This window comes from Thermoprotei archaeon (genome assembly GCA_038881895.1).
Lineage (GTDB): Archaea > Thermoproteota > Thermoprotei > Gearchaeales > WAQG01 > JAVZOV01.
Genome location: JAVZOV010000001.1, coordinates 461,372 through 519,042 on the forward strand (window position 1 = coordinate 461,372; position 57,671 = coordinate 519,042).

General features: G+C 35.0%; 55 protein-coding genes, 2 tRNA genes and 2 pseudogenes (1 of these 59 cut by a window edge). 42 read left to right on the top strand and 17 right to left on the bottom strand.

All coding sequences use genetic code 11. The features are described 5' to 3' along the window. The first annotated feature begins 269 nt into the window (after positions 1 to 269). Together QW128_02365 and QW128_02370 are read left to right on the top strand one after the other, a co-directional pair. Positions 270 to 455, top strand: a complete 186-nt coding sequence (locus QW128_02365; GenBank protein ID MEM3832430.1) for a helix-turn-helix domain-containing protein — start codon at positions 270 to 272, stop codon at positions 453 to 455. After that, a complete protein-coding gene (locus QW128_02370; protein MEM3832431.1) occupies positions 422 to 1,576 on the top strand; it encodes a transposase in 1,155 nt (384 codons plus the stop codon). Before QW128_02365 ends, QW128_02370 begins: the two co-directional genes overlap by 34 nt. Before the next feature lie 219 nt (positions 1,577 to 1,795). Here QW128_02370 and QW128_02375 read toward each other — a convergent pair whose 3' ends face one another. Then, positions 1,796 to 3,244, bottom strand: coding sequence for a radical SAM protein (locus tag QW128_02375; protein ID MEM3832432.1), 1,449 nt, complete (start codon positions 3,242 to 3,244; stop codon positions 1,796 to 1,798). Further along, positions 3,241 to 4,740, bottom strand: a complete 1,500-nt coding sequence (locus QW128_02380; GenBank protein ID MEM3832433.1) for a radical SAM protein — start codon at positions 4,738 to 4,740, stop codon at positions 3,241 to 3,243. Before QW128_02380 ends, QW128_02375 begins: the two co-directional genes overlap by 4 nt. Before the next feature lie 100 nt (positions 4,741 to 4,840). On the opposite strand from QW128_02380, the gene QW128_02385 reads away from it, so the two are divergent. Both QW128_02385 and dacB read left to right on the top strand, forming a co-directional pair. Continuing rightward, a complete protein-coding gene (locus QW128_02385; protein MEM3832434.1) occupies positions 4,841 to 5,407 on the top strand; it encodes a TetR/AcrR family transcriptional regulator in 567 nt (188 codons plus the stop codon). A 289-nt stretch (positions 5,408 to 5,696) separates the two neighbouring features. Continuing rightward, positions 5,697 to 7,058, top strand: coding sequence for a D-alanyl-D-alanine carboxypeptidase/D-alanyl-D-alanine-endopeptidase (gene dacB, locus QW128_02390; protein ID MEM3832435.1), 1,362 nt, complete (start codon positions 5,697 to 5,699; stop codon positions 7,056 to 7,058). A 72-nt stretch (positions 7,059 to 7,130) separates the two neighbouring features. Here the strand turns inward: dacB and QW128_02395 are convergent, their stop codons facing one another. From QW128_02395 to QW128_02415, 5 genes are all read right to left on the bottom strand, one after another. Then, entirely contained in the window at positions 7,131 to 7,595 is a 465-nt protein-coding gene (locus QW128_02395; protein MEM3832436.1) for a universal stress protein, read from the bottom strand. A gap of 370 nt (positions 7,596 to 7,965) precedes the next feature. Continuing rightward, positions 7,966 to 9,333, bottom strand: a complete 1,368-nt coding sequence (locus QW128_02400; GenBank protein MEM3832437.1) for an MFS transporter — start codon at positions 9,331 to 9,333, stop codon at positions 7,966 to 7,968. 97 nt (positions 9,334 to 9,430) lie between these two features. Then, positions 9,431 to 10,180 (bottom strand): transposase, encoded by a 750-nt coding sequence (locus QW128_02405; protein ID MEM3832438.1) that lies wholly within the window; start codon positions 10,178 to 10,180, stop codon positions 9,431 to 9,433. A gap of 130 nt (positions 10,181 to 10,310) precedes the next feature. Further along, positions 10,311 to 10,628, bottom strand: coding sequence for a hypothetical protein (locus tag QW128_02410; GenBank protein MEM3832439.1), 318 nt, complete (start codon positions 10,626 to 10,628; stop codon positions 10,311 to 10,313). Beyond that, positions 10,619 to 10,780, bottom strand: a complete 162-nt coding sequence (locus tag QW128_02415) for a helix-turn-helix domain-containing protein (GenBank protein MEM3832440.1) — start codon at positions 10,778 to 10,780, stop codon at positions 10,619 to 10,621. The genes QW128_02410 and QW128_02415 overlap by 10 nt, the downstream gene beginning before the upstream one ends. 460 nt (positions 10,781 to 11,240) lie before the next feature. On the opposite strand from QW128_02415, the gene lysA reads away from it, so the two are divergent. The 7 genes from lysA (at position 11,241) to QW128_02450 (ending at position 18,418) form a co-directional block, all read left to right on the top strand. Beyond that, positions 11,241 to 12,554, top strand: coding sequence for a diaminopimelate decarboxylase (gene lysA / locus QW128_02420; GenBank protein MEM3832441.1), 1,314 nt, complete (start codon positions 11,241 to 11,243; stop codon positions 12,552 to 12,554). Between the two features lie 294 nt (positions 12,555 to 12,848). After that, entirely contained in the window at positions 12,849 to 14,033 is a 1,185-nt protein-coding gene (locus QW128_02425) for a transposase (protein ID MEM3832442.1), read from the top strand. Between the two features lie 544 nt (positions 14,034 to 14,577). Continuing rightward, complete coding sequence (locus QW128_02430) at positions 14,578 to 14,871, top strand: hypothetical protein (protein MEM3832443.1); 294 nt, start codon at positions 14,578 to 14,580, stop codon at positions 14,869 to 14,871. 13 nt (positions 14,872 to 14,884) lie between these two features. Next, positions 14,885 to 15,874: an ArsA family ATPase gene (locus QW128_02435; GenBank protein MEM3832444.1), complete on the top strand. Its 990-nt coding sequence runs from the start codon at positions 14,885 to 14,887 to the stop codon at positions 15,872 to 15,874. Positions 15,875 to 15,891: 17 nt separating this feature from the next. After that, a complete protein-coding gene (locus QW128_02440; GenBank protein MEM3832445.1) occupies positions 15,892 to 16,890 on the top strand; it encodes a TRC40/GET3/ArsA family transport-energizing ATPase in 999 nt (332 codons plus the stop codon). Between the two features lie 5 nt (positions 16,891 to 16,895). Continuing rightward, on the top strand, positions 16,896 to 17,186 hold the full coding sequence (locus QW128_02445) for a hypothetical protein (protein ID MEM3832446.1): 291 nt from the start codon (positions 16,896 to 16,898) through the stop codon (positions 17,184 to 17,186). 74 nt (positions 17,187 to 17,260) lie between these two features. Beyond that, positions 17,261 to 18,418 carry an MFS transporter gene (locus QW128_02450; GenBank protein MEM3832447.1) on the top strand — a complete coding sequence of 386 codons (1,158 nt, stop codon included), beginning with the start codon at positions 17,261 to 17,263 and terminating at the stop codon, positions 18,416 to 18,418. A 248-nt stretch (positions 18,419 to 18,666) separates the two neighbouring features. Here QW128_02450 and QW128_02455 read toward each other — a convergent pair. Continuing rightward, a tRNA-Ile gene (locus tag QW128_02455) sits at positions 18,667 to 18,741 on the bottom strand. 211 nt (positions 18,742 to 18,952) lie between these two features. Between QW128_02455 and QW128_02460 the strand changes: the two genes are divergently transcribed. The 3 genes from QW128_02460 to QW128_02470 all read left to right on the top strand — a co-directional run bounded on the left by QW128_02460 (position 18,953) and on the right by QW128_02470 (position 21,105). Continuing rightward, a complete protein-coding gene (locus tag QW128_02460; GenBank protein MEM3832448.1) occupies positions 18,953 to 19,147 on the top strand; it encodes a helix-turn-helix domain-containing protein in 195 nt (64 codons plus the stop codon). Further along, positions 19,114 to 20,262 (top strand): transposase, encoded by a 1,149-nt coding sequence (locus QW128_02465; GenBank protein ID MEM3832449.1) that lies wholly within the window; start codon positions 19,114 to 19,116, stop codon positions 20,260 to 20,262. The genes QW128_02460 and QW128_02465 overlap by 34 nt, the downstream gene beginning before the upstream one ends. 228 nt (positions 20,263 to 20,490) lie before the next feature. Continuing rightward, positions 20,491 to 21,105 (top strand): lactate utilization protein, encoded by a 615-nt coding sequence (locus QW128_02470; GenBank protein ID MEM3832450.1) that lies wholly within the window; start codon positions 20,491 to 20,493, stop codon positions 21,103 to 21,105. A 10-nt stretch (positions 21,106 to 21,115) separates the two neighbouring features. Here the strand turns inward: QW128_02470 and QW128_02475 are convergent, their stop codons facing one another. Together QW128_02475 and cdd are read right to left on the bottom strand one after the other, a co-directional pair. Next, entirely contained in the window at positions 21,116 to 22,045 is a 930-nt protein-coding gene (locus QW128_02475; protein ID MEM3832451.1) for a malate dehydrogenase, read from the bottom strand. Between the two features lie 119 nt (positions 22,046 to 22,164). Then, positions 22,165 to 22,545, bottom strand: coding sequence for a cytidine deaminase (gene cdd, locus QW128_02480; protein MEM3832452.1), 381 nt, complete (start codon positions 22,543 to 22,545; stop codon positions 22,165 to 22,167). Between the two features lie 213 nt (positions 22,546 to 22,758). Here cdd and QW128_02485 point away from each other — a divergent pair, with 213 nt between their 5' ends. The 3 genes and pseudogenes from QW128_02485 (at position 22,759) to QW128_02495 (ending at position 24,586) form a co-directional block, all read left to right on the top strand. Then, entirely contained in the window at positions 22,759 to 24,048 is a 1,290-nt protein-coding gene (locus QW128_02485; GenBank protein ID MEM3832453.1) for an MFS transporter, read from the top strand. 260 nt (positions 24,049 to 24,308) lie between these two features. After that, a complete protein-coding gene (locus QW128_02490; protein ID MEM3832454.1) occupies positions 24,309 to 24,431 on the top strand; it encodes a hypothetical protein in 123 nt (40 codons plus the stop codon). Continuing rightward, positions 24,386 to 24,586 (top strand): annotated as a pseudogene (locus QW128_02495) (zinc ribbon domain-containing protein). Before QW128_02490 ends, QW128_02495 begins: the two are co-directional and overlap by 46 nt. Before the next feature lie 186 nt (positions 24,587 to 24,772). Here the strand turns inward: QW128_02495 and QW128_02500 are convergent. Then, complete coding sequence (locus QW128_02500; protein MEM3832455.1) at positions 24,773 to 25,432, bottom strand: endonuclease V; 660 nt, start codon at positions 25,430 to 25,432, stop codon at positions 24,773 to 24,775. 447 nt (positions 25,433 to 25,879) lie between these two features. Here QW128_02500 and QW128_02505 point away from each other — a divergent pair, with 447 nt between their 5' ends. The 3 genes from QW128_02505 to QW128_02515 are packed head-to-tail and all read left to right on the top strand — an operon-like array spanning position 25,880 to position 26,530. Next, on the top strand, positions 25,880 to 26,065 hold the full coding sequence (locus QW128_02505; protein ID MEM3832456.1) for a helix-turn-helix domain-containing protein: 186 nt from the start codon (positions 25,880 to 25,882) through the stop codon (positions 26,063 to 26,065). Next, complete coding sequence (locus QW128_02510) at positions 26,032 to 26,256, top strand: hypothetical protein (GenBank protein ID MEM3832457.1); 225 nt, start codon at positions 26,032 to 26,034, stop codon at positions 26,254 to 26,256. The genes QW128_02505 and QW128_02510 overlap by 34 nt, the downstream gene beginning before the upstream one ends. Next, complete coding sequence (locus QW128_02515) at positions 26,249 to 26,530, top strand: transposase (GenBank protein ID MEM3832458.1); 282 nt, start codon at positions 26,249 to 26,251, stop codon at positions 26,528 to 26,530. The genes QW128_02510 and QW128_02515 overlap by 8 nt, the downstream gene beginning before the upstream one ends. A 27-nt stretch (positions 26,531 to 26,557) precedes the next feature. On the opposite strand, the pseudogene metG reads toward QW128_02515, so the two are convergent. Continuing rightward, positions 26,558 to 28,216 (bottom strand): annotated as a pseudogene (gene metG / locus QW128_02520) (methionine--tRNA ligase). A gap of 170 nt (positions 28,217 to 28,386) precedes the next feature. Between metG and QW128_02525 the strand changes: the two are divergent. The 12 genes from QW128_02525 (at position 28,387) to QW128_02580 (ending at position 41,244) form a co-directional block, all read left to right on the top strand. Further along, positions 28,387 to 28,842: a QueT transporter family protein gene (locus tag QW128_02525; GenBank protein MEM3832459.1), complete on the top strand. Its 456-nt coding sequence runs from the start codon at positions 28,387 to 28,389 to the stop codon at positions 28,840 to 28,842. Further along, positions 28,839 to 29,570: a 7-cyano-7-deazaguanine synthase gene (locus QW128_02530; protein ID MEM3832460.1), complete on the top strand. Its 732-nt coding sequence runs from the start codon at positions 28,839 to 28,841 to the stop codon at positions 29,568 to 29,570. The genes QW128_02525 and QW128_02530 overlap by 4 nt, the downstream gene beginning before the upstream one ends. A gap of 85 nt (positions 29,571 to 29,655) precedes the next feature. Continuing rightward, on the top strand, positions 29,656 to 31,059 hold the full coding sequence (locus QW128_02535) for an aspartate ammonia-lyase (GenBank protein ID MEM3832461.1): 1,404 nt from the start codon (positions 29,656 to 29,658) through the stop codon (positions 31,057 to 31,059). 40 nt (positions 31,060 to 31,099) lie between these two features. Beyond that, positions 31,100 to 32,209 (top strand): DUF763 domain-containing protein, encoded by a 1,110-nt coding sequence (locus tag QW128_02540; GenBank protein ID MEM3832462.1) that lies wholly within the window; start codon positions 31,100 to 31,102, stop codon positions 32,207 to 32,209. A gap of 233 nt (positions 32,210 to 32,442) precedes the next feature. After that, the gene (locus QW128_02545) at positions 32,443 to 32,814 is read left to right on the top strand and encodes a HEPN domain-containing protein (GenBank protein MEM3832463.1); all 372 of its coding nucleotides are present in this window, start codon (positions 32,443 to 32,445) and stop codon (positions 32,812 to 32,814) included. A gap of 660 nt (positions 32,815 to 33,474) precedes the next feature. After that, the gene (locus QW128_02550) at positions 33,475 to 34,704 is read left to right on the top strand and encodes an NADP-dependent isocitrate dehydrogenase (GenBank protein ID MEM3832464.1); all 1,230 of its coding nucleotides are present in this window, start codon (positions 33,475 to 33,477) and stop codon (positions 34,702 to 34,704) included. A 572-nt stretch (positions 34,705 to 35,276) separates the two neighbouring features. Further along, positions 35,277 to 36,143: a DMT family transporter gene (locus tag QW128_02555; protein ID MEM3832465.1), complete on the top strand. Its 867-nt coding sequence runs from the start codon at positions 35,277 to 35,279 to the stop codon at positions 36,141 to 36,143. 424 nt (positions 36,144 to 36,567) lie between these two features. Continuing rightward, complete coding sequence (locus tag QW128_02560; GenBank protein MEM3832466.1) at positions 36,568 to 37,170, top strand: alpha/beta hydrolase; 603 nt, start codon at positions 36,568 to 36,570, stop codon at positions 37,168 to 37,170. A gap of 303 nt (positions 37,171 to 37,473) precedes the next feature. Further along, positions 37,474 to 38,091, top strand: coding sequence for a recombinase family protein (locus QW128_02565; protein ID MEM3832467.1), 618 nt, complete (start codon positions 37,474 to 37,476; stop codon positions 38,089 to 38,091). A 1-nt stretch (position 38,092) separates the two neighbouring features. After that, complete coding sequence (locus tag QW128_02570; protein ID MEM3832468.1) at positions 38,093 to 38,311, top strand: hypothetical protein; 219 nt, start codon at positions 38,093 to 38,095, stop codon at positions 38,309 to 38,311. Positions 38,312 to 38,333: 22 nt separating this feature from the next. After that, entirely contained in the window at positions 38,334 to 39,893 is a 1,560-nt protein-coding gene (locus QW128_02575; protein MEM3832469.1) for a radical SAM protein, read from the top strand. Positions 39,894 to 40,050: 157 nt separating this feature from the next. Next, positions 40,051 to 41,244, top strand: a complete 1,194-nt coding sequence (locus tag QW128_02580) for a M20/M25/M40 family metallo-hydrolase (protein ID MEM3832470.1) — start codon at positions 40,051 to 40,053, stop codon at positions 41,242 to 41,244. 61 nt (positions 41,245 to 41,305) lie between these two features. On the opposite strand, the gene QW128_02585 is transcribed toward QW128_02580, so the two are convergent. Next, positions 41,306 to 41,707 (bottom strand): hypothetical protein, encoded by a 402-nt coding sequence (locus QW128_02585; GenBank protein ID MEM3832471.1) that lies wholly within the window; start codon positions 41,705 to 41,707, stop codon positions 41,306 to 41,308. Between the two features lie 298 nt (positions 41,708 to 42,005). Between QW128_02585 and QW128_02590 the strand changes: the two genes are divergently transcribed. Beyond that, positions 42,006 to 42,749 carry a DUF6062 family protein gene (locus QW128_02590; protein MEM3832472.1) on the top strand — a complete coding sequence of 248 codons (744 nt, stop codon included), beginning with the start codon at positions 42,006 to 42,008 and terminating at the stop codon, positions 42,747 to 42,749. Between the two features lie 84 nt (positions 42,750 to 42,833). On the opposite strand, the gene QW128_02595 is transcribed toward QW128_02590, so the two are convergent. Then, complete coding sequence (locus tag QW128_02595) at positions 42,834 to 43,799, bottom strand: LD-carboxypeptidase (GenBank protein MEM3832473.1); 966 nt, start codon at positions 43,797 to 43,799, stop codon at positions 42,834 to 42,836. Positions 43,800 to 43,933: 134 nt separating this feature from the next. On the opposite strand from QW128_02595, the gene QW128_02600 reads away from it, so the two are divergent. From QW128_02600 to QW128_02615, 4 genes are all read left to right on the top strand, one after another. After that, a tRNA-Leu gene (locus QW128_02600) sits at positions 43,934 to 44,018 on the top strand. 73 nt (positions 44,019 to 44,091) lie between these two features. Continuing rightward, positions 44,092 to 45,861 (top strand): peptide ABC transporter substrate-binding protein, encoded by a 1,770-nt coding sequence (locus tag QW128_02605; GenBank protein MEM3832474.1) that lies wholly within the window; start codon positions 44,092 to 44,094, stop codon positions 45,859 to 45,861. Positions 45,862 to 45,898: 37 nt separating this feature from the next. Next, the gene (locus tag QW128_02610; GenBank protein MEM3832475.1) at positions 45,899 to 46,870 is read left to right on the top strand and encodes an ABC transporter permease; all 972 of its coding nucleotides are present in this window, start codon (positions 45,899 to 45,901) and stop codon (positions 46,868 to 46,870) included. A 5-nt stretch (positions 46,871 to 46,875) separates the two neighbouring features. Next, positions 46,876 to 47,739 carry an ABC transporter permease gene (locus tag QW128_02615; protein ID MEM3832476.1) on the top strand — a complete coding sequence of 288 codons (864 nt, stop codon included), beginning with the start codon at positions 46,876 to 46,878 and terminating at the stop codon, positions 47,737 to 47,739. A 467-nt stretch (positions 47,740 to 48,206) separates the two neighbouring features. On the opposite strand, the gene QW128_02620 is transcribed toward QW128_02615, so the two are convergent. Continuing rightward, entirely contained in the window at positions 48,207 to 49,259 is a 1,053-nt protein-coding gene (locus QW128_02620; GenBank protein ID MEM3832477.1) for an aminotransferase, read from the bottom strand. A gap of 127 nt (positions 49,260 to 49,386) precedes the next feature. On the opposite strand from QW128_02620, the gene QW128_02625 reads away from it, so the two are divergent. The 3 genes from QW128_02625 to QW128_02635 are packed head-to-tail and all read left to right on the top strand — an operon-like array spanning position 49,387 to position 53,795. Next, positions 49,387 to 50,871 carry an ABC transporter substrate-binding protein gene (locus tag QW128_02625; protein ID MEM3832478.1) on the top strand — a complete coding sequence of 495 codons (1,485 nt, stop codon included), beginning with the start codon at positions 49,387 to 49,389 and terminating at the stop codon, positions 50,869 to 50,871. A gap of 5 nt (positions 50,872 to 50,876) precedes the next feature. Beyond that, positions 50,877 to 52,712 carry an iron ABC transporter permease gene (locus tag QW128_02630; protein MEM3832479.1) on the top strand — a complete coding sequence of 612 codons (1,836 nt, stop codon included), beginning with the start codon at positions 50,877 to 50,879 and terminating at the stop codon, positions 52,710 to 52,712. Between the two features lie 18 nt (positions 52,713 to 52,730). Then, a complete protein-coding gene (locus tag QW128_02635) occupies positions 52,731 to 53,795 on the top strand; it encodes an ABC transporter ATP-binding protein (GenBank protein MEM3832480.1) in 1,065 nt (354 codons plus the stop codon). Positions 53,796 to 54,148: 353 nt separating this feature from the next. On the opposite strand, the gene QW128_02640 is transcribed toward QW128_02635, so the two are convergent. Further along, a complete protein-coding gene (locus tag QW128_02640; GenBank protein MEM3832481.1) occupies positions 54,149 to 55,933 on the bottom strand; it encodes a carbon starvation CstA family protein in 1,785 nt (594 codons plus the stop codon). 231 nt (positions 55,934 to 56,164) lie between these two features. Then, positions 56,165 to 56,782: a hypothetical protein gene (locus tag QW128_02645; GenBank protein ID MEM3832482.1), complete on the bottom strand. Its 618-nt coding sequence runs from the start codon at positions 56,780 to 56,782 to the stop codon at positions 56,165 to 56,167. A gap of 52 nt (positions 56,783 to 56,834) precedes the next feature. Here QW128_02645 and QW128_02650 point away from each other — a divergent pair, with 52 nt between their 5' ends. After that, the gene (locus tag QW128_02650) at positions 56,835 to 57,314 is read left to right on the top strand and encodes a hypothetical protein (GenBank protein MEM3832483.1); all 480 of its coding nucleotides are present in this window, start codon (positions 56,835 to 56,837) and stop codon (positions 57,312 to 57,314) included. A 105-nt stretch (positions 57,315 to 57,419) separates the two neighbouring features. After that, positions 57,420 to 57,671, top strand: the beginning of a protein-coding gene (locus tag QW128_02655; GenBank protein ID MEM3832484.1) for a fumarate hydratase. Its footprint extends 648 nt past the window's final position; the window shows 252 of its 900 coding nt (coding positions 1-252); its start codon is at positions 57,420 to 57,422; its stop codon lies off the right edge, out of view.

Sequence of the window (57,671 nt, forward strand, 5' to 3'; positions counted from 1 at the left end):
GCATGTCTTAATGAGGATGGGATAGATGAGTAGTGAGCTCTCCGAACCAAAAGATGTAACAAGGCTTTAAAGCTCCAGGCGAACACCAGAAGCTCCCAACTTAGTGAGGAATATATCGCCGTTGTCAGCGTTTTCAAAATAGACATGTTTTATGTTGATCTCATATATTTGTATGATGTTTGAAACCTGTCCCATCTGCTCTGAAAGCCGTGGTCAACAGTTTTGGAATAGATAGGTTTAAATATTTGTTCAACTCTATTAACTCTTTGATGGAAGAAGAACTACTTAGACCAAAGGATGTTGCAAAGATATTCAACATCTCAGTTAAGACTCTCTGGGAGTGGCAAAGGAAAGGCATTATTAGAGCAGTTAAACTTCCAACTGGCAAGCTCCGCTACCCGAGGAGCGAGGTTGAGAGATTATGGAGGCAATTAAAAGCTATAGAATTCCAGTAGATGTTCCAAAAGATTTAATCGAAGAATACTTCAAAGTTAAGCGGAAGGCTTTAGACGCAATATTCTCACACGTTAAAATTTCTAAGAAGGCTCACCTCGAATTCGATAAGAAGGATAGGAGAGAGCTTAGGGATGAACTGCTACGGGAGTGGAAATACTCAAAGCATTACGTTGATTCAGCAATGAACTCCGTTATCGGATTGGTTAAGGGCTGGATAACCCTTTATAATAGGGGGAGGGCGAATGAGCCTCCTAAGATAACTAAGAGGACAGTCTACATTAAGAGCACGCTCTTCAGCTTCAGAAACGGCATACTGAAGATAAGCGTAGAACCGAACAAACGTTATCTTGAGGTTGACTTGAGTGAGTGTTCGTGGATTCCAAAAGACTTTGATAAAGTCGGTGGACTACTTATGACTGAAAGTGAGCTGATAATCGTGATTAAAAAGGAAGTGGAGCTGAAAGCGGAAGGTTGGGCTTCCTTCGATGTTAACTTAACGAACGTGACGGCGTTCATAGACGGGAAAATAGAGCGATATGACTTTAGGGGGCTTTACCACATTCACAGAACCTATGAGGTAAAGCGGCAGAGGATACAAAAGTTATCTAAGATTAAGCCCAATGCATCAAAGAGACTATTGGAGAAGTACTCTAAGCGTGAGAAGAATAGAGCTAAAGACTTCATGCACAAACTAACCACGCAGGTTGCGGGGAAGCTCAAGGAGAAGAACTGCGGAGCAATACTTGAAAACCTGAAAGGTGTAAAGGGGCGAATCCTCAACGGCTCAAGGAAAAATAATAGAAAGCTCTCAAAGTGGAGCGCAAGAGCATTCCAACTCATGCTCGAATACAAGCTTAAATGGCTTAACTTACCAACAAAATACGTTAACCCAGCCAACTCATCTAAAACCTGCCCAGCCTGCTCAGGAAGCATGGCTTCCTATCTGGGCAGGATAATGAAGTGCGAAGAATGCGGATTAGCAATGGATAGGGATGTTGTAGCGGTATTGAACCTTCAGATGCGGGGAATTGGGTTCTCCCCGAGAGCCCCCGATGAGCTAATCGAGGGGGAAGGGTTAAGTAGGAATGAAAATAACAATTCACTATGCATTCCTACTTAACTCAGAACCCTAACTTCATATAGGAGCAGGTTGATGAGGTGTGGAAAACTTCGAATGTGTAGATTCATGGGTTCACACTGAAAACCCTCCATGAAACGTTAACGCAGAGAAGGAAGAACTAAGTATGGATATGTATGGAATCTCCATACTTAGTATTAGAAACTTCCATATAAGTTGTTTTACGAAAATTTTGGATGAGATATTGCTGATTATCTAGCTTTAGTTGTGGAGAGAGTTTAGATCCCTATACCAACCTAATGGATTTTTGTGTTGGAGAATAGGCAGAACATAAGTATTAATCATCGTGTATATTAAAACCTTTAGCATTGTTATTCGTTTTAGTAAGTATTTTGGTCTTAGATAAAATCTTAGGTATGCCTCTCTAAGCATTTTTGAGACTATGCTTTTGCTTAATCCTAATTTTTCATATTCTATAACTGGGTCTAATACTGTGTATTTATCCCAATCTTCTGTAGCAATCAATCCTTTTTGTTTAAGTTCATAGTATATTGGTGTTCCAGGATATGGTGTAAGTATAGAAAATTGTACATAATCTGGATCAAGCTTTATAGAGAATTTTATAGTAGCCCACATTTCGTCAATAGTTTCACCTGGATAACCTAATATGAATGATGCTAGCGTACTAACACCAATGCTTTTAGTTTCATTTATAGCTTTCTCTGCTTGTGATAAAGTGATTCTTTTATTCATTAGCTCTAAAACGCGCTCTGAGCCTGATTCTACACCGTAGTACATTGTTGAAAGTCCAGCCTTTTTTAATTCTATTAACAATTCACGATCTATAGTATCAACTCTAGATGATGCAACAAATTTTATGTCAAGTTTTCTAGAACGTATTTCTTCAGCAATTTTTAGTGCACGCTTCTTGTTTAAAGTGAAAATATCATCGATAAATTCGATTGTATCAACATTATATTTATATGCTAATTCTTCGATTTCATCGACTACATTTTTTGGACTGCGTGCCCGAAACATTCTTCCCATTAAATGTGAGGACGAACAATAATTACATGCAAAAACACAGCCCCTACTTGTGATCATACTACCTATCGGTGTATCCTTATTAAACAGTTTATATTCGTTGAATGGTGTCAAATGACGGGCTGGAAATGGTATTAGGTCTAGATTTTTAATAAAAGGTCGTGGGGGCGTGATTTTTATCTTACTCGAATCATGATCCTTTATCCTATATGCTACTCCTCTTACATTAGAAAGCCACTCTGGACTATTTTTCTCATAAGATTCCGCTATTTCAACAATAGTTTCTTCACCTTCGCCTATAACTACCGCATCTAAATCTTTTGACGCACTCAGTGTTTCTATTGGAAGAAAGGTACTGTGTGGACCACCTATTACAGTAAATACGTTTGATATAGCCTTTTTAATTTCTGATACATAGCGTAAAGCAGTTTTTATAGTAGCAGTTACAGCTGTTAAACCAATAATATCAGGTTTAAGCCCTCTTATTATTCTTACTATTTGATTTGGCGATATATTGTAAAGATTAGCGTCTATAATTTTTACATAGAATCCAGCTTTTTCAAGCGCAGCAGCAAGATACATTAAATTTAATGGCGGTGCTTTTACTCCAAGCCTATTAACAATCTGAGTTCTATCTATAGGATTTATAAGAATAATACGCGTCATAGTTCATCATTTATTTTTATGAGAATATTACCCGCTGAAGTTTCCATCGCATGATATTTAACGACCAATTCAGATCTTAATTTGTTCCATTCTTTAGAATTAAAAATGCAACCCGGATCAGGTGCTAATACGTTACCAAAATAGTTATATGCACGAGCTCGACATCCACCGCATGTATATCTAAATGGACACTTGCCACAGAATCCTTCTAAAACATCTTTATTCCGTAATTTCCATAATAATTCATGTTCTCTCCAAAGTTTTTCAAAATCATCTTTTAATAAGTTACCAATTTTTACCTCATCTGTATGTGGGAAGAATACGCATGGGTATATATCACCATTTGGTTCAATCGATAAATAAAACCTTCCAGCACCACAACCACCAATAAATTCTGCCAATTGACGTATTGTTAAATCATTATATTCAGGATTATAAAAATGAGTCGGTATAATGTTCTTACCATTTTTGTTAAACATCTGTGCAACAGCAGCATATTGAGGAGCTGTAGAAAGTACCTGCAAACTATTATTTGTCTCTGAATAAGCTAATTTTAAGAGATCAAAACGTTCTCTCGGCGAAAGATCACTTTCTATGATTTCTCTTCCACGTCCTGTAGGAACAAAGTTATATAGCATAAACCAATTAGCTTTAAGATTACTAACAAATTTAATCATTTCAGGTATTTCGTTAATATTGTATTTCGTAACTGTGGTAGCCACTTCAACGAACAAACCTTCTTCCACACTATTTTTTATTGCTTGGACAGCATGCTCCCAAGCGCCACTCACTCTTCTAAATGAATCGTGAGTAGTTGGGTTTAGACCATCTAGACTGATCTGTACATATCCTAAACCTGCATTTTTTAATTTTCTTACAATATGTTTGTTCGCTAGAACATAGCCATTAGTAGCAATAGCTACGTACATTCCTCTCTCATAAGCATGACTAATAAATTCTACTATGTTAGGATGTATAGTTGGTTCACCTCCAGAGAATGCCAAGATAGTTACACCAGCATCAGCAAGAATGTCTATTCCCTGATGAATTTGCTCGGAAGTAAGCTCATCATTGCCCTTTACACCAGCGTTCTCATAACAATGCAAACAATTCATATTACATGCTCTAGTTATATTCCACACAATTTGAAACGGAGCACCTGGTACAAACGGTTTACGAACACCAAAAAATGCTATTCCTTTAAGCACGCTAATAAGGCCTCTTCTCCAATATGAATCTTTCATAGTATTTCTTAACTGATCCTCACTAACACCAAAACTTTTTGCCCCCTTTCTAACAATATAACTAACAATCTTGGAAGCAGATCGACAAGAAAAACACGCATTTTTTCTAATTCCTAAGTAAAGTTCAAGAGCAACTTCTAACCGATTCTCATGATCTTTACTACAATAACCGGTTAAATATCTTAATAAGTGCTTACCTAACGGATTATCTACAATACCCTCAAATGATTTTATAGTATTAATAGAGGACATAATCTCTTCCTTAATATATTTCTTTAAAGATATTTATATTTTTGACTGACTAGTTAGCCATAAAGTATATAACCATGCAGAATTAAGTATGTATAGGGTTATGAGGAATAGTAATAATGAGAAAAAGAAATTAATTATTATGTCCGCGCGTCAAATATTCGCTGATAAAGGGTTTGACCTAGCTACAGTAGATGAAATAATGGAAAAAGCTAAACTTTCTAAAGGCACATTTTATACATATTTTTCAAGCAAAGAGCAACTAATTAAAGAGATTGCTATTAGCGTCTCACCAGTTGAAGTACTAAATAGTGTAATAGAAAAAGAGTATAACAATGTTAAAGAAATGCTTAATGATTTGGCATTAAAATATATTTTAAAATATAGCAATCTTACTGAAAGAAAACTTTTTCTCTATTCCATAGGAATAGCAAATAGATATAATGAAATTAAAGAAATTTTCAAAAAAATTTACCACATGAACTATATCAAATTAAAAGAAAAAATACAGAACTTAACCGGAAAAATGGTTGATGAAATTTATTTAAAAATATTTCTCGGAAGTTTATTTTATTATGTTATTTCCATGAATTTTGCTGAGCGTATAGAGCAGCCTTATGAATATGTACAGAAGATTGTAGATCTCTTATTAAGCTCGATGATTGTATAAAGTGAGTGTAAAAATTTACATTAGAAAGAAACTTAATACAAAAGAAAAAGGAGTTGACTGAAAGAAAAATGCTATTCCTGTCACTAAAATACATTTTTGATAATTCAGGATCATTGAGCCGCTCCCTTGATTCACCTTCATAAACTTTTTGCCACCAACTAGTACGCAAGCGGGGTTCTGTGCACAGCCAGGGATACTTCTGCCGGAAATAAATCCTATAGCTCGATTAATATGTAAAGAGAATAATTTGATTTTTAAACTTATTAGTATCGTGTATTATTATGCTATTGTGTACAATGAGATTTTGGATATTTTAAATAGTAAGATATTGTACGATAGTGATGTAGGGTTTATTGTAGAACGTACAAATGGTGATGTGATATTTCAGTATAATGCTGATGAGTTATTAATACCTGCATCTAATATGAAAATCTTAACAGGATTAGCTGGATTGCTTTATTTAGGTCCTGATTTTAAATTCAGGACAAAGTTTCTTATAGAGAGGTCTGATGACGATAGGGTTCTGAACATGTATATAATAGGTTCTGGGGATCCTACTCTTGTTGATTATGAAACATTTGCAATATGGAATAAATTAGCGATTACTTATGGATCTGAAAGTATTATTGATGGTTCATTATTTAATGATATTAAAAAAGTGTTAGGTGATATAATTATTGATGACCATTTGTTTGATAATGAGAGTTATAATAGAACATGGGATTTCAATGATATAACCCAACCCTACGCTGCCCAAGTTTCTGCATTCACTATTAATAGAAACACAACATTATTGAAAATTAAGTCTGATGATATTACAGTAAACATTGAAGAAATACCTAACATAGGATATTTACGTATTTTTAATCTATTAAAAATTTCCAATACAGAGGAAATAAAAGTAGAGCGAAATATTAACACTAATGATGTTTATCTAAGAGGTACTATATTACCTAACACGCTAAAATACTATAACATCGCAGTTCATGATCCAACACTTTATGGGGGTCATATTCTAAAGTACATAGCTCACAAAAGTGGAGTAGTCGTACGTGGAAAAGTGCGAAAAGGTCGTAGTCCCAAACAAAATTCTGGCATGATAGTTAAAAGTATAGAATCGCAGACACTATCTATCATAGTAAGAGACATGATGAAATTTAGCATAAATTTATATGCTGATAATATAGCTAAGCTTATTGGTGCAAAACTTTTTAACGATGGTTCATGGAGATCTTGGAAAATTGTTGTACATAATATGCTAAAAGAGTTGAAAATTTCTTCTGATAACATAATTGTCATGGATGGCTCTGGCATATCACACAAAAATCGTCTTTCGCCAAGGATTATTGCAGAAATTCTTAGGAAAATCCATACAGAGCTCCCAGAAAATATTAGAGAATCATTTATTAATTCACTTCCAATATTAGGTGTAGATGGTACACTTAAGGAACGTATGAAAGGCACCCCAGCAGAAGGAAGAGTAAAAGCAAAAACTGGTACACTTCATAATGTAAGTTCGTTATCAGGTTATGTAAAAACATTAAATAACGAAACATTAATTTTTTCATTCATAGCAAACAACATAACTTCCCCAGAAAAAGTAAAGGCATTAGAAGATCAGATTCTTAACATTCTAGTTAAAATAAAGTAGATACTTTTAATTACATGATTTGTGCATAATCCTGTAGTCAGAAAATTTCATTCTAGTAGGTTTACAGCTTAGCTATTTAATAATCATTATACTGCATGGTGTATTTTTTATTATTTTATTTATAAGATCTGCCCCAATACCTTTTACACCTTTTGGTTTATTAGAACTTATTACTATTAAATCATAGTCTCCTTGCAATGCTTCTCTAACTATTTCATCTGCGGGTGAACCAATAGTAACTTTTGTTTCCAAATTAATGTTCATCCCACTCATCGTGACTATTTCTTTACCCCACTTAAGAACTTCATAACCTCGCTTCATATCAATGATTTTTGAATCTCTAGACATGGTGATTATTGGCGCGATCGTTGGTAATGTATCATAACGTTGAGTCGCTGAGTTCAGTATTACAGGCTCAATTACATGAAGAAGAGTTAATAAAGCATTTTCATTAACTTTTATTATATTCAATGCTGTCTTTATGGCTTTTTCTGAAGATGAGGAACCATCTATTGGAACTAATATTTTTTTAAACATATGTACCAAATTGTTTAATATTAACTTAACTTAATAAGTATTTCTTAAATATGTTTTGTTACATGATTTATACATGATCTTGTGAAAGATACAGAAAAATTTTCTTAAATGAGCATAAATTTAAAGTTGTCGTAATGGAAAACTTAATGAACGAGAAAAATGATCTTTCTATTCAAAAGCTAATAAAAACTTAATAACCGAGAATAAAGAACAGTCATATATCATAAATTATACAACAAAACGTGAACATGATCTTTTTGTCTGAGTTATAGATCAAAAATCTTTATTTGGGATTGCTTCAGAGTACTAGAAATACTTTAATAATTCTCTTTCATATAATCGGTCCATATGGTATTTTATTTCTTCATTATCATCTGCTCTTATAATGCATCTTATTGGTTATCTTAGTAAATTCGCTAAATATTGTCTCAGGGAATTTCATTACATCCTTTATTTTAAGAAACATTAATGCTGTGCCAGCCCGTCCTATGGCTGAAATTAAATATGTGTACATAAGACCATTACGTAAACCAAATTTTTCAATCATAACATTTCCTATATATCCACCTAATAATGATCCAAAAAATGCACCAGTTCCATTTGCTGCATTATATAATGCAATATAAGATGCCCGCTCCATTGGATCTGATATATCTATAACATAAGCTATGAAAGCAACATTACCCATCGCAATCAGAATACCAGTAGACAAACCTGATACATAAAGTATGGACATATCTGGAGCAAAAGCATAAAATAAAGGAACCGACACGAGACCGAAACGATTTATCAATATTATTGGGCGCCTTCCTACTTTATCCGTAAGTTTTCCTACATATCTTTGAAATGCAAATGTTGAAAACCCACTTATTACAGATAAAATAGCTATTTCTAACATTGTAGCATTAAGTAGCTCAATAGTAGTAATGTTAAATAGAGGCCATGAAATTGCCATCATAAAGTTTGATAAAAACGACGCACCAATAAACACCTTGAATGTTTCATTTCTAAGAGGTGAAAAAAGATTATATCTGAAAAGATCTTTTGTTTTTATGCTTTTGCTTGTTCTATCAACACTCCTCATTTTTAACATTAATAACGATCCTGCGATACCAGCTACTGATGCCATAATAAATGGTATTACGAAGACATCTGAGGTTAAGGATATTTGCATTATGAAACCTGAGATTAATGTAGCAGTTAATGAACTGACAGCACCCATTGTATTAATTATTCCTATTACTACTCCACGTTGCATTGTTGGTGAGAGTTCTGCTATCAATGCCGAAAGTGCTGGTGCGCTCATTGATGCCAAAAATGATTGTAGAGCTATGATTAGTATAAATAATTCCGGTGATCTAACACCTATAATAAAAGCCCAAAGAATTGATGACAAAATACTTCCTATAACTATAAACATGATCCTCTTTCCAGTAACATCACTTAGCCTACCCCAGAATATTTGGGCAGTATTAGTAAAAAAGTTTGTTATGGCCTGAAACCAGCCAAGATCAGATGCAGAACCTCCAATTTTAATAAGATAAACGCTAAGAAAAGGTGAAACCATACCATTCCCAAACGATGTAATAAGTTGTTGACCATACAAAATCCTAAGTAATTTCTGTCTCTCTTCAGCTTTAGATTCTGCTTTGCTCACTATTTTTACTGCTTCAGATTGAACATCAATCGATGCATTATTTTGCGACTTTACTAAATCGTCCTCGTTCTTATCATTCATATCAGCGCTTTAAAATCCAATCCCAAATATATGTCTAACCTTAAACAGAAAAGTTATGAAATAATGTGCTCATAATAATCGAATAATTTAAGATGATTCAAAACTTAGAAACATCAATTCTTCTGCAGAGGGTTCTGAGTTGAGTAGGAATGCATAGTGAATTGCTATTTTCATTCCTACTTAACCCTTCCCCCTCGATTAATTCGTTGAGGGCTCTCGGGGAGAACCCAATTCCCCGCATCTGAAGGTTCAACACCGCTATGATATCCCTATCCATTGTTAACCCGCATTCTTCACACTTCATTATCCTGCCCAGATAGGAAGCCATACTTCCGGAGCAGGCTGGGCAGGTTTTAGATGAGTTGGCTGGATTAACGTATTTTGTTGGTAAGTTAAGCCATTTAAGCTTGTATTCAAGCATGAACTGGAACGTCCTCGCATTCCACTTTGAGAGCTTTCTGTTCATGTCTTTAGACTTGTTGAGGATTCGCCCCTTTACACCTTTCAGGTTTTCAAGTATTGCTCCGCAGTTCCTCTCCTTGAGCTCCCCCGCAACCTGCGTGGTTAACTTGTGCATGAAGTCCTTGGCTCTATTCTTCTCACGCTTAGAGTACTTCTTGAGGAGCATCTTTGATACATTGGGCTTAATCTTAGATAACTTTTGTATCCTCTGCCGCTTAGTTTCATAGGTTCTGTGAATATGGTAGAGCTCTCTTAAGTCATAGCACTTAATCTCGCCACCTATGAACGCCGTTATGTTCGTTAAGTTAACATCGAAGGAAGCCCACTTCTCAGCCTTTGGCTCAACCCTCTTCTTAACCGTAATTATCAGCTCCTTCTCAGTCATAAGTAGCCCACCGACTTTATCAAAGTCTTTTGGAATCCACGAACACTTACTTAAGTCGACCTCAAGATACTGCTTATTAGGCTCAATGCTTACCCTCAGTATACCATTTCTGAAGCTGAAGAGCGTGCTCTTAATGTAAACGGTTTTTTTTAGTTATCTCAGGCTTACCTTCAGCTTTCCCCTTGTTATAAAGGGTTATCCAGCCCTTAACCAATCCGATGACGGAGTTCATTGCTGAATCAACGTAATGCTTTGAGTATTTCCACTCTCGTAGCAGTTCATCCCTAAGCTCTCTCCTATCCTCAGCTTTCAAGTTAAGGTGGGCCTTCTCGGAAATTTTAACGTGTGAGAAGATTGCGTCTAAAGCCTTCTGCTTAACTTTGAAGTATTCTTCGATTAAATCCTTCGGAGCCTCTACTGGGACCCTGTAGCTCTTAACTACCTCCATAGCCTCTCAACCTCGCTTTTGGGATAGCGGAGCTTGCCAGTTGGGAGTTTAACTGCTCTAATAATGCCTTTCTTCTGCCACTTCCAGAGCGTTTTAACTGAGATACCGAACTTCTTTGCGACATCTTTTGGTCTAAGTAGTTCTTTTTCCATCAAAGAGTTAATAGAGTTAAACAAATATTTAAACCTATCTATTCCAAAACTGTTGACCACGGCGTATAGGGGGAGTATCAGTCTATAACACTGAAACTTTACACAGAATTCGGCAAGAGAGCTTAGAACTTCAGTTCTGGGATGAATTGCTGAAAGGTTTAAATATGATGAGCTCTCCTTTGTTTGAGCGCATCGCTCGAATGTGGCTCGGATGTCCAAAATAAGGCTCCGAGCTGAAGTTTAGAAAGAAGTTCCAGCAAGCGGGGCATGGGCTATACGTCCATAGCAGGAGCTGAATTGGCACAGCCCTTAACTCGGTAGGATGGATGGGCATCCACGACAAACCGAGAATCTCCCAGCTCTAGCCGCGGAGAACGTCAATTTCAAGATAAATAACTACATAAAAAGTAAAGGGAAGCATTTTTAAATAAATCTCTTTTTATCCTAATTAGGGATAAGCGTGACTAGTTTAGATGAAATATTAAAGAGGCATTCCAATCTTCATGTATTTGATGATGAATTGTTAATGAGAAATTTTTCACTTTCTAAAATTGCTGAGGAGTATGGGACACCTTTGTATGTCGTCGATAGTAATTTAATTGTAGAACGGTATAGAGAAATGAAGAATGCGTTTTTATCTGAGAATTGCAATGCATTAATTGCATATGCTTATAAAGCAAATTCGCTTTTAGCAATAACAAAATTACTTGCGAAGGAAGGAGCGGGAGCAACAGTAGTATCAGCATATGGGATTAAGCTAGCATTACTATCAGGCGTTAAAAGCGAAAAAATAGTACTCGTTGGTCCAAGTAAATCGTATTATGATTTAATAGAGGCAGTGAAGAACAATATAGGACTTATTAACATAGAATCTGAACAAGAACTTACAGAAATAAACAAAATCGCTGAAAAAACAGGAAATAAAGTAAATATCGGCATACGTGTTAATTTAGGCTTAAGTGCTGGTGCGCACCCAAAAATTAGAACAGGTGGAAGAAAACATAAATTTGGAGTTGATGAAAAGACAGCAATAAAACTTTATAAATACGCCTCAAAAATGAAAGGAATAAAACCTATAGCTCTTCATGCTCATATTGGATCACAAATCACAGACCTCAAGGTATTTCAACTAGAAGCACAAAGATTGGCATTACTAGCATCAATAATATATAAGCAGTATAAATTAGATGTTCCTGTCCTAGATTTAGGAGGAGGTTTAGGAATCCCATATACCAGCAGCGGAGAACGAATACCTTACAAAGAATTTGTAAAGATCATAAGCAAAGCTATAAACGAGGTTTATGAAAACGCAAGATTACAAAAACCTATGATGATTGTGGAACCTGGCAGATATTTAGTGGCTGACTCAACACTCTTACTAATGAAAGTAAATTACATAAAACGTCTCGGAAGAAAAATTTGGATACTAGTAGATACTGGTATGAACGACTTCATAAGAACTGCTATGTACAACGCATATCACGAAATCATCCCAGTTAAAATTAGAAATAAAAAAGAGACATATAACATAGGAGGACCCATATGTGAAAGTTCAGATGTCTTCGCTATCAATAGAGAATTGCCAGAAGTTAAAAAGAACGATTTACTTGCACTGCTTGACGCAGGTGCATATGGTATATCGATGTCAAGTACTTATAATATACGACCACGCCCTGCGGCAGTAATGCTATTTGACAACAAATTATATCTAATAAGAGAACGTGAGACATTCGAGGACATTATTAAGCACGATAAAACATTACCAGACTGTTGACACTCTTCAAATGTTACACGTTCACAACTTTTGCTTCATTCCAAATTCTTATTAGGTATTCTAATTCTAAATTTTAACCTCAAGGCGATAATTCATTATTGCTAAAAACAAAAAGAAAACACAAGATACTAAAAATAATTATTAAGGTGCAAATGATGATTTCAAGAACTTTCTTAATTATCTTTTTTGTTATTTTATTATCATCCTCCCTATTCCTTTTTATTAAAATTAAAGGGTAAGGCAACTGTTTCTAAATAGATAGATTTTTATAGACGTTTAGTGTATACTCTATTTGTGGAAATAGTCCTCAGCGTTCCATTCGTTTATGAAGTGAACGACGAAGTTAGAAAGCTCCTAGAGGACTTCAGAGATATGGTGAACTTCTGCATAGGCTTTGCAGTTGAGAGGAGGATAACCTCTTACGCTAAACTTAGGAAGAGCGTTTATGAAGAGTGGAAGGGGAGGTGGGATTACTCTACACATTTTTGCCATTCAGCATGTAAAATAGCCTTAGCCATGCTCAAGAGCTTTAGGAGGCTTAAACGTAAGGGATTAGCTAAAGGTGATAGACCTGAGGCTAGAAAGCTCTTCATGCAACTCGACCCGCAACTGTACAAGTTCTACGGCGATAGGATCAGAATATCCGTTAAGCCCAGAAGATTTCTCTTCATAGATTTGAAGTACGGTGAATATCAAAGAAGATTTATAGATGCTTGGAGAGAGGGGAAGCTGAGGACCGGCGAAATCACCATAAACGAGACGAAGATAATCGTACCGTTCAAGAAGGACGTAGACCTGTCCAATCCAAGCGACTGGATAGCAATAGATGTTAACGAGTCTAATGTCACTGGAGTAAGCACGAACCCACACGTCATGAGGGTTGAAAGCAACTTGAGGACGATCCACACGACCTACTTCAATATCATCAGAAGAATCCAAAGGTTGAAGAAGTTTAAGCCCAAGACTGCTGAGGAACTGCTTAAGAAGTATTCTGGTAGAAGGAAGCGCAAGGCTAAAGATGAATGTCACAAAATATCTAGAAAGATCGTAGACTTTGCCAAGCGACATAAAGTTGGTGTAATAATGGAGGACCTCAAAGGAATTAGAAAAAGAATCAATTTCTCCAAGAACCTCAACCGCAGATTGCACTCATGGAACTTCAGGAGGCTGCAATCCTACATTGAATATAAGGCTAAACTTGAAGGTTTGCCAGTCGTATACGTCAATCCTAAAAACACTTCAAGCCTATGCCCGATGTGTGGCGGCAGGCTAGCGCCGAATGGGTATAGGCTCGTGAAATGTGAATGCGGTTACGAAAGCGATAGAGACGTGACCGCGTGCTTAAACATGCTCAGGATGAGGGGAGCCCCGTTGCCCCAGAAAGCCCTCTATGAGCCTCAAATAATCGAGGTGAGAGGGAAGGGACGAAAGTCTATGAATCCCACAACGGTAATTCAACTATGCATAAAACCAATATGATAGATCTGAGAGTATGAAACTGATTAATATCAAATATTATTGAAGCTTTTTCTATTGTGTCCAATTTGTTTATGTTAATATTCTGTAAAGTCAAACAAATAGTATCCATCTATATTGAGATTAAACTAGCATACACCTAAGTATTAATAAAATTAACTACATAAAAACTGCTGAACTACCCAAAATTTCCTAAGCAACTATGAAATTTCTTCAAATCAATTAGACTGGATACTCCCGTTTATCTTAATGTAGTTAACTTCATGGCGGTTTCTAGAAATGTTTTAGAATTTATATAAATAGTACAGAAAAGGAGAAGAAATAGGTAGTGCTGAAGAAACACTGCTACCAGCTGAAAAGAAATTGATTCTTTGGAGTTTATTTTATATTATGTAGTATACTAAATTATTTTAATATGGATGTCATACGCATTCTTCTTGCTATCATAATATTAAATTATTTTTGTTTCGTATTTTATTATAATTTTTAAACAGAGTACTGCATAAAGTATTTAAGTATGTACGTTAATTAAGGAAAAGAGTTAAAAATGACCCTGGGTTTAAATAAGGAATCAAAAAAGGAGAGTAAAGTAGGTGTTTCGCGTGCTCTTAAAGATATGGTGTATGGAATGGCGCTTCACGGTCAAGTTTCAGCTTTACTAAGAACGAGAATGTATATAGAGCACTTATTTATGCTGATGACATTAGGTGATATGCTAGGTTTTCCGTTATTACCACCTTATTATTCGTTAAGATTATTACCGTATGCTGTGCCTAATATTAAGTCGTGGAAGGCTAGGATGTTTAGGGAGCACGATTTTACTGATATAATTACTCAATAAAAAGGTGAGTTTATTGGTTGGTTTAAGAGAATTTTTTGAAAAGAATCTTGACGTACGTGTTGTTATTTTTGCTGGTAAGGGTGGCTTAGGTAAGACCACTTCTAGTGCTGCGTTATCATATTATATGGCTAAGCAGGGTAAGAAGGTGTTATGTTTTAGTACTGATCCTCAGGCATCGTTGAGTGATATATTTGAGCGTAATATTTATGGAAAAGGTGTTATAGAGTTAGCTCCCAACTTACACGTGATTGAGATTGATGCAGATAAAAAGATTGCTGATTATCAGGAGGAGATTAGAAAGAAAATTAAGGATATGTACAAAATTGACGAGATACCTAAAGAAATTGATGAATACATTTCATCTGCTGCTGCTGAACCTGCTATGTATGAATCTGCGACTTATGATGCTATGGCTGATTTAGTAGCTAAGGGTGAATATGATCTGTATGTTTTCGATATGCCACCATTTGGTCATGGTGTAAGAATGGTTGCCATGGCTGAAATATTGGGCAAATGGGTAGAGAAGATTATGGAGGCGCGAAAAATGGCGAAAGAATATGAGGAGATTGCTGCAAATTTACGTGGCGGTACCATAAGTGAGGATTTAATACTTAAAGAGCTTCAGGATATTAATAATCGAATAGGCTTGTTTACAAAGATTCTAACTGACAGAGCACGCACTGCTTTCTTTATGGTCATTATTCCAGAGAAAATGGCAATTTTAGATACTGAACGTGCAATAAAAATGTTTAAAGAATTGAATATGGAGTTATCAGGAATAGTTGTGAACCAGGTATATCCTCCCGAGCTGCTAAAGCAGCCTGGGGTTTCCGAGTTTATAGTAAATAAGATAAAAATGCAGTCGCAATATCTTGATGAAATAAAAAGAAAGTTTGGTAAATATCTTGTAGGTCTATTGCCTATGTATTCGCGAGAGCCTAAAGGTCTTGAGATGCTGAGTAGGGTGGCTGAGGATCTTATGTTGTCACCGTTAAATATATAGAGGCAAAGGTGAGATTTGTGCAAAATTTAAAAGAGATTCTAGATAAGGGCGCAAAGTTCGCATATGTAGGCGGTAAGGGTGGTGTAGGAAAAACAGTTGTAGCAGCAGCAATAGCATATTATTATGCGGATCAAGGGCAAAAAACATTATTAGCCAGCTTAAATCCAGTACATTCGTTATCAAGTCTTTTTGATCAGGATTTATCTGGAGGACAGATTAAAAAAGTTAATGGTATAGAAAATCTTTATGCTCTTGAAGTAGAAATTGAAGATGCTATTCAACGTTACAGAGAAATGGTGACTAGAAGATTGAGGGAATTCCTAAAATGGGCTGAAATACCTATAAACCCTGAACCATTCATAGAAATAGCAACAACAAACCCAGCTTTTGAGGAATCTGCCATGTTTGATAAAATGATGGATGTAATGCTAGAACAAGGTAAGCAATTTGATAAGATAATCTTTGATACAGCTGCTGTAGCAAATGCAGTTCGATTAATAGGATTAAGTAAAATATATGGATTATGGCTTAATAGAATGATCGAAAGCAGAAAAAGTGCATTATCATTAAGAGAAAAATTGAGTTTTAGGAAAGACAAAGTAAAGGAAGAGATCAAAAAGGATCCGATGCTTCTAGACCTTATACAACTGAGTGAAAAATTTAATACTGCCAGAAAATTTATAGTAGATCCATCACATACTCGATTCTTCTTCGTTACATTACCTTTATCATTACCAATCTCAGTTGTCATACGTTTCATTAACATGGTAAACGCATTCGATATACCAGTTGGTGGAGTGTTCGTGAATGGTATCATATCAAAATCTGATGCAGAAAAAGATGCATCAGGTTACCTTAAAAGTAAATACAATGAACAGTTACATTACTTAAATATAGTACACAAAGAATTAGGTCCACTAGTAATAGGTTACATACCCCAGTATTCAAATGAGATCGTTGGTATAAACATGTTAAAGAAAACTGTCGAAGACATGCTCACATACACCCCGGAGTAAATGTTATGGTAACATCATCACCACGTAGAAATTTAACACTTAAACAAAAACTCCGAGACTTCTTTTTTGGAATGTTTCTCTTCGATATGCATAGAGAGTTACTGGAAACTTCTAAAAGTTATAAAGAAATTGGAGAAATCCTTTTATTAGGAGAGTTTCTAGGTGTGCCATTACTTTCTAATTACTATACCCTCCGACTTATATCTTATTTTGTTAAAGATTTAGAGGAATGGAAGAAAAAACAAATGACGGAGAAGGATCTATTAGAAGAATTGGGTCATGCGCACATAGATTAAGAGAACACTATACCTTAGAAATCATTGCACAACATAAAATTTATATAAACTATTCTTATTTAATTTCTGGCAACATGGTCAAGAATGATGAGACAAAGAAATACATCATATTATTAGCTCTTTTTAGAGTTTTAAGAAGTACATCAGCAGGGCTCATAGCATTAGCATTTCCATACTTGGTGTTGCAAAAACTTTCGTATGGTTCATTTACGCTTGGGTTAATATATACAGCCGCAACAATAGCAACCGCAGTACTTGGTATACTTTTTGGTTTTATTGCTGACATATATGATCGAAAACAAACACTGATAATAGTAGCATTATTACTTCCTCTCAGCTCACTTCTAATCTATATATCGAATAACCTTTTCGTCTTATTTTTAGCTGCAATGTTAGGTGGATATTCTGCGACAGGTTCGTTATCAGGTGGAGGTATTGGAGGTGCAGCACAACCAATACAGAATGCACTAATCGTGGATTTAACCAAATCTGAAAACCGAACTTTTTATTTCTCAATACTTACATTCATAGGTGGCATTACGGCTGCAATTGGCTCATTAGCAGCCAGAGTATTTACAATAGATCATGCATTCTTGGTGGCAACCTTAATCTCAGCACTTTCGGTTATTGTTGTTCTTCCCATTAAAACACATAATACAAGAGGAAAAATAAACAAACTTAAAAGTAAAGTAGTAATAGGTAAGTTTTCACTCACCGGAATGATTAACGGTTTTACACAAGGCTTAGTTACACCATTCTTAATACCGTTCTTCTACATAGTTTATAACATACCCAAATCAGAAATGTCAATTTATGCATTCATAAGTGGATTCATAGGATCTTTAGCACTTCTTCTTGCACCATATCTAGAACGTTATTTTGGCTTCGTGAAAAGTATAGCAGTAACTAGGGGTTTAGGAGCAATCTTAATAATCTTACTACCTTTAATTAGAATACTGCCTGTCTCATTAGTAATATATTTTGCATTACCAGCATTAAGGATTATGGCCTTACCAGTTCAACAGTCCACAATCGCAGAAATGGTAAGTTCAGATGAAGTAGGAAGAGCATTAGGAATAAATCAAGTAACACGTCTCGCTGCTTCATCAACTGGAATTACATTAACAGGATACTTTTTTGATACACCAGAAATAGAGCTACCATTTTATATTTATGGCATAATGATGTTTATTAATATTTATCTCTACTTCAAATTTTTCGGAAATAAGTAAATCACTGTATAATCTTCATTTAGAGTGAAGTTTCTAACATAAATTTAGGATAATTTTAAATTCATTAATCCTTAAAACAATGACAACAACAATAAGCCTCACCTTTAAGATAAAAAGTTTTATTAGCATTCTATTAACAGTAGTGACCATTAAAAGCATAAAAAACACCAAGAAATCTCACTTATCAACGTGGAAACGTGACTATATAAAAATAGAAACTTGATAAAAATAATGGAAGTAATAAGATGTGGGCCCGGTGGGATTTGAACCCACGACCGCCCGGTTATGAGCCGGGCGCTCTAACCATACTAAGCTACGGGCCCTTAGTCCACCAAAATCTTGGTATTTTTTAAGAATTTAAATTTGTCGTTATATTCGATGAAACTAAACAATGACAAAAATTATTCCTAAAAATGCTGGAGATCTTTGGTTTGTCATAGATTTCTGCTCATTGTATCGAGTTTGGGCTGTGCCGTTGTCAGCAGTTTCTGAATAGATAGGTTTAAATAGAGGTTGATTACTTTATTCTTAACGATGTCTGGAGATTACGAAGAACTGCTTAGACCAAAAGATGTTGCAAAGATATTCAACATCTCAGTTAAGACTCTCTGGGAGTGGCAGAGGAAAGGCATTATTAGAGCTGTTAAACTTCCAACTGGCAAGCTCCGCTACCCGAGGAGCGAAGTTGAGAGGCTATGGAAGCAGTTAAAAGCTACAGGATCCCAGTAGAGGCTCCAAAAGATTTAATCGAAGAATACTTCAAAGTTAAGCAGAAGGCTTTAGACGCAATATTCTCGCACGTTAAAATTTCCAAGAAGGCTCACCTTAACTTGAAAGCTGAGGATAGGAGAGAGCTTAGGGATGAACTGCTACGGGAGTGGAAATACTCAAAGCATTACGTTGACTCAGTAATGAACTCTGTCGTAGGACTTGTTAAAAGCTGGATAACGCTCTATAACAAGGGGAAAGCTGAAGGTAAGCCTGAGATAACTAAAAAAACCGTTTACATCAAGAGCACGCTCTTCAGCTTCAGAAACGGTATACTGAAGGTAAGCATTGAGCCTAATAAGCGGTATCTTGAGGTTGACTTGAGTAAGTGTTCGTGGATTCCAAGAGACTTTGATAAAGTCGGTGGGCTACTTATGACCGAGAGGGAGTTGATAATCGTGATTAAAAAGGAGGTGGAGCTAAAAGCGGAAGGTTGGGCTTCCTTCGATGTTAACTTAACAAACATAACAACTTTCATAGACGGGAAGATAGAGCGATATGACTTAAGAGAGCTTTACCACATTCATAGAGTTTATGAGGTAAAGCGGCAGAGGATACAAAAACTCATGAAGTTTAAGCCGAAGACCTCTAAAAAACTCCTCAAAAAGTACTCTAAGCGTGAGAGGAATAGGGCTAAGGACTTCATGCACAAACTAACCACGCAGGTTGCGGGAGAGCTCAAGGAGAAGGACTGCGGAGCAATACTTGAAAACCTGAAAGGTATAAAGGGGCGAATCCTCAACGGCTCAAGGAAAAACAATAGAAAGCTCTCAAAGTGGAACGCAAGAGCATTCCAGTTCATGCTCGAATACAAGCTGGAGTGGCTTAACTTACCAGTGAAATACGTTAACCCAGCTAACTCATCTAAAACCTGCCCGGCCTGCTCTGGAAGCATGGCCTCCTGTCTGGGCAGGATAATGAAGTGCGAAGAATGCGGGTTAACAATGGATAGAGATATCATAGCAGTGTTGAACCTTCAGATGCGGGGAATTGGGTTCACCCAAAGAGCCCTCAACGAATTAATTGAGGGGGAAGGGTTAAGTAGGAATAAAAGCAACATATGCATTCCTACTTAATCCAGAACCCAATCTAGCTCCATAACTCACTTGTATGCTCATTGCACTATTTTTAGTTTAGAAGACCTCTAAACCACATCCCTAGCAACTTGCTTGGATTAAGAAATACCAATAGCTGTTTAACCTTTTGGCAATTTATGGTTAAAACTGTAGGCTCTCTTGCTGAGCTCTTGTAATTTATGGTTTTGTGAGGGTATCATTTATATAATTTGATTATTTTATAATCATATGTACCCTGGAGATGAGAGCATAAGACAGTATTATAAAAGGCTTGCGTTACTTGCGATACGTGAACTAAGTGAACGTGGTATTAGAGGTAGTTATGTAGAAAGTCGAAGTAATGCTGTAGAGGTTTTGTTTTCAATAATACCTGATGGTGCTTCCATAATGGTGAGTGATTTAGAAATTGTCGATGAGTTAAACATATCTAAGATTCTTGAAAGTGGGAAATATAATTATTTAGGTAAGAGAGTTCATTCTGAGAGTGATCCTGAGAGAAAGTATGACCTGCTTCGTACTAGTACGATAGTTGATTATTACATTGGTAGTGTAAGTGCTCTATCCGCTACTGGAGAAATGGTCATAATAGATGAGATTGGAGCTGAGCTGGCTAGTTATTCATATGGTGCTAAAAACGTTATTCTAATTGTTGGTATTAATAAGATTGTTCCCACTTTGGATGATGCTGTGAAACGTGCACGGACCTATGTTGCGCCAATTAAAGCTATAAAATTAAGAGCACCTACACCAACGAGTACAATAGGTAAGACGCTTATAATTGAGAGAGAAATTAAAAAAGGAAGAATAACAGTAATAATAGTGGGTGAATTTTTGGATATATAAAAAAAGAAATTTATTCTAAATACTGAGGTGGGACCTGTTTAAGATTATTTCTGATGGCTTCTATACTCTTCAAGAATTTAGCTTTCTGCTCATCGTTTAGCTTTAATTCTATAATTTTTTCAACACCATTTTTTCCGAGTATTATTGGAACCTCAGCAAAAACATCTTTCACACCATATTCTCCATCAAGATAAACACTAGCTTCAAGCGCAATCTTTTTATCTTTCTTAATGGCCTCGCACATAACTAGCAATCCTGCACCAGGTCCCCAGTTACTGCTGAATTTTCTTAAGTTAGTTATCTCAGCACCAGCTTGTATAGTCTTAGTGACCACAGAAGTATATTGGTCAGCTGTTAAAAGTTCGATTAATGGTTTTCCATATGCCATAGACAATTCTGGAACTGGATACATGTTTTCTCCGTGTTGTCCTAAAACTACTGGAATTATAGAGCGTGGTGCTATGCCTAATACTTGAGACGAATAGAAAGCTAACCTGCTAGAATCTAATATTCCACTAAATCCAATAACCCTGCTCCTTGGGAATTTTAGTTTCTTATAAAATACATAGACCATAGCATCTAACGGATTTGTTGTAATAATCGTTATGGCATTAGGAGCGTACTTTTTAATTTGTTCAGCGACTGTTGAAACGATTTCAGCATTTTTTGCAGCCAACTCTTCTCTAGTCATTCCAGGCTTTCTAGGAAGACCAGCAGTAACTATAACTAAATCACTACCAGTCATATCCTCATATTTATTACTACCCTTAACAACTACGGATTTACCCAATATTGCAGCAGCATGATTGAGATCTAATGCTTCACCCTGAGGTAGCCCCTCTATAATATCTATAAGGAGTACTTCATTATCAACCTCGTTCATCATTAGAAAAGCTGCTGTTGTCGAACCTACTTTACCGGAACCAATTATTGTTATCATCTTATATCATCACTATAAGTAGTATAACTTGAGAAATATAAATCTTTGCATAAGTATAGTTATGTATAAAGATAAATTATCAAGTATATATTAAAAATTAAACATAAATAATAGCATGTTTATTTTCTTTTAAGCTTAAAAATATCCGGAAGTAATTTATCAAGAGTTGTCTCTCTTGTTATTCCTTTATTATTTACCATAATTATCTTAGCATGCGGATTAAACTCTGCAATAACTTGCCTACATGCCCCACACGGTGCTACAGGTTCTTCAGATTCAACAGCTATTACCACTTCCTCAATTTCTTTATCACCCTCACTAACAGCCTTAAAAATGGCTACACGCTCAGCACAGATAGTAAGTCCATATGATGAATTTTCAACATTTACTCCAGTATATATTGACCCTTGTTTTGTTCTTACTACAGCACCAACTTTAAAATTAGAATATGGTGCATATGCATTTTTCACCGCATTCAAGGCAATCTCAACAAGATCCACAGTCAAACACCACAATAATAAAAAATAATGATACTTATTTGCTTTCCTAAAAGACCTCCTTTCCTTCTGAAGAACAAAAATTTTTCTGGCAATTACCAGTGCTGTTATTATAATATAAAACTTTTCCTGCTTAAAATGAACAAAAATTGATATTCGATAGTTAGCAAAATCGTGAATTACATTTATATATTCTATACTTGTAAGTGCGTTAGCATGAAAAGAAATAATGAGAATATGCATGTGAATATAAATAGTAAAAAAGATAGTACGAATCGTAATATACCAATGATGATTAAGTTTAATATTGAATTGGGTAAACTATTCCAGGGATTAAACAAAAATGTAATAATATTAATTTTGTTTCTATTAATTCTTTATTTTTCTTCTGCTTTTATTAACCTAATATATCAACTCTATTTTAAAAGTGTAGGATACTCTGCTTTTTCTATCGGAATACTCAGTACTGTTATGGGCCTCACAGTATCAGTATTGCTTATCCCTAGTGGGATTCTTGCAGATATTTTCAATCGAAAAATAGTTATAACTATTGGAAGTTTCATATTATGCACGGGGCAAGTTCTCATCTTTGTTTATATGAACTATACTATACAACTGATGGCAATGTTTCTTATCGGATTAGGTTCTGCATTCATTGTTTCTGCAGGTGGAGCATTTATGACTGAGATTCTAGATGAAAAGTTTTACGATAAGGGATTTAGCTTTCTATCAAGTGCTCAAGTACTGGCAACTACTATTGCTGGAATAGTGGGCTGGCTTCCCGTATATTTTAATAAAAACCTCCACTATTCTGAAGTCGATTCTTATAAAATTTCAGGACTAATTATGGGCATCATTGGATTTACGTCACTCTTATTTCTATTTTTAATAAAGGAAATAAAGAAAACTAACCCAAAATCTAGATTAAGTTTAAATTTGTTCAAGGATGACAAAAATTTTATAATGAAATTTGCTTTCATCAATGTTATCGTTGGATTGGGCGCTGGATTCTCTATTCCGCTGTTTAATTATTATTTAAGTGTTAAATTTAATGTTGATTCTGGGCCAATCGGAACATTGAATGCTTTTGCAAGTTTTACAATGATACCGTTATATATAATGATGCCACATATACGTGAATCATTTGGATATCTTCGTGCAATTGTATTGCCTCAGGCATTCTCAATTATATTGCTTATGTTAATACCAGTCTCTCCTAATTTCATAGTTGCATCTTTATTTTATATATCAAGACAAGCACTGATGAATATCCCTAACCCTTTAGTTTCATCTTTTATGATGAGAAATATAAGTCAAAAATCGCGGGCCACCGCTAATGCGATAATCAATATGTCCTGGAGTCTACCAAATTCGATAAGCATACCACTAGGTGGTTACATTATGGATAGATACCTGGATTTACCAATTTACATTACTTCAGTTTTTTATATGATCTATGTGATATTGCTCAACTACTTCATTAAAAGATATGATCAAAAGATATAATCTGGAGTTCTAGTCTGTATTTGCATGTGTGGATCTTGGTTACCATCATGCTCAATCACCTATAGGGTTTGCCAATGGTTTGTTATCACTCTCTAACACTGTTGGATCGAACCCACCATCATCTCTCTAACTCCGGTCGGGGGTCATTTATGCGACTTCTCTTGTATGTTTGCTCCTTTTTGGGCATTCATCACTCCACGCCTATGTCAGCAGTTTCAAAATAGATGTGTTTAAATATTGGTGGGTATAGGAGAATATTGATGTCCGAAAAGCTCTATACAATCATTATAAGTCTGCATGGAATGGACACACGACAGTATTTGTTAAGGCTTATGGGACATCTAAGACCTGCTCCAAATGCGGGTATTATAATAAAGACCTAAGGGGAGCAGTCTTCAAGTGCCCAAAATGCGGACTTGTAATCGATAGACAGAAGAATGCATCAACAAACATTTGGAAAACATTTCTTAGTATGTGGGGAGTCGTGGGTTCCCCCCCGAAAGGAGCTAACCCCGATGAGTCCTCCAATGAACCCTGAGGAGGACAAGAGGGATGAGGCTCAAGGACTAAGTATGGATTCCATACATATCCATACTTAGTTCAGAACCCTGGAGCACCAACGTTCAATACAATCTAATCTCTATTTAAAACTATCAATACTGAAACCACTAACTACGGAGATCATGATTAAAAAGTCGTATCATCATTAACAAAGAGATTGATTCTAAATCCATGAATTGATTTCTTCGTTCTTTTTCTTTGCTATCTTTCGTGATAATTTATCGGCATACCATATTGGAGCTGGCAGGTTTAGTTTAAAGATATTTTCTTTAACAACTTTGATGGCATCATTTAATGTAACTCTATGCCCTATACTTATGTAAATTTTATTATTACTTTCTGTAGTTAATACTGTTCCTACTGGTTCATTATCAACTATTATTAATGGCAGGTCTGAGGACCAATCAATTTGTCCATAAAGAAGACGCCTGGCTACACCTATTGTGGGAATATTAAAAATTACGCCGATGTAACTAGCTAATCCCATTTTTCTAGGATGCGCCAGACCATGTCCATTTACAAGGAGGACGTCCGGTTTTCTGTTAATCTGATGAAATATTTTAGATATTACCGGGACTTCTCTTAAATAAAGTAATCCTGGAATATACGGTGGTAATTTGCTAACTCTAGCATATTTAATCTCTGAAGGCTCAATAGAACCATATTGCATACTAACATATGCCGCAATTCCACTATCTCCAGAATAAGAAACATCCACGCCCCCTATGATACTATTTCTATTGATTTCTAAATGCTCAACTTTAACCATATGAGAAAGTAAACGTTGTGCGTATATTGCTTTTTCATAGTCAATCTTACTCATTACTATACGATATAATAACACAAGACGTTATTAAACTTGTAGTAACAACTATTTCCATAGATGATTAAATTTTTAAACGGCACAATAAAGATGATCAGTGTTATTAATTGTATTCCATTTATTATTCACACCTATTTTATCATCAAAAATGGCAGTATATGGAACTATAGCATTAAGAAACATATTACTAACCTATTTGAACTATCATGCTAGGTGGTTCAATAGCAAGTATAACAAGTAATACCATAACTCCTGAGAATACTTACAAATCGATTAACATGGATGAGTCATTTTTCTTTTCAGTATGCTTTAATATACAAGCTACATTCCTTGTAATATTACCATGATATAATCTCCAGAAAGCTTCCTGCTTCAGCGGAGAGCGCCGTGGTCAACAGTTTTGGAATAGATAGGTTTAAATATTTGTTTAACTCTATTAACTCTTTGATGAAAGAAGAACTACTTAGACCAAAAGATGTTGCAAAGATATTCAACATCTCAGTTAAAACGCTTTGGAAGTGGCAGAGGAAAGGCATTATTAGAGCAGTTAAACTTCCAACTGGCAAGCTCCGATATCCCAAGAGCGAGGTGGATAAATTATGGAAGCAATTAAAAGCTATAGAATTCCAGTAGATGTTCCAAAAGATTTAATCGAAGAATACTTCAAAGTTAAGCAGAAGGCTTTAGACGCAATATTCTCACACGTTAAAATTTCCAAGAAGGCTCACCTCGAATTCAATAGAGAGAATAGGAGAGAGCTTAGGGATGGACTGCTACGAGAGTGGAAATACTCCAAACACTACGTTGATTCAGTACATGCTTGAATACAAGCTTAAATGGCTTAATTTACCAACAAAATACGTTAACCCAGCCAACTCATCTAAAACCTGCCCAGTCTGCTCAGGAAGTATGGCTTCCTATCTGGGCAGGATGATGAAATGCGAAGAATGCGGGTTAACAATGGATAGAGATATCATAGCAGTGTTGAACCTTCAGATGCGGGGAATTGGGTTCACCCCGAGAGCCCTCAACGAATTAATCGAGGGAGAAGGGTTAAGTAGGAATAAAAGCAACAATTCACCATGCATTCCTACTTAATCCAGAACCCAATATAATGATACCTAGTTAGTTTACTATAAACAGTTGTTGTAATTTTCTTTTTAGCTCGCTCAGTTTTATTTTTTTGAATAATGGCTCTGGTTTTTGTATTTCGTGTCCAGGCTCAAGTAATTGTGAAATTTGTTTCCAACTATCTTTATGGATATCATTCCTAAGATTTAGCATTCGCCAAATTTTTTCAGCGGTGAATGGTATTATTGGTTCCATGATTATTGCCAATGCTTTAACTATGTTTAATGATACATAAATAGTATTGGCAGCATTTTGAGGATTTGTTTTTATTGTGTTCCAAGGCTTCATATCGTTGAAATATTTATTTCCTGCTCTAGCTAGATCCATTGAATGATTCACAGCGTCTCTAATTCTTATAGCATCTAAATCGTCTGCGACTAATAACGCAGTTTCATTAATTAATTTCAACATGCTCTTATCATATTCATTAAGATTTTCAGAACGAGGAACTTTACCTCCAAAATTGCTATATGTAAAGTGTAGTACTCTGTGAACAAAATTACCTAGTGTATCGTTGAGATGTGAGTTTACTATGTTCTCGAAAGTTTCAAGTGTAAAGTCAGTATCACGACCTTCTGGTCTATTTAATAGAAGAATATATCTCCAATAATCAGGTGGTAATATTTTTAGAGCTTGATCAATCCATATTCCGTGTCTCTGACTTTTTGAAAACTTTTTTCCTTCATAAGTAAGGAATTCTGTAGAACATACATTCCATGGAAGGACGTAATTATCTCCTGTCGCTAACAGTAATCCGGGAAGTATTATTGCATGAAAAGGTATATTATCCTTGCCTATAAAATAGAGAGTTTTTGTATCTTTATTAAACCACCATTCTTTCCAAGCATCAGGATTACCTTTCTTTTCAAAGTATTCTAGTGTTGCAGATATGTATCCTAATACTGCCTCCATCCATACGTAGATTGTTTTGTTCTCACTACCTGGAAATGGCGCTGGGATTCCCCATTTATTATCACGAGTTATAGATCTTGGTTTTAATCCTTGTCTCATATAATTTAAACTATGGTTGCGAGTTACATCATCAAAATTAGTATTATTCATAATATATTTTGTAATCTCAGGCTCAAACTTCCTTAAATCTAGGTACCAATGTCTAGAAGTTTTTTCAATGGGTGTTGAGCCACATATAGCGCATTTTGGATTTATTAATGCTGTAGGTTCTAATAGATGTCCGCAATTTTCACATTGATCACCTCTAGCTTTATCATATCCACAATAAGGACAGGTCCCTAAAACGAACCTATCTGGAAGAAAATGTTGACAATTAGTACAATACAATTGCGTGTCTTCTTGATCAAAAATATAACCATTTTCATAAATCTTTAAGTAGAATTGTTGTACAAAACGTTTATGAGTTTCTGATTCAGTCCTAGTATAGTTATCAAATGATATACCCCATTCCTTAAATAATGAACTAATTTTCTCATGCATCAGATCAGTTAAGGCTTTAGGTTCAACACCTCTCTTTATAGCTTCAACTTCTATTGGTGTGCCATGTTCATCAGAACCACTAACAAAAACAACCTCATCACTACGTATCCTATGATAACGCGCTATAACATCAGCAGATAAAGCAGAACCTATAAGATTTCCTAGATGAGGTATATCATACGCGTATGGCCATGCACAAGTAACTAACCATTTTGCTAGCTTTCATCACCTATTTCTAACTAATCTAAGAGAGAAATATAAGCGTTACTCATTCTCACAAATTTTTATTAATTCAATTGCTTTTTGAGAATAAAACGAACAACATGTTTATTAATTCAATTACTTTTATGAAGTATTCGGGGTAGATGATTATGAAATCAAATGAAATAGCGTTAACATCAATAATTACTGCCCTTTACGTTGGGCTAATTGAAATATTTCATCCTATAAGTTTTGAGGTAATACAGGTTAGGGTTGCTAATGCATTACTGGGGGTGGTTCCAGTGTTTGGTTGGCCGGCAATTGTGGGAGTGACGTTGGGTGTGTTTATAGGTAATATCACGAGTCCGCTAGGTCCTATCGACCTATTAAGCGCAATACCCACCTTCATCGGATGCTACATAATTTATAAATTAAAAAGCACAAGCGTCCTACTAGGACTCACAACCTACACACTAATACTCTCACTCTGGGTAGGATACATCCTATGGTACGTTTTAGGATTACCCTACATAATTACTGTGGCATATCTGTTTATAGGCATTGGGATTTCAACGATCTTTTTAGGCTACATAGTTTACAAAGCATTGAGGCGTGTGATAAAATGATAGACGCATTATCACAAAGAATAGATAATAAGAAAGTTGTAGCTATAATGAGCGGCGGACCTGATAGCACTGGATACGCATATATATGGAAGGCGCGAGGATATGAAATTCACCCATTAGTATTCAACTATGGTCAAAAGGCTTCTAAAGAAGTTCAGATTGCAATAAAGCTCGCAAATAGATTAGGATTCTCTGAACCAAAAATACTTGACATTAGTTTTATGAAGAAATTGTGGCTAGGTACTCAGCTTACTGATGAAACTGTTAGAGTTGAGAAAGAGTATACTCCTAGCGTGGTTGTTCCCATAAGGAATGCAGTATTTTTGGTGGTAGCAACAGCTTATGCATATAGTATAGGAGCAAAATATGTCATATACGGAGCGCATGCTGATGATATAAAGCCAAGACCGGATACTGGCGAACCACAATATCCTGATTGTACTCCAGAGTTCTTACTTGCCCTCCAGACAGCACTGAATATAGGTCATTTCAGAAAAGAGCGGGGCATTGAACTGTGGAGTCCTGCGAGAGAAAACATGAGAAAGAGCCAGGTTCTTAAAAAGTTCTATGAACTTGTCGGTGACGTAGTTTACGAGACATGGAGCTGTTATCTTTCAGGTGAAAAACATTGTGGTGCATGTGAATCATGTAAAAATAGAAGAAGAGCATTCATCGATGCTGGAATACCAGACAAAACAGAATATATAGTAGAACCCATAGTTGTTTGACTTATTCTATAAAGAATTATGGTTAAACCAATGAAGTACTGGACATATTTTTATATACTAATTAAAATGTAGATTGCGAAGCATTATGTATCGAGTAGAAAAAGACTCTTTAGGAGAAATTAATGTTCCAATAAACGTATATTATGGTGTCCAAACTGTTAGAAACATTAATAACTTCAAAATTACTAACATAAAATATCCTGACGTCTTCATAAAGAGCTATGTGATGATTAAAAAAGCGTGCGCCCTTGCCAATATGGAGCTTAAAGTGTTAGATGAAATACGTGGTAGTGCCATTGTTAAGGCATGCAATGAAATTCTCGATGGAAAATTTTTAGATCAATTTGTTATAGATGCAATAAATTCTGGAGCTGGAACCGCATTCAATATGAATGTCAATGAGGTGATCGCTAATAGAGCGTTGGAGATTCTTGGTAAGCAAAAAGGTGATTATGCGTATCTTAGCCCTAATGATCATGTTAACATGTCACAATCAACAAATGATACATTTCCTACAGCGGCTCATTTAGCTCTCATATTAATGATAGACAATCTTATCAACGTTCTTAATGATTTACAACAAGCGTTAAGTTTTAAAGCTAAAGAGTTCAAAGGCATAATAAAAACAGGGCGAACCCACCATATGGACGCGATGCCAATAACCCTAGGAATGGAATTCGGCACATACTCGGATATGATCAGAAAAAACATTGAGCTATTAGAATTTGCCAAGAACGAATTAAGATATGTGCCATTAGGTGGAACTGCGGTGGGTACAGGTGTGAATGCTCCTAAAGGTTTTAAAGAATTAGCTGTGGCAAAACTCAGCCAAATATCAGGTATTAAATTAAAGCACCAGAAAAATCCAATGTATGGACTACAAAGCAGAACACCATTGACTATCATATCATCTGTTCTAAAAACATTAGCATTAGATATAATAAAAATTGACAATGATATCATGCTTATGTCATCTGGGCCAAAAACAGGATTAAACGAAATAACAGTTCAACCCGTAATGCCAGGCTCATCAATAATGCCGGGCAAAACAAATCCAAGCATATTCGAAGCGATGAATATGATAGCTTACCATATAATCGGAACCGATGTAACAGTAACAATGGCCACAAGTGATGGACTATTAGAACTAAATGTTTATACACCAGTAATAATTTTTGATATTCTTTTCGAACTGCAAATGTTATTAAACTTTCTACCGATATACATAGAAAAAGGTATCAGAGGAATAAAAGCTAATAAAGAAACATGTGAAAAGCATTTTAGAACAAACCCAAGTCTTGTTACAGCTTTGTCACCCTATATAGGTTATCTTAAAGCTGCTGAAATATATAAAGAGGTATTAGCTACAGGAAAAACAATCGAAGAGATAGTAATCGAAAAAAGATTAATGAGTAAAAGGCAATTAAAGAAAATATTTAATCCAAACTCATTACTTAAACCATCGCAAATAACAGAACAAAATAAATAGTCACATTTTTATCTAAGAGATTACACAAATATTTTAGAGAATGAGAAGGACAGGAATAACGATACTTCCATTACATGAGGGGGCTGTGCCAAGAAAGCTCATACTCCATATGACAAAATTATCAAACGCAATTATAAGTCTAATAATAAGAGACTATAGTCCGGACGAAGTCCTCAGAAGAATTTCAGACCCATTTTGGTTCCAAGCATTCGGTTGTGTGTTAGGATTTGACTGGCACTCATCAGGACTTACCACTGTAGTAACAGGAGTACTTAGAAACACAATAAAACCAGAACATGGAATACTAGTTCTAGGAGGTAAAGGAGCACTATCAAGAAAAGTTCCAGAAGAATTAAAACTAGTCACAGCACTATTTGGAATGAGCGAAAATAAACTAAACGAGCTCAAATATGCAAGCAGAATGACAGCAAAAGTTGATAGTACAGCAATACAAGATGGATACCAGCTCTATCATCATGCATTCTTTGTCTCAGAAAAAGGCATATGGACAGTGGTACAACAAGGAATGGATGTATCTACAAAAACCGCACGACGTTATCATTGGATATCCGAGAAAATAAATAGCTTTGTCAATGAACCACACACAGGCATTGTAGGTGACATGAAAAAAGAATTCGTTCTTAATATGACAGCGAAACAGTCGGAAGAAGCACGATCCATTAGCGTAGACCTTGTAAAAGAAGGGCCAAAAAGAGTCATGAACGATTTAAAAAACATCACTAAAGGACCGCTAGATAAATGGTTAGACCTCCAACAAAATATACGCATAGATATGTTCTATCTACCTAAGAAGATCAATTGGGATGCTATAAGACGAGCTTACGAGACACAACCAAAAAATTACGAAGAACTTCTCTCAATACAAGGCATAGGCCCAGCAGCTGTAAGAGCATTAGCACTAATTTCAGAATTAATATACGGAAAACCAGCTAGTTGGAAAGATCCAATCAAGTACACCTTCGCACATGGCGGAAAGGATGGAGTACCGTACCCCGTAGACTTTATTACATACAAGAGAACAATAAACACATTAGAGGAAGCGATCAAGGAAGCCGAACTAGGAAGGGAAGAAAAAATATCCGCATTAAAACGTCTATCAAACTTTACATATAGATTCGAGAGATCATAATTCTGAATGATCTCATTAATAACACTTTTGAGAGCTTCAACACATCAACATTTATTATGTTTCAATACGTATTACCAAATATCATGTTATTTCATTATTTCTAAAATGTATTCCGTTGCTTTGATTCTCTCCTGCATTTCGAGTTGTTAAGTTTCTCAGTCATTAATTCATGAAAAATGATGAACGAACGTTACTTTTTTATTTGTTTAAAAATTACTAATACATGATGTAGTATGCAAGAAGATTTCCTAAATGAAATAAATCATGCTATAAAACTTCTCGAGAATGCTGTAAAAATGCTTAACGCAAGAAATACCGAAGCTGCTATACATAACGTGTATGAGGCAGCCCATTTAACTGGCAGACTCATGCTACAAATGAAAGGTAAAAATATTGACAACAGTGTTTCTCTTACTGAAGTAGCATATCAGCTTTCGGATGAGAATCTTATAGATGAAGATTACTTAGATTTATTAAAGGAGATAAGTGAAATGCGTGAAATGTCTCACTATGATATCTACGAACTCTATTCACAGAATGATTTAATACAGATTATAAAAAGAATAAGAAACTTAATCGAAAAAGCAAAACACATGCAACATTAGATTTAAGCATCAATAATTTTATTTAGAACCATTATCACTAATCATTATTAACTATTTCAACATCCATCAAGTAAGATATCTCTATATAGACTTTCATATTCCGGGAGTCCTTCACTTTCTTTATAACATCGAACGTGTTTTAGCTTACGCTCTTTTATCTTTATATAAAGTTAGCCAGAAAACCCGCGCGTTTCAACCGTGGGATGAGTGGCGTAAAATTTAATGAGTCCCTCAAAGCAATCGATCTTGGACGTTCCGTGAAGAAGGTTGACGGTTGTAGGGAGGGCTTTCAACGTAGCCCATGGGGCAATGGGCTCTATAAAATGGTGGAGCTGTGAGCCCCGCAAACCAGCAGATGCAACTGGGAGCGCAAAGCTCCGGGCAAACGCTGGAGGCTCTCGGCTTCAGCCGTGGAGAGTGTCGAAATCCTCTTCCAGGTTAGTGTTTTCTTAGCTGCGAATAGTATTCTTCCAAATTGCACTTCTAATTCTTATACTCGAATTCTGGGAATTCCTTAGCACGAGAGAGCGGTTTAGCTATAATTTCTCTAACTTCAAAATCTTTGAAGAAGTTCATGCTGGTTTGAGTTAAAGTATATATCTTTTATTTGTGAAATATTTAAATAGAACAAAATAAATATACTAATATTGATGATATGAAATGAGAAATAAAATATCTATGGATAAACCGGTTGTAGAGATTGACGGCGATGAAATGACACGTGTAATGTGGGCGTGGGTTAAAGAGAAATTAATATTGCCGTATGTTGATTTGAAGACTGAATACTATGATTTACATATAAAAAAGAGAGATGAAACGAATGATCAAATAACAGTACAAGCTGCTGAAGCAATAAAGAAATGGGGAGTAGGTGTTAAATGTGCAACTATTACACCCAATGCGGAAAGAGTAAAAGAATACAATCTGAAGAAGGAGTGGCCGAGTCCTAATGCAACAATTAGGAAAATTCTTGATGGGACAATATTTAGGGCACCAGTAATTTTAAAAAACATTGTACCAGCAGTGAGATTCTGGAAGAAACCGATAGTTGTAGCAAGACACGCCTTTGGCGATATATATGATGGTGTAAGTATAAGATTCGACAGTCCAGGTGAAGCAGAGATAGTATTTAAGTCAGAAAAAGGTGAGATGAAGGCAAAATTCCCCAAGTTTTCGGGTCCAGGTGTGCTTCAAGGAATATATAACATAGATAAATCCATAGAAAGTTTTGCGAGAGCTAGTTTCAAATATGCATTAATAAATAAGCTAGATCTTTGGTTTGCTACAAAAGATACGATTTCAAAGGTTTATGATGCTAGATTCAAAGAGATATTCCAGAAAGTTTACGAAAGTGAGTTTAAAGATGAGTTTAAGAACTTAGGCTTAACGTATAATTATTATCTCATAGATGATGCCGTAGCTAGGGTTGTAAGATCAGAGGGTGGTTTTGTTTGGGCATGTAAGAATTTTGATGGAGATGTATTTTCAGATTTTGTCTCCACGGCTTACGTGGGTACCTTAGCTCTCATGACATCTGAGCTCTTCTCACCTGAAGGATATTATGAATCTGAAGCTGCTCATGGAACCGTTCAAAGACATTATTACAGATATATTAAAGGTGAAAAAGTTTCAACAAATCCAACAGCCATTATATTTGCTTGGACACGTGGACTTAAAAGAAGAGGAGAACTTGACAACATCACCGATCTAGTAGAGTTCAGTAACAAACTAGAAACCGCTGTAAAGATTACAATTGAAGATGATAAAATAATGACACAAGACGTCGCTAGAGTAGCGGAACCACCTATAAATGCAGTAGTCACCACTGAAGAATTCATAGATGCAGTTAAAAAGAATCTAGAAAAATTAATGTCAAAAAAGAATAAGTGAACTACCACGCGAAGAGAGTTTTCAGAATTCAAAGTAAAATGAGAGGGCTATAAGCTTCTGTTGTTAAATACTAGTTGACGTTTCGTTACTATCTGTTTCATCTTGGCTAGAGACTCATGGATAGCTTTGGGGGTAACGAAAACTCTTCATGTCTTGGTTTTCATAGAGTAAGGGATAAATGTAGAGTTACCAGACCAACAATATCAGAGTTTCTATCACTTATAATCCATTTAGTTGTTCCAATAGCAATTTTATTTAAATCAATATTTTTTATGCTTTAATAAAGCTATTACAGAAGACATTTGTGCACTTCCAGCTAATAATACATAAGCACCTGGTCTTATTATGCCATCGGTTAAACCAGCCATAGCTATTATCACAAGATCACTAACCTTACTGCAGTCCTTTAAAGTATCACCTCAGTCTCGTCAACATTTAACTTAGCATCTGAACATCTCTCAGCTTTAGTCGTGGAGTGTGCCAAAAACATCATAAAGAGGATGATAAACAAAATAACAGAACTATTTATTAGAAAGAAAAATTTTTTATTTTGATGCTATTTTTTATGAGATATGCTTGGTTCAGTATTAGCAATAGCGATTGCGCTGGTTTGGGGCTTTTCAACTGTCCTTATTAGAAAGAATTTGACTGAGTCAAATTATTTTTCCGTTTCTCTAATTATTACCATTGTTGGTCTCATGGTTTTTGCACCTTTAGTTTTCCTCTTCATTTCTTTGAATTCTGTTAACGTTTATGGTTTGTTATTCTTCTTCCTGGCTGGAATATTTCATCCTGGTTTTGTAAGACTTCTTTACTTTAAGGGTATGGAAAAAGTTGGTGCGTCAGTTAACGCGGCCATTTATGCTTCAAATCCCATTTTTAGTTCCTTAATTGCTGTCATTCTGTTAAATGAAAAATTAGAACTTATTGGTTGGATTGGTATTTTATGTGTTGTGTTAGGTGCCATTTTAATAGAAAATATAAACAGTGATCACCCTCAACCTAGCATAAGAAAAGGATTGGTTTACTCATTCTCAGCAGCTCTTCTTGTTGGTTTTTCTTATGTTGCCAGAAAGGAAGGTTTAATACTATGGGATTCTCCAATCATCGGTGCTACGATTAGTTATATTGCAGCTTTACTCGTTTATAGTTGTGCCTTTCCTTTTCTCTCTAATAATGTAAATAACAGAACATTAAACAGATTAGCATTTAAATTGTTTTGGAAAGCTGGTGTTGGGATTAGCATTGGCCAGCTCCTATCTTTTTATGCACTTAAGTATAGTGATGTTTCAACTGTTGTACCATTGATACAAATAGAACCTCTCTTCATATTCCTGTTTATTCGTTATTATCTTAAAGGTATTGAAATTATATCACATAAACTTGTACTTGGCACGCTCATAATCATTTTAGGTGTTTTTCTTGTAATGTTATCATGATTCTTGAAACTTAAAGATATCATGATTAATTTGTTCAAATATCCTAAAATATTAATCCAAAATAAGAAACACATTTTATTATCCTCTCACGTTAAAATCTATGAGCGTTTTAATACTTAGTTATCAACATCACAAATAGAAAAAATGCAATAATAACTTAAGGTAATAACCATTTATCTTTTATTGATGTCCCACGCGATAAATTATTTGAGACTAAAATCATTCAATTAAAAGCAAAATGTTATGGTCATTGTTGAAAGATAAGTTGATGATAGTATGATATTAACAAAAATTTAATATCATCTTTAAGTCTTTATACAATTGCTCTCTCTGAAGAAGCCAGATTTTCAGTTGTAAACGTTATTGAAAATTCTAAACGGAGATAACGTTAATAGGTTTTGAGAGATATTTTAGTGTGATTATTATGGAATATTACACTTATGTTAATAGTCTGAAAGTAAGATTTTTAAACAAAGGTAAAGGCGATCCTATAGTTCTTTTGCATGGATATAGTTTCAATGCAGATACTTGGGATGAAATAAACTTGGTGGAGTTTTTATCAGAAAGATATAATGTATATGCAATAGATATGCCGTATGGTCCAAAGAGCAGGTCAGATAAATTCATGGCTGAAAATCGTGATGAATATGCAGAATTCTTAAAGAATCTTTTCTCTAAACTTAATATAGTGAAACCAATTCTGTTAGGTGCTTCTATAAGTGGTGAAGTTGTATTAAGATATCTTTCTAATAATTATGAAGCTACAGCTGGAATTGTCATAGGACCAGTTGGCATAAAGCTTCTTGTTAACAGACTAAATAAAATTAAGACTCCACTTTTGATCATATGGGGAGAGCATGATAATGTTGCATCTCTAGATGATGCAGAATTGTTAGCGTCTAATGTTAAAGGATCTGAGCTACATATTATTAAACATGCTGGACATGCATGCTATCTAGATAAACCTGAAGAATTTAAAAGCATTGTAATTGAATTTCTTGAAAAATATGTTCATAAAATTCATTAGGGATTGATTAGTCAAGAGAAAATTCACTACTACATTTAGAACACTTAATGTAGGAACAGCTTAGATTTTCTGCTAAAACTGCACATCCACTACAGGATCTTGCTCTAGCATACATTATACTAAACCTAAAACCACAGAATGGACACTTAATCACTCTGCTCATACTTGAAAGGAAAACTTAAGACTATTTATATTTTTTATTATTAAAAATTTATTATTAAAAATAGGGATAGGAATTAACAGAAAGGTAGGATTACGTTTATATTTTAGTTTAGGACTAAATGTCTATTAGAGGTGGATCTGATGACTAATGCTGTGGCTTACATTGCTATTCATGATGAATCATTAATACAAAAAATTCAACTTGAAGTGGAAAGTTTTGCAAAATTGCATGGGTTCAAGTTAGTTAATACGTTTATTGATTGTGATACACATATACCTATTCATAGAAGAGAAAAATATAATGAAATGCTCACATTCATAAAAAATAATGGAATTGGTAACTTAATATTCCGCAGTCCATTAAATATTGGAAGAAGTTTTGAAGAAATCATCACAGAGATTAAAAAACTAATCAGTGAGAGCATTTTTATACATTTTTCTAAATACGAGGAGCTGAATTCTGAGCTAGAACAACTGTGTGTCGATACGAATAAAAGAAAGCTGTTTATTGAGGTTTTATCATGGTTTATGAAATTGCATAAATATGACCTAATAGAAAGAACACGTTATGGTCTAGAGAAAGTAAAACATAAAGGTGTAAAACTAGGAAGAAGACCAATTAAATTGCCATTATCAAGAATACGCGAATTATTATCAAAAGGGTTAACAAAAAAAGAGGTATGGAGGATATTGCGCAAAGAAGGATTAAAAATCAGTTATGGCAGATTTGTATCAAAATTATCTTCGCTAGGTGAATAAGATGACTAAAATAATCTCTATAGAAGACGACATCAATGAGCATAAAGTTGAACAACTAAAGACGGAACTTATACGCGCTAGAATTAATGGAGAAAAAAGAATCGAAATTCATGTCTATTCCATAGAAGAACTAGACAACATAATAGAAAAATTAAGAGGCATATTCATAAACAATATGCACCTAACTATTAAACTATACGTTCATAATCCAAGTTCATAAAACAATTAAGGGGTGCAACATTATGGATAAAGGCAACGTAAAGTTTGATGTAATATTAACTACTGATAGGAGTATGATGACCAATCATCATGGAAAAGAGTTCTTAGGATTCATGACAACAGGACCAGCACTAGGTATGCCAGAAGCTCTATGGATGTGGATTGCTGCACCTAAAATTAAAGTTGATAAGATTGGACGACCGTCAGAAGCTCCTTACGGTATGAGAAAAATAGAGGCAGTTTTAGTAGACAACGGAATTAATGCTGCAATAATAGATCCAGATTATTTGAAATACTATTTGAATGATGCTAAAGTTCTGATGTTGAGTCATCATGATTATTTTGCTCTAGGACCTCCCAGCTCAGAGTGGTGGTTCATTACAGGTAAAGAACCTGTCAACTTAAAAAGCTTCAAAAAATTAATGGAAAAGAATGAAATAAAGCAAGCAAAAAAACATGGTCTTAAGATAATAGCAGGTGGACCAGCTGCATGGCAATGGCTTTTTAGAACTGATGCGTGGAAAAAATATGGCATAGATACTGTCTTTGATGGTGAAGGTGAAAAAATCATAACAGATCTAGTTCTTAAAGCTCTTAACGATGAAGAATTACCAGCATACGTGTATGTTGGACCCGAAGACTCACCAAAAATTGAGGAAATACCAGTTATAAAAGCTCCATCGGTGAACGGGCTTGTGGAAGTCATGCGCGGATGTCCTAGATATTGTAGCTTTTGCTCAGTAACATTACGAAAACTTAGAATGATACCATTAGACGTCATAGAAAAAGAGATCATGATAAATGTTTCTCATGGAATAAAAGGAGGAATACTTCATTCGGAAGATGTACTCCTCTATGGTGCATACGGAATAATGCCAAGGGAAAAACCATTAATAAAACTTCATACCTTAGCAACGAAATATTATAAAGGATTAGCATGGAGCCATATAGCATTGGCAACACTGCTCTCCGCGCAATATAATGGAAAAATTATAGATAAAATCATGGACATTATTTTTAGCAACACAGGACAAAAATTCATTGGAGTTGAAACTGGAATCGAGACAGGTTCTTCTAAGTTAGCATATAAGATAATGCCAGCCAAAGCAGCACCATTCAAGGTAGATATGTGGCCTGACTTAGTGGTAGAAGCATTCTCAATAATGCACGAACACAACATATTACCAGCCGCCACATTAATTTTAGGACTTCCAGGCGAAACCCCTGATGATGTAATCAAAACAGCTGAACTCATAGAACGATTAAGGCCATATCAAAGCCTAATAGTGCCGATGTTCTTTGTGCCATTAGGCATGTTAAAAGACAAAGATTGGTTCAGAAAGATCAGTTTAAGCACAGAACACACAGAAGTCTTAAAGCTAACACTAAAACACAGCCTTTACTGGTCACAAAGAATAATAAACAAGTATCTAGATAAACCGCATGAACTACCATTACGATTAGCACTATATGGTTTCATGAAATATATAGAATGGAAAACTAAAAAATTCATAAACATAATAGAAGAAAAACCAACGACCATAATTCAACAAGAAGTACAAACCATACATAACAATCTTTAACATCTGCAATCCTAAATCACTGCAGCAAAATCATACTACAAAACTGCTAAAATTTCTTCAAACCACCTTAAAGCAAAAATAAACATAAAAATAATGCATACCTTAAAGACCACATAAATTTTATTTATAAGAATTATCTAATCAGTATGGTGAATTCATGAATATCGAAGACTTAGAAATTATTTTAGCTAAAAAATATATAAGTATAAGAAGTATAACAGGTGAAGAACATGAACTCAGCAAAGAAATACAAAAAGACCTTACCTCGTACGGTATAAGATCCGAAATAGATGAGTGGGATAACGTCATTGGAGTTATTGGTTCAGGAACTCCACCAATACTCGTGTTTAACGGGCATCTCGATACAGTCCCTCCAGTACCTGGATGGACTAAAAATCCTTTCAACGCTACTATAGAAGGTGATAAATTATACGGTCTTGGTTCTTCTGACATGAAAGGTAGCCTAGCATCAATGGTAGCATCAGTAATCGAACTATCTACGCACAAGTTTAATGGCACTATAATATTCACAGGTGTCGTTGGGGAGGAAAGCGGATCTGAGACATGGGGATCATTGCTAATAGCAAGTAGAGGTTTTTTAAGCAATAAAAAAATGGATTATATCATAGTCGGAGAAGGATCCGTAAGAGCAAATAAAATCATGGTTAGAATAGGACAACGAGGCTATGTAAGATTTAAAGTTGTATTAAAAGGCATTTCCGTACATAGTAGCGTTCCAACGGAGGGTGTAAATGCATTATATCGCTTAGCAGATTTTCTCAATGAAATAAGAAATTTAGATTACCATCTGAAATCAAGATACATTTCATCCATAACATTTAACCCTTACATTAAAGGTACCATAACACCGACAATCGTAAAAGGAGGCCAGAAGCTCAATATTGTACCAGCTGAATGCGAAGTATACTTGGATAGAAGACTAATATATGGCGAAACTATTGATGAGGCTTACAATCAAGTAAAAAATATAATAAATCACCTAGACGAAACACATGCGAGCTCTTACCAAGTACCGAAAGAGATGATCCAATCACAAATAGAAATACTACACGGAAGGCCACCCTATCTAACAGATCTAAACGACCCACGCGGTCAAAAGCTAGTAAAAAGTGCAGAACAAGCCATATTAGAAGTCACTGGATCACATGCAGAAAAAATCTATGGCACAGGATACACAGATGCAGAGATTCTTAATTACTACACAAAAGCTCCTGCAGTAATTATAGGTGCAGGCGAGATGGGACACACCCCTGATGAATACGTAAGACTTAGCTTACTAAGGCAATTAAAAAAGATTTACATAGAACTTGCTCTTAAACTATTAGACTAACATCACCCCATCCTAAAAGTCAAAATCTTATATTTTTCTTATGAAAAGTACAAAGTTACTCTCATCTCTCAGAAGATACAAATTTTACATATTTAGAGAGTAATTCCTCGAGCTTTGATCTAAACACTTTTATATCATTATCATTCTTATTTACCATTTCATATAAAGAAATAATACCACTTAATCTTATTGTCTCAATCTTCGCTTCCTCTAACAACTGATAAAGTTGGAACTTTAAAACCGCTTCTCTTGAAGACAATTTAGCTAAAACTTTCAATAACTCTAAACAATTATCTTCGAACCCTTCATCCTTTCTAAAAGAATCTTCTGAATTTGGTAAATAATTCGCAAATCTTCTTGAACTTCTTGAATCCTTTTCTTTAGCATTTCTATGTTTCTTAAGGTCTGATCGATCCTCTCCCTTATCTCTCTTTCCTTTGAACAGTCCATCTGTCCTCACCATTTCTATACATCTCACATAAACCACAAAATAGACGTCATTTCTTTTTTGTTAATAACTCTCTCAAATATAAACATTACCAAAAATCCTCGAAACAATCACAAAAGCACTCATCAGAACAGCTCTCTTTTTACTCTTTAGAAGACACCCAGTTGCAAATAAAACGCAAAAACTACTAGAGATCTATAAAATATTCACGCATACAATCAAAAATCATCTCCAAATGGTTTTTATTAAATCATTAACATCAATTTTTATATCTAAAGAAAAACTTATAAAATAGTTTCCCTTAAGATTATTCATGAAATTATTCGATAAGAATGAAAACAAAATAGATGATCAGCCAAAGGATATTATTCACATGGCACTTAAAGATTCAATGAATGAGAATGGATGTCCTGTGTGTAGATTGGTTGAGAAATCTGAGTATAGAATGATATGGACTCTACTTTATGAGCATGTTAACGATCCTTTTGTAAGAAAAATGATTGATTATGGAAATGGTTTTTGTGCCTATCATTTTTGGAAAATCGTTAACATCGCTCAGAACGACCCATTATTAGGCGGACTAGGCCCAGCAATAATTACTGAGAGCTTATTAAAAAATTATATAGAAAATGTTGCGAATAATAAAAATATTAATGTTCATTGTTATATTTGTTCTGAGCTCAGCAAGATTGAGGATTCCTACGTATCATCATTTGCCATAAAAATTGATAACACAGATACTCTAGAACGTTATGAAAGCAATGATTACTCAATATTATGTGATAAACATTTCAATAAAGTATTGACTTTGATGTCGGTATCTATTAGAGATAAGTTAAAAGGAATTCAAATTAAAAAACTAAAAAAATTAGTTGAAAACATTGAATCTTATATTTCAAAACATGATTATAGAAACACAAGCATTATTAAAGAGGAGGAAGCTAAAGCATGGATCCAAGCAATTGAAGTAATGAAAGGCTTAGGTTGGTCTTCACTTGATATGGAGGAGAAAAGCAGAAACATAAAATTAAGGAAAAACAAGCTGAAAATGCTTTAATTTTATCTTCTTTGCTTGAAAGTGAGGATTTCAGTCAAAGACATTGCATTAACCGATATTAGTAGATATCTCATAGATAATGATCTAAAAGTTACCGTTTTTGTTTTTTATTACTGCTGGTTCGTCAATTCTTAAAGTAGCATTAGTAGCATCTAATGTTGCCTTTACTCCTATCGGTAATGTTATTTTATGTTCTCCATGACCACAACACAATCCATAGATCGCTGGGATATTTAATCTTCCTATCCTATCTTGAATGACTTCTTCTAAGCTAAAAGTGTGTTTAAGTTTATTTGATTCATAGTTCTTAAATTCACATACGATAACACCTGCAACATTGTCTAACTTTCCTGCAAGAATGAGTTGGGTTAACATTCTATCAACTCTGTAGGGTGCTTCATTTGTATCCTCGATAAATAATATTTTTTCCTCTGTATTGATTTCGTATGGTGTTCCTAAAGTTGAAACTATCAGAGATAGATTTCCACCGATAAGCCCTCCTTCTGCTTTTCCCTCATTTATTACACGTATAAGTGGTCCATCAATAGGATTAAAAATAATACCCAGTGGTTCATCATCCATGAGTACTTTCATCATATTATATTTAGTATATTCTGATAGGTTATGCATGTCTGACGCTACCATCGGGCCATGAAATACTATTAACCCTGTTTTTTGATGAATCGCTATAAGTAATGCAGTAATATCACTATATCCAATAAAAATTTTAGGATTGCGTTTTATTAAACTGTAATCCAATAACGGAAGTATCCGCATTGAACCATACCCTCCTGATGCAGAAAATATGGCTTTTATTTTTTCGTTAGAGAACATCTCATTAATTTCATTAGCCCTTTCTTCATCTGAAGCAGAAAAATAACCTTTGCTAATCAATCTTCTAACCGTTTTTCCTAAATATACTTCAAATCCTAAATCTTTTAACGTTCTTATACCTTTATTTAATTGAACAGGATCCGCCACACCAGCTGGAGCCACTATACCTATCGCGTCACCTAGACCTATCGCACGAGGTTTAATTTTTAACACCATAACATATTAACTAAAATGATGCACCAAATAAAATTAGCGAAAAAAGTGTATTATCAATAAATAGAAACAAGACTGCATTAAAAAATAATAAGTAGTTCAAAGATTATATGTTTGTTTTTAGTAATTTATATTAAGCGGGGGTGGCCGAGTCAGGTCAAAGGTGCAGGGCTCAGAACCCTGTGCGTTAGCGCTGCGTGGGTTCAAATCCCACCCCCCGCATAATGAAGATGCTGGGTTTTTCCGTTATTTAAAAGAAAAGTTTATAAGATTGTAATGTCATTGTATAGACACTATGAATAAAAAACAGGTATTAGATTTTGTTGTGATAATGTTTCTAGTGACAACTTTGACTGTTCCAATGATTCCGGCAGCATATGGTTCTCCTGCTGTATTAAGAATAGGTGTACCAGGTGAAATTGATAGTTTTAATCCGCTTACTAGTATATTATCTGCTGCCCAATCTATCATAGGAGCTATGTATGAATCTATGCTTTTTCTGCATACTAATGGCTCATATTCTCCATGGCTTGCTACGGGATATTCTGTGAATGCATCTGCATTAACTGTTACCTTTACTTTAAGGAATAATGTTATGTGGCATGACGGTAAACCTTTTACTGCTAATGATGTTAAGTTTACATTTGATACTATAATTGCAAATCCAACTCTTGATAGAAATAAATATAGAGATTTCATAGCTTCTGTTGATGCACCTAATCCGAGTACTGTCGTATTTCATCTTAAGAAAGCGTGGGCTCCTGCCCTTTATTATTTAGGCACTCAATGGATAGTCCCGCAACATATATTTTCTGTAGTCAACATTACAGTGTTCAAAAATACTGATAACCCGATAGGTACTGGACCGTACAAGTTTGTAAAGTACACTCCTGGTGTTAGTGTAGAGCTTGAAGCTTTTAACAATTATTGGCAGGGTAAGCCTGCAGTAGATAAATTAGTCTATATACTTTATAAGACTACACAATCTATCATGCTTGATTTGATGGCTGGGAATTTGGATACATTTGCTGGCGCTACGGTTGATCCTGAACTGGTTGCTACTATGTTAAGGACACCGAATATTAAAGTTATTGTTAATCCTGGAAGCATAATAAGATTTATGGGATTTAATCTTAAGAGATATCCGTTTAATATAAGTGGTGTGAGGGAGGCAATAGCATATGCAATAAATAAGCAGGATATTGTTAATACTGTTATGTTGGGTTTTGCTGAACCTGCACCAGATGGTTGGATTCCTCCATATTTAGGTTATTGGTATGATCAAAGTATTAAGTGGAGATCACAAAACTTCACAAAAGCAAATCAAATTTTAGATAATCTTGGTTTTGTTAAAGGATCTGATGGCATAAGAATAACACCTAAGGGACAAAGAATGTCTTATTCACTTCTCACCATAGCAGGTAGAGCTGAATTTGTCAGAACTGCGGAGTTAATACAAGGTTGGTTAAAGAACATTGGAATAGAAATCAATGTTGAGACATTAAGCCTTGGGACTGTAGATCAAAGAGAGGGTGTAGGAGATTTTGATCTTGGTCTTATGGGACTAGGTGTTTCTCTTGAACCAGACTTTTATCTTTACCAAAGATTTCACAGTAGTGCTTCAGCTCCATTAGGAACCTATGTGCCAAGAAATTGGTTTAGATATGAGAATCCTGAGATGGATAAACTATTGGATGCTCAAAGAACAGAAATGAATATAACAAAAAGGCGAGAAATAATTTATAAAATACAGGAAATTGTAGCTCGCGATTTACCAATACTTACGCTTTATGCAAAATATAGTATACTAGCATATCGTACTGATAAGTTTGTAGGATTCAATGAACCTGATGGCCCGGCATCATTAATCTCTTTAGTTAATATAAAACCTATAGGTTACACACCAACAACCACTACAACAACTACAACCACTACAACAACTACAACCACTACAACAACTACAACAGCCATAGCGCCCCAAGATTATACAACACTAGTAGCGGGAATTGTTATTGTAATAATAGTGATTGGCATAATATACGTTCTAATTAGACACAGACGTTAAATATTTTAAAATTTTTATTTTTTATTAGTGGTGTAAAATGAGAGCGTATGTTGTAAGACGATTAGTTAGGTTGGCTGTAACTTTCGTTGTTGTTCTTGTTTTAAATTTCTTTATACCGAGAGCCATGCCTGGAAATCCTGCTAATATATTAGCTAATGAGAATCAATTGCCGCCAGAAACGGCTAAACAGCTTATAAAGTTGTTTAAGCTGGATGAACCCATATGGGATCAATTTTATGCATATATTATTAACACGTTTCAAGGAAATTGGGGTATCTCGTATAGGTATTATCCGACTACTGTTTATGAATTGTTAATGCAACGTCTTCCATGGACAATATTTTTACTGGGAATCTCTACGATCACTACTGCCCTATTGGGCATGTTTCTTGGCATTATAGCTGGCTGGAAGAGAGGGTCTAAAACAGATTCAACAATATCTATATCATCTATGTTTATATGGGCAATTCCATATTATTGGTTAGCTATGATGTTAGTTTATGTTTTTGGCTATGTTTTAAAATTAACACCAATTAGTCAGGCTTTAACACCTGGTACTGAGTATTCTAATTTCTTTAATTTTGCTTTGGATGCTTTTTATCATGCAATACTTCCAGTGTCTGCTATAACATTAACAGCTTTCGCCACTTATACATTAATTACACGTAATACAATGTTAGATGTCCTTGCTGAGGATTTTGTTACTGTCGCGAGGGCTAAAGGATTACCAGAAAGAGTTGTTGTGACTAAACATGTGTTAAGAAATGCTCTTCTTCCACCTATCACTATACTTTCGTTACGGTTTGGCTTTATAGTTGGTGGTGCTATCTTCACTGAGACTGTGTTCTCATATCCAGGTGTCGGTTCATTAATTTATGAAGCTATAATATACCATGATTACCCGGTTCTCCAGGGAGCATTCTTCTTACTCTCCATAACTGTTATACTTGCAAACTTAGTCGCAGATACTATATACATGATATTGGATCCCAGAGTTCGTTATGGGTGATGATAGTGATTAAGGTCTTTAATAAATTTTTAAAGAATGAGCTTTTTCGTGCAATAACTAATGATCGTAAAGGGAAAATTGGCTTAATAATCGTTATGTTTTTCATAATCGTAGCAGTTTTTGCAGATATGTTAGCACCTTACAACCCATGGATTCAAGTTGGTCCCCCATTTCAACCTCCTTCTCTGCAACATCCACTTGGGCTTAACGATGTAGGTTATGATATATTGAGTGAATTGATATATGGAACTAGAGTAAGCCTTATAGTAGGGTTTGCGGCAGCGTTTTTCCAAACATTAATAGGAGTTCCAGTAGGACTGATTGCTGGCTATTATGGGAAGTATGTAGATGAATTACTTTCTGGTACAATAGATACACTATTAATAATACCATCGTTACCGTTACTCATAATACTGGTAGCGTACTTAGGTCAGAGTATATTTAACATAATACTTGTACTTTCAATACTTGGCTGGATGGGCACAGCAAGGGTTATCAGAGCACAGACGTTAACACTTAAAGAAAGAAGTTATGTTGAAGCATCAAAGGCCATGGGTTCCTCTAATTTAAGGATCGTATTCCGTATAATATTACCAGCAGTATTACCGATAGCATTAGTTCAAATGATTTTAGAAATAACAGGAGCCATACTTGCAGAGGCAGGACTCAGCTTCTTAGGATTAGGAGATCCTACACACAAGAGTTGGGGTATGATATTATACTATGCACAACAGAGGAATGCCTTACTCCTAGGATTATGGTGGTGGTTCATTCCACCTGGAATATGTATAGCATTATTAGGAACAGGCTTTGTCCTTATTGGACTTAGCATAGAAGAATATGTTAACCCAAAGTTAAGACATCTTTAAACTCTTTATGATTTATTAAGAACAAAATGTGCATAAAAAATTTCTCAAAAACTTAATATATAGTGTTACCATGATCTTGAATAAAGAGTGTTTTCGAAAAGTATTGGAAACTTCAAAGTCTCACTATTGGCACTTTCTTCGCTAAAAGCGGTGATCCTCGATTTTCAATCTAGTGTTTCATCATATCGAGTCATGCATACTGCCAAGGATACTTCCACTATGGAGAAAAACACAATACCTTGTCTCATTATATTCATAGTTTCATCACAGTCTGAGCGACTTTCAAATTAAGAAACCAACAGTTATCTAAACCTATTAACAATTTATCTCGGTTTGTAAAATTAGCAAGAAATCTTACGGTTTTCTAATTTTACATAATGATTTAAAAATAATTCTTAATTTAGAGCATATAAAGTTTAAGTACTAAGTTTATATGAATTTAAATTTATAAAAAAATAAAATTATTTTTATTTCTTCCTAAGCATTAATGCTATTGCTACGATTGCTATTACTGCAAACACTCCTGCAGCTCCCCAACCAGTCATTGATTCTACAGTAGCTGTAGTTGTAGCAGTAGTAGTAGAGGTTACTGTGCTAGTAACTGTTGTGGTGGAAGTTACTGTTTGTGTTACTGTTTGTACAACTGTGGTTGCAAGTGCAAGTGACCAATTTATCATGTTCGTAACAAATTTCGGACCATCTAATTGAACGCCGTAATATATCCAAGACCATGTCGGTTCATAATCACCATAAGGACTTTCTCCACTAGCTATTACGACACTTTGCCACTTACCAACTTTCATAACTTCAGCTGCTAAGAGAACAAATCTTCCAGTATCGCCGGCCTTATGAGCTTTTGCTGGAGGAGGACTATTTTCTACAATCTTACCATTTGGTGATGTCCAAACAATTCTGTAAACATTACCTGGTTTAGATTTTTCTAGTGGCGCCCACGTTCCATCGGGTAATACATACGCTAGTATTCCAGGACCATGATATAAAACCCCATTTTTGATGCCATTCGCAACAGCTTCTGCACCACTATCGGGTGTTACGTTTCCTACTACTCTGTATGATGCTTTTGCATTCTGTACTGGATCTTCAACGGAACATAAATCAACTCTCAATACTGATCCTACGGATGATAATACTAGGTTTGCAATATCTTGATACCCAACACCGGGCCCATAATCGCTATCACCGGCAACCCATAATACTTTATTGCCACTGCTAACCCAAGTTTTCAAAGCATTTAATTCATCTGGTGTAAATGAGGTTGTTGCCTGTCCAATTATAAGCATATCTACATTGTTTAATGTGCTTATTGTGATGGGTGTAGTAATGTTAATCCATTCGACCCAAGTAATGTTACCTTGGATATATTTAAGATATTTGGAACTTTCTCCATGCGCTAAATCTACTGCTACAACGTATTTTACCGATTTAACAGACGTGGCTGTTGAAAATGCATACACTGTTATTAGTATAAGTAAAAGTATTATAGATAGTGTTTTCCTCATTGCTAATCGCCAAAATTACTTTTGCGTTCACAATATAAATAGCTATCGTAAATAAATTTATATTTCTATTTAGATTACTAAACACAATACTTATAAAGTCTTTTAACCTTATTATTGTGGTGAGAAAATGTTGCGCATGCGATCAATTTCTAGAACTGTTACAATTGTAGTGATTATTTTAATTCTACTGCTTTTGATTGGTGCCTACGTATATTATTTCGGAGGAGTTCCCCAGACAACAACTACTCCAACAACAACTACAACGTCAAGTGTGACCACACAAACTACTACTACAACCACCACAACTACTACCGGAGGCATTACTCTTGTAATCATAACCAGGCATGATACAACGATACAGGATGCTACTAAGAAAATGTTTTTGCAAAGTGATATTGCAAAAAAATTTAATATTGTTGACTTGAAATTCTTACCTGTTGCCGCAGGTTTATGGAAGGATTATATTTCTAGCGGAGGTGTTGACGTTGCTTGGGGTGGTGGTCCAACACTTTTTGATACTATATTAAGTATGAATCTTCTTGCTCCGATAACTGATAACAATACTCTCAATGTTATCTCACAGATACCTAATACTATAGGCGGTGTTCCAATGAAACGCTTTAATGATAAGGGACAAATCATGTGGGTTGCTGCGGCGATTTCAAGTTTTGGTTTTACTGTAAATAATGACAAGCTTCAGGCATATAAATTACCTAAGCCTTCTAAATGGAGTGATTTAGCTTCTGATGTTTATGGAGAACTACTTCCAATTCCGACAATCGGAGTAGCCAATCCGCTTGCTAGCACAAGCAATACTAGAATTTATGAAATTATTCTTCAAGCATATGGTTGGACTGATGGTTGGAAAATTTTAACACTCATGGCTGCAAATGCTAAAATTTATGATACAAGTGATGCAGTTAGAGATGCTGTAATTACTGGTGATGTACCGGTGGGGATCACGATAGATTTCTATGGTTATAATGCCATGTTTCAGAATCCTAAGACGGAGTATATCATACCAACTAATGAATCTATTATAAATGGTGACCCAATAGCATTAGTTAAAGGTGCCCCCCATGCTGCAGCTGCTCAAGCTTTTATTGCTTGGGTTCTTTCTGCTGAAGGACAGAAACTATGGCTTAATCCCAATATTAACAGGATGCCAGCGAATCCAGCAGTTTTTAGAACTCCTGAAGGGCAACAGCGGCAAGATCTTTATAAACTTTATAACATGACAATAGCCAACAGGGGTATTGATTTTAATGATACGAGAGCTTTGGTCACGGAATATGCCATGATGAATTATTTTAAATCAGTTTTGATTGATGCTAATACAGAGTTAAAGCAGGCATGGAGTGCTGTTCTCAGTTTAAAGGATAAAAACCCACAAAAATATCAGGAACTAAAAGAGAAATTAACAACTCTACTTCAATTCAAAGACCCCATTACTGGTAATATGGTTTCATTTACTGAGAGTTATGCTGCAAGTATTAATAACAGACTCCAGACTGATACAAGCTTTTTGAATCAGATAACAAGTACTTGGCGTGATGCAGCAAGAAATTGGTATTTAAATATTTATAATGAAGCAAAAGCTGCAGGTGCTTAATAATAATGCAAAAGCTTAATACAATTAAGCAGAGATTTTCACGAAAAATATTTTTTGAGATTGATTTGGTCGTTCTAGCCTTTATATTTATATCACTTTTTTTCATTTTTACATTCTTATTAGTTCCAGTTATTATGATGGTTGAAACTGCATTCCTTTCTGATGGAACTTTTTCTTTAAGATGGTTTAATAATATTTTGTCATCATATTACATTAATTTGAACCCTCAAGGTTCATTGTATACTTATATACCTAAGATTAGCACAATCTATGTGACTGGCATTGATTGCGGTGTGATTTTTAATTCGCTTATAGTTGCATCTTTTACCACGATAATAGCATCACTTTTAGGCATTATTATAGCATTTGTATTTGCCAGGTATGAATTCCCTGGTAAGAAAGTTTTAAGAATCATAACTTTGATCCCACTTTTGATAACACCTTTTGTTAATGCATATGTTGTTAAGAAAATTTTTGATCCAACTACAGGGTTAATAAACTGGTTTCTTTATGATATTCTTCATATAATACCGTGGCGTATATGGCTCGATGGTCTTGCTGCTGTAATTCTTACACAATCAATTACATATTATCCAATCGTTCTGTTGAATTTTTATGCTAGTTTAATGAATGTTGATCCAAGCTTGGAAGAACAGGGTGAAAATTTAGGAGCAAGAGGGTTTACTTTATTTAGAAAGATTACTTTACCTTTAGCTTTTCCTGGTTTAGCTGCTGGTGCAACATTAGTGTTCATTTTTAGCCTTGAAGATTTAGGAGCTCCTATAGTTTTTCAAGGCCATCCATACGTTCAAAAGCTCATGTCATATCAGATATTTTCCAATTTTATAAGATCAACTGGACAAAGACCACCAGAGATAGCTGCTTTATCTGTTGTTATGCTAGTTTTAGCCTTAGCAGGTTTTCTACTTATAAAAAAATATGTAAGCATGAGAACTTATGCCATGATTAGTAGGGGTGGTAGATGGAAAGCTAGGCTTACAAAGTTAAGATTAAAGGGTTTACTAATTGTATACTTTATCATAGTTCCAATTGTGATTTTTACTATATTACCTCAAGTTGGAACTGTTCTTTTGGCCTTCTCCACAAGATGGAATGATGTATTTCCTGATGGAGTCACGTTAAATAATTTAATACAAATTTTTGCTAATCCTAGAGTATCAGGTTTTGTTGTACGTAGTGTTTTATATTCTTTAGCTGCTGTGATAATTATTATACTGATTGGAATTGCGACTGCTTATACAGCAAGTCGCGTAAGATTAAGTGGCATAACTGCGCTTGATGCACTAGCAACATTACCAATAGCAATACCAGGTATAGTAATAGCTATAGGATACTTTTATTTTTACTCTCAATTCTTTCAAGGCACATTTCTTGATCCACGAAATCCGTTATATTTTGATCCTGCTATCGTGCTAATCATTGCTTATGCAGTTAGAAGAATGCCTTTTACTGCTAGATCTATTTATGCCGGATTACAGCAGGTTCATTACAATCTTGAAGAGGCCTCTATGAGTTTGGGTGCAAAAAGATTTAGAACAATTCGTAGCATTGTAATGCCACTCATTTCACTTAATGTTATTAGTGGTGCTATGATAAGCTTTATTTATAGCATTAGTGAGGTGAGTGTCAGTGTGACATTAGGGGTTCTCAATATAGACAAGTCGCCTCTTACAGTATACATGGCTAATGTGTGGGTTTCTTCTGTAGGATCCGCTCAAATTGCTGCAGCTCTTGGATTACTTTTAATGGTTATTCAATTAAGTGTGATCGCCATAGTGACTTTAGGATTCAAACAAAGATACGCATTTATAGGTGTGTGATTTTAGAGTAAATGAAGGATGACTGACGTTAAACTAGAAAATGTTACGAAAAAATTCGGCAATGTGATAGCTGTAGATAATGTAAACTTGAATATACAAGATGGTGAACTCTTTACGCTCTTAGGACCCAGCGGATGCGGAAAAACAACACTACTTAGAATAATAGCTGGGCTTGAATACCCTGACAAAGGCAAAATATTTTTTGGAGGTAACGACGTGACTCTTATAAAGTCGTATGAAAGAAATGTAGCAATGGTATTCCAGAATTATGCACTCTGGCCTCACATGACTGTTTTTGATAATATAGCGTTTGGACTTAAGATCAAAAAGTTACCCAAAAGTGAAATAAAAGAAAGAGTATGGAAAGTACTAGATCTTGTTCAGTTAAGTGGCCTTGAAAATAGGTATCCAACCCAATTAAGCGGAGGACAACAGCAAAGAGTCGCGCTCGCTAGAGCGTTAGTTGTTGAACCTAAATTATTACTCTTAGATGAGCCTCTCAGTAACCTAGATGCAAAACTTAGAATAGAAATGAGAGAGGAGATAAAGCGTATTCAGAAAAATCTTAAAATCACAACAATCTATGTAACACATGATCAAGAAGAAGCAATGAGTATTTCCGATAGAATAGCAATCTTAGACAAAGGGAAAGTTTTACAAGTAGGAACACCTAAAGAGATTTACGAAAAACCACAAAATCTCTTCGTGGCATCATTCATAGGAAGGAGCAGTATATTAAAAGGTGTTATCAAGGAAATAACAAACAATTATGCATTGGTAAGTTTAGGTGACTACACCATTAAAGGTCTCATATCATCCAATACAACCTTAAGACCTGGTGATAGTGTTGCTGTTATTCTCCGACCTGAAGATTTTAAATTAAACGCAGAAAATGATCATAACATAATTGAGGGAGATGTAGACATGGTTATGTTTCTTGGCTCATACCAATATGTACGATTAAAGTTAGTAGACGACTCAAAAATTCTTATCAAGCTTAACCCAAATGTAAATATAAGAGTGGGACAGAAACTTAAAACGTTCATAGAAGTAGACCAAGTAAATGTATTACCATGGGATTAATACACTATGATTTTCTTTATACTTTAAAACTTCACCGTTGTCGGATAGTTAACACTTTATAACTATCCGTTCCATCTCTGCTTTGAAGGCTTCATGAATGACTTTCTGGGGCAACGGGACTCCCCTCATCCTTGCCTTTAAACACCAAAAACCAATATTCTTGGAATTTTAGTATGCTTCATAATAAAGCATCGTAACAAAACTTTTATCCTTCTCTATCAAAAAATTATCTATTATAGTCTAAAACTGTTCCAAAATGAGAAATGCAATTCTGAATCTATGAAGAAACACCTGTCATAGGGAGGACAAGCTAAACATAGTTAATTTTAAAAAAATATTTAAAATTCTGTTTTTTACTCTGTTTTAGTCGTTTCAGGAACCGTGGAGTGATATTTAAAATAGCTTTTTATTAAATAATATGCCATGATTATGCCCAGTATAACTAATACAACTCCAATAATTCCTGCAATCAAATTAATGATTACTCCTGTAGTTGCACCACCTAATGCTTCTGGAACCGATTGCCCACTAAGTAAAATTTTCTTAGGACTAAATAAAGTTACTGCTGAAGCTAGTACAACAGCACTTTCCCATGCAAGCGCCACTATTGTTGTTATTAGCATAAAAAGTCCTGGTATCAAGATTGGCAGCGTAGGCCTTCTTACTTTCATCAAATAAACTGCGACTATCGTAAGAGCAAAACCTGCTAATAGCTGATTCGTTCCTCCAAAGAAAATCCATACACTAGGCCAACTACCTATGGCTGCTAAAATAATGGGCAATATCAAACCTACTATGGTCGCTACATACTTATTTCCAAGAATACGTAGTGCTCCCTTAGAAAAGATCTCTGCAGAAACAATTCTCCAGTATCTTGTTATTAATGTCTGCACAGTAATTCCCATTAGCAATATAAATACGCCCAAAAATACATTCCAAATACCTGCCGTTGCTGCTCCAAACATTCCAGAGAGTAATACTGAACCACCAGCAACATAACCGCCTGCGCCAGAAGGCACGGTAGCTAATATTGCACCTGTTGTTAAAGCTGAGAGAGCTACCATTCCTTCAAGTATCATTGCGCCGCCACCAACAGGTCTCGCATCAGTCTCAACATCTAATTGCCTAGAACTAATTCCGCTACTTATTAAGCTGTGCCATCCTGATATTGCGCCACAAGCAATTGTGACAAATAATATTGGCCAGATTGGACCCACTGCGGATCTTTGTGGATCAGGTATTGTGATAAATGCATTGGCATAATTTATTACTGGTTGCTTAATAGATATGCCAATTAAAGGAGAAATTAGTGCAGCTATCAAAATAATTATTACCGTGAAAGCTGTTGGATAAAACGCTATGTAGTTTACAGGTGTTATAAAGGTTGGTAAAGGTACTACTGATGCAATGAATAGTATTACACCAATTACGAGCATCCACACAAATAACGATGCCCCACTGCCGAAAACTGGATCAAAGAAGTTTTTGGGAGGCCATTGTGTAATTACTCCTAACGTTACACTTGCAGCAGTTAATATGATAGCTAAAATTGTTACTGATATGATATTCATTCGCAACTTATATATTAATTGTCCAACCAATAATCCAACAACAATAGTACCAAGAGCAGCAGTGAAAGAGCCTGGAAAGCCATTTATAGTCGATGCCAAAACATATATAAATGCTGCTGAAATTAAGAAGAAGTAAAAGAGGAGATAACCAAGAAGTAGTTTCCTTGGAGTGTCCCCTAATAGTTCATAAGTGATTGGCCCAAATGATCTTCCCTCGTTTCTTACTGAAAGAAGCATAGTACTATAGTCCTGTAACCATCCTATAAAGAAGTTGCCAAGTATTATCCAGATTAATGCTGGTACCCAACCAAAGAGCGCCACTGCTGTTAATGGTCCTACAATAGGACCCAACGCTGAAACACTTTTAAATTGAAATCCATAAAGAACATATCTGTTGACTGGGAAAAATTCAACACCATCCATATAAACATGTGCTGGAGTAGGTCTCGACGGATCTACTTGCCAGACTTTAGTATCCATCCATTTTCCATAAATGACATATGCAATCGCGTATATTATTAATGCTGTAAGTACGTATGGCATCGGAGTTGAAAACAAGTCAGCCATTTAATCACCTCAGTAAATTATTTCTTTGTAACAGGTATAAATTCTTTTCGTAATCATGAGAATATATTTAAATATTCTAGATAATGTGTTTAAATATTAAAGTTAACATATATTATATTTAGAAATCTTGCCCCTTGTATGAAAGCTTATTAAAGATTATGGAGAACTATCAATGAATGTCTCAGAAGTAAGGATTTTCTATTTTTTAGCTGTGAAAAGTTAAAGAAGAAGCTAGAGTGTGATTTTAGTTAATGATTCTATTTTATTTACTATGTTTTTTAATCTATCTTCTGTTATCTTTTCTAATGAGAGCATAAATGTTATATTAGGTTCATCACTGTTTATTGATATGCGCCATACTGAATCATCTATTACAGTTTTGGAAATATTTATTAGACTTGTTAAGATAGTGAAGTGATTGGAATATATCATAAAATGATCGATACTATTTCTAAACCATGATTTCGGAATCGTTTTCATGATGCTTTTTGAGGCTCTGACTTTTAAGTTTATTATTTCAATTGATGATCTAGGAGCTTTGTTTAAGTTTCCTTTGAATATCATCATATCTCGTCTTTTAGCTAAATAGCTCACAATCCAGTTAATCGGGTTCTCTCTCGAGATTAGTGTTACACCAATTCCGTAAATTTTAAAAGAATTCATTTCAAATCCAGAAATAAGCAACCCGCTTGTTCCGATTTTTTTAAGTTCTGAATTTTTAAATACATTTTTTATTGTTTTAAAATATTTTTTAACGAGCTTTCTGTTATACCAGGATCCAAAGGGATACCATACTCCTAAGAAAAGAACCATGTATATTATTGCTAGTATTATCGCTTGATCATTCATACTATACGTAATAGATAAAAAAATATAAATAGTTTTACTCCTAAAATACTCTGTGGCAAAGGGGTTTGCAATAGCAGCAGGAAATCCCCTTTTGGGGGTATCAAATTTTTTAGTTATCACATTGCCAGATGATTATAGTATTAAAGCAGGGGAAATCCCAACGGAGGTAAATACTAGCATAATTTTAAATAACGTGAAGTGGGTAGCTGACGGTGAGGCGTACCATTACATTTATAATTATAATCATGGTTACCAGTTAAAAATTAAGGTGCGTCACTTTCAAAGAAAATTACATAAAACACAAGAAAGAGTACTAGAAAGTGGCGAATTTATGATATCTTCTCATAAAGCATCATACAACCTAGTTAATAAAAGTATAGGATTTATTAAAAAGCAACAAATGCAAACGCTAAGTATTCATTTTTACTGTGATCATACAAACAGAGCAATAGAGCTCGAAATCGTAGGTAAAGATGTTCTGAGCGAAGTAAAAAATTTCGTAAATAATTTAAAAGAATCTATCTGTCATTAATTGAGATATATGTATTTGTGATTATGATATATACTAATAAAATTTAGACTATATTAATGCATATCTTTATCTTTTTGTATGACTAAATATACTTTGGTGATGTGCTTGGATTTGGAAGATAAAATATTCAATTCAACTATTCGTTTAATCGAAGCAGCAGCGACATGGCTTCCTGAAGACGTCGAAAACGCTTTGAAACTTGCTTATGAAAAGGAAACTAATTCTCTCGCTAAGAGTATGTTAAGAGCGATGATTGATAACGTTAAGGTAGCCAAAAATGAAATATTACCAATTTGTCAGGATACGGGCACTGTGATATTCTACATTAGGGCTGGTGAGAACTTTCCTCTATTAGGT

What these genes read in the sequence shown, in the direction of transcription:
- QW128_02365 (MEM3832430.1), top strand. Translation starts at nt 270, where the DNA reads ATGGAAGAAGAACTACTTAGACCAAAGGATGTTGCAAAGATATTCAAC.
- QW128_02370 (MEM3832431.1), top strand. Translation starts at nt 422, where the DNA reads ATGGAGGCAATTAAAAGCTATAGAATTCCAGTAGATGTTCCAAAAGAT.
- QW128_02375 (MEM3832432.1), bottom strand. Translation starts at nt 3,244, where the DNA reads ATGACGCGTATTATTCTTATAAATCCTATAGATAGAACTCAGATTGTT.
- QW128_02380 (MEM3832433.1), bottom strand. Translation starts at nt 4,740, where the DNA reads ATGTCCTCTATTAATACTATAAAATCATTTGAGGGTATTGTAGATAAT.
- QW128_02385 (MEM3832434.1), top strand. Translation starts at nt 4,841, where the DNA reads ATGAGGAATAGTAATAATGAGAAAAAGAAATTAATTATTATGTCCGCG.
- QW128_02395 (MEM3832436.1), bottom strand. Translation starts at nt 7,595, where the DNA reads ATGTTTAAAAAAATATTAGTTCCAATAGATGGTTCCTCATCTTCAGAA.
- QW128_02400 (MEM3832437.1), bottom strand. Translation starts at nt 9,333, where the DNA reads ATGAATGATAAGAACGAGGACGATTTAGTAAAGTCGCAAAATAATGCA.
- QW128_02405 (MEM3832438.1), bottom strand. Translation starts at nt 10,180, where the DNA reads ATGACTGAGAAGGAGCTGATAATTACGGTTAAGAAGAGGGTTGAGCCA.
- QW128_02410 (MEM3832439.1), bottom strand. Translation starts at nt 10,628, where the DNA reads ATGGAGGTAGTTAAGAGCTACAGGGTCCCAGTAGAGGCTCCGAAGGAT.
- QW128_02415 (MEM3832440.1), bottom strand. Translation starts at nt 10,780, where the DNA reads ATGGAAAAAGAACTACTTAGACCAAAAGATGTCGCAAAGAAGTTCGGT.
- QW128_02430 (MEM3832443.1), top strand. Translation starts at nt 14,578, where the DNA reads ATGACCCTGGGTTTAAATAAGGAATCAAAAAAGGAGAGTAAAGTAGGT.
- QW128_02445 (MEM3832446.1), top strand. Translation starts at nt 16,896, where the DNA reads ATGGTAACATCATCACCACGTAGAAATTTAACACTTAAACAAAAACTC.
- QW128_02450 (MEM3832447.1), top strand. Translation starts at nt 17,261, where the DNA reads ATGGTCAAGAATGATGAGACAAAGAAATACATCATATTATTAGCTCTT.
- QW128_02460 (MEM3832448.1), top strand. Translation starts at nt 18,953, where the DNA reads ATGTCTGGAGATTACGAAGAACTGCTTAGACCAAAAGATGTTGCAAAG.
- QW128_02465 (MEM3832449.1), top strand. Translation starts at nt 19,114, where the DNA reads ATGGAAGCAGTTAAAAGCTACAGGATCCCAGTAGAGGCTCCAAAAGAT.
- QW128_02470 (MEM3832450.1), top strand. Translation starts at nt 20,491, where the DNA reads ATGTACCCTGGAGATGAGAGCATAAGACAGTATTATAAAAGGCTTGCG.
- QW128_02475 (MEM3832451.1), bottom strand. Translation starts at nt 22,045, where the DNA reads ATGATAACAATAATTGGTTCCGGTAAAGTAGGTTCGACAACAGCAGCT.
- QW128_02485 (MEM3832453.1), top strand. Translation starts at nt 22,759, where the DNA reads ATGAAAAGAAATAATGAGAATATGCATGTGAATATAAATAGTAAAAAA.
- QW128_02490 (MEM3832454.1), top strand. Translation starts at nt 24,309, where the DNA reads ATGTCCGAAAAGCTCTATACAATCATTATAAGTCTGCATGGAATGGAC.
- QW128_02500 (MEM3832455.1), bottom strand. Translation starts at nt 25,432, where the DNA reads ATGAGTAAGATTGACTATGAAAAAGCAATATACGCACAACGTTTACTT.
- QW128_02505 (MEM3832456.1), top strand. Translation starts at nt 25,880, where the DNA reads ATGAAAGAAGAACTACTTAGACCAAAAGATGTTGCAAAGATATTCAAC.
- QW128_02510 (MEM3832457.1), top strand. Translation starts at nt 26,032, where the DNA reads ATGGAAGCAATTAAAAGCTATAGAATTCCAGTAGATGTTCCAAAAGAT.
- QW128_02515 (MEM3832458.1), top strand. Translation starts at nt 26,249, where the DNA reads ATGCTTGAATACAAGCTTAAATGGCTTAATTTACCAACAAAATACGTT.
- QW128_02525 (MEM3832459.1), top strand. Translation starts at nt 28,387, where the DNA reads ATGAAATCAAATGAAATAGCGTTAACATCAATAATTACTGCCCTTTAC.
- QW128_02530 (MEM3832460.1), top strand. Translation starts at nt 28,839, where the DNA reads ATGATAGACGCATTATCACAAAGAATAGATAATAAGAAAGTTGTAGCT.
- QW128_02535 (MEM3832461.1), top strand. Translation starts at nt 29,656, where the DNA reads ATGTATCGAGTAGAAAAAGACTCTTTAGGAGAAATTAATGTTCCAATA.
- QW128_02540 (MEM3832462.1), top strand. Translation starts at nt 31,100, where the DNA reads ATGAGAAGGACAGGAATAACGATACTTCCATTACATGAGGGGGCTGTG.
- QW128_02545 (MEM3832463.1), top strand. Translation starts at nt 32,443, where the DNA reads ATGCAAGAAGATTTCCTAAATGAAATAAATCATGCTATAAAACTTCTC.
- QW128_02550 (MEM3832464.1), top strand. Translation starts at nt 33,475, where the DNA reads ATGAGAAATAAAATATCTATGGATAAACCGGTTGTAGAGATTGACGGC.
- QW128_02555 (MEM3832465.1), top strand. Translation starts at nt 35,277, where the DNA reads ATGCTTGGTTCAGTATTAGCAATAGCGATTGCGCTGGTTTGGGGCTTT.
- QW128_02560 (MEM3832466.1), top strand. Translation starts at nt 36,568, where the DNA reads ATGGAATATTACACTTATGTTAATAGTCTGAAAGTAAGATTTTTAAAC.
- QW128_02565 (MEM3832467.1), top strand. Translation starts at nt 37,474, where the DNA reads ATGACTAATGCTGTGGCTTACATTGCTATTCATGATGAATCATTAATA.
- QW128_02570 (MEM3832468.1), top strand. Translation starts at nt 38,093, where the DNA reads ATGACTAAAATAATCTCTATAGAAGACGACATCAATGAGCATAAAGTT.
- QW128_02575 (MEM3832469.1), top strand. Translation starts at nt 38,334, where the DNA reads ATGGATAAAGGCAACGTAAAGTTTGATGTAATATTAACTACTGATAGG.
- QW128_02580 (MEM3832470.1), top strand. Translation starts at nt 40,051, where the DNA reads ATGAATATCGAAGACTTAGAAATTATTTTAGCTAAAAAATATATAAGT.
- QW128_02585 (MEM3832471.1), bottom strand. Translation starts at nt 41,707, where the DNA reads ATGGTGAGGACAGATGGACTGTTCAAAGGAAAGAGAGATAAGGGAGAG.
- QW128_02590 (MEM3832472.1), top strand. Translation starts at nt 42,006, where the DNA reads ATGAAATTATTCGATAAGAATGAAAACAAAATAGATGATCAGCCAAAG.
- QW128_02595 (MEM3832473.1), bottom strand. Translation starts at nt 43,799, where the DNA reads ATGGTGTTAAAAATTAAACCTCGTGCGATAGGTCTAGGTGACGCGATA.
- QW128_02605 (MEM3832474.1), top strand. Translation starts at nt 44,092, where the DNA reads ATGAATAAAAAACAGGTATTAGATTTTGTTGTGATAATGTTTCTAGTG.
- QW128_02610 (MEM3832475.1), top strand. Translation starts at nt 45,899, where the DNA reads ATGAGAGCGTATGTTGTAAGACGATTAGTTAGGTTGGCTGTAACTTTC.
- QW128_02620 (MEM3832477.1), bottom strand. Translation starts at nt 49,259, where the DNA reads ATGAGGAAAACACTATCTATAATACTTTTACTTATACTAATAACAGTG.
- QW128_02625 (MEM3832478.1), top strand. Translation starts at nt 49,387, where the DNA reads ATGTTGCGCATGCGATCAATTTCTAGAACTGTTACAATTGTAGTGATT.
- QW128_02630 (MEM3832479.1), top strand. Translation starts at nt 50,877, where the DNA reads ATGCAAAAGCTTAATACAATTAAGCAGAGATTTTCACGAAAAATATTT.
- QW128_02635 (MEM3832480.1), top strand. Translation starts at nt 52,731, where the DNA reads ATGACTGACGTTAAACTAGAAAATGTTACGAAAAAATTCGGCAATGTG.
- QW128_02640 (MEM3832481.1), bottom strand. Translation starts at nt 55,933, where the DNA reads ATGGCTGACTTGTTTTCAACTCCGATGCCATACGTACTTACAGCATTA.
- QW128_02645 (MEM3832482.1), bottom strand. Translation starts at nt 56,782, where the DNA reads ATGAATGATCAAGCGATAATACTAGCAATAATATACATGGTTCTTTTC.